This is a genomic window from Micromonospora sp. NPDC050495 (genome assembly GCF_040655175.1).
In the GTDB taxonomy this organism is placed as follows: Bacteria; Actinomycetota; Actinomycetes; order Mycobacteriales; family Micromonosporaceae; genus Micromonospora.
In genome coordinates, this window is the sequence record NZ_JBFAJK010000037.1 from 1 (window position 1) to 57,671 (window position 57,671).

39 protein-coding genes and 2 pseudogenes (1 of these 41 running past the window's edge) are annotated in these 57,671 nt (G+C 73.3%); 15 read left to right on the plus strand and 26 right to left on the minus strand.

Annotated features, from left to right (window positions below; translation table 11 throughout):
• The first annotated feature begins 212 nt into the window (after window positions 1-212).
• Entirely contained in the window at window positions 213-1,208 is a 996-nt protein-coding gene (locus AB0I11_RS26545; protein WP_357326075.1) for an esterase family protein, read from the plus strand.
• Between the two features lie 108 nt (window positions 1,209-1,316).
• Here the strand turns inward: AB0I11_RS26545 and AB0I11_RS26550 are convergent, their stop codons facing one another.
• The 6 genes from AB0I11_RS26550 to AB0I11_RS26575 form a co-directional block, all read right to left on the minus strand.
• Window positions 1,317-2,684: a permease prefix domain 1-containing protein gene (locus tag AB0I11_RS26550; RefSeq protein ID WP_357326078.1), complete on the minus strand. Its 1,368-nt coding sequence runs from the start codon at window positions 2,682-2,684 to the stop codon at window positions 1,317-1,319.
• Window positions 2,681-3,055, minus strand: coding sequence for a PadR family transcriptional regulator (locus AB0I11_RS26555; protein WP_357326205.1), 375 nt, complete (start codon window positions 3,053-3,055; stop codon window positions 2,681-2,683). Before AB0I11_RS26555 ends, AB0I11_RS26550 begins: the two co-directional genes overlap by 4 nt.
• Before the next feature lie 156 nt (window positions 3,056-3,211).
• Window positions 3,212-4,180, minus strand: a complete 969-nt coding sequence (locus tag AB0I11_RS26560; RefSeq protein WP_357326081.1) for a ketopantoate reductase family protein — start codon at window positions 4,178-4,180, stop codon at window positions 3,212-3,214.
• 150 nt (window positions 4,181-4,330) lie between these two features.
• Window positions 4,331-6,070, minus strand: a complete 1,740-nt coding sequence (locus tag AB0I11_RS26565; RefSeq protein WP_357326083.1) for a multicopper oxidase family protein — start codon at window positions 6,068-6,070, stop codon at window positions 4,331-4,333.
• The gene (locus AB0I11_RS26570) at window positions 6,067-6,519 is read right to left on the minus strand and encodes a DUF6220 domain-containing protein (RefSeq protein ID WP_357326086.1); all 453 of its coding nucleotides are present in this window, start codon (window positions 6,517-6,519) and stop codon (window positions 6,067-6,069) included. Before AB0I11_RS26570 ends, AB0I11_RS26565 begins: the two co-directional genes overlap by 4 nt.
• Before the next feature lie 9 nt (window positions 6,520-6,528).
• Window positions 6,529-7,518, minus strand: a complete 990-nt coding sequence (locus AB0I11_RS26575) for a carboxymuconolactone decarboxylase family protein (RefSeq protein ID WP_357326089.1) — start codon at window positions 7,516-7,518, stop codon at window positions 6,529-6,531.
• Between the two features lie 144 nt (window positions 7,519-7,662).
• Between AB0I11_RS26575 and AB0I11_RS26580 the strand changes: the two genes are divergently transcribed.
• The 3 genes from AB0I11_RS26580 to AB0I11_RS26590 are packed head-to-tail and all read left to right on the plus strand — an operon-like array spanning window position 7,663 to window position 10,402.
• A complete protein-coding gene (locus AB0I11_RS26580; RefSeq protein WP_357326092.1) occupies window positions 7,663-8,793 on the plus strand; it encodes a sensor histidine kinase in 1,131 nt (376 codons plus the stop codon).
• Window positions 8,790-9,488, plus strand: coding sequence for a response regulator transcription factor (locus AB0I11_RS26585; protein WP_357326095.1), 699 nt, complete (start codon window positions 8,790-8,792; stop codon window positions 9,486-9,488). The genes AB0I11_RS26580 and AB0I11_RS26585 overlap by 4 nt, the downstream gene beginning before the upstream one ends.
• A gap of 59 nt (window positions 9,489-9,547) precedes the next feature.
• On the plus strand, window positions 9,548-10,402 hold the full coding sequence (locus AB0I11_RS26590; RefSeq protein ID WP_357326098.1) for a DNA alkylation repair protein: 855 nt from the start codon (window positions 9,548-9,550) through the stop codon (window positions 10,400-10,402).
• 825 nt (window positions 10,403-11,227) lie between these two features.
• Here the strand turns inward: AB0I11_RS26590 and AB0I11_RS26595 are convergent.
• Window positions 11,228-11,860: pseudogene (locus tag AB0I11_RS26595) on the minus strand (tetratricopeptide repeat protein); the annotation flags it as partial.
• A 159-nt stretch (window positions 11,861-12,019) separates the two neighbouring features.
• On the opposite strand from AB0I11_RS26595, the gene AB0I11_RS26600 reads away from it, so the two are divergent.
• The 3 genes from AB0I11_RS26600 to AB0I11_RS26610 are packed head-to-tail and all read left to right on the plus strand — an operon-like array spanning window position 12,020 to window position 19,902.
• Window positions 12,020-12,343 (plus strand): CATRA system-associated protein, encoded by a 324-nt coding sequence (locus AB0I11_RS26600; protein ID WP_357326101.1) that lies wholly within the window; start codon window positions 12,020-12,022, stop codon window positions 12,341-12,343.
• A complete protein-coding gene (locus AB0I11_RS26605) occupies window positions 12,340-13,815 on the plus strand; it encodes a CATRA conflict system CASPASE/TPR repeat-associated protein (protein WP_357326104.1) in 1,476 nt (491 codons plus the stop codon). The genes AB0I11_RS26600 and AB0I11_RS26605 overlap by 4 nt, the downstream gene beginning before the upstream one ends.
• The gene (locus AB0I11_RS26610) at window positions 13,816-19,902 is read left to right on the plus strand and encodes a CHAT domain-containing protein (protein WP_357326107.1); all 6,087 of its coding nucleotides are present in this window, start codon (window positions 13,816-13,818) and stop codon (window positions 19,900-19,902) included.
• A gap of 109 nt (window positions 19,903-20,011) precedes the next feature.
• On the opposite strand, the gene AB0I11_RS26615 is transcribed toward AB0I11_RS26610, so the two are convergent.
• Complete coding sequence (locus tag AB0I11_RS26615; RefSeq protein WP_357326110.1) at window positions 20,012-21,304, minus strand: hypothetical protein; 1,293 nt, start codon at window positions 21,302-21,304, stop codon at window positions 20,012-20,014.
• Between the two features lie 111 nt (window positions 21,305-21,415).
• Here AB0I11_RS26615 and AB0I11_RS26620 point away from each other — a divergent pair, with 111 nt between their 5' ends.
• From AB0I11_RS26620 to AB0I11_RS26630, 3 genes are all read left to right on the plus strand, one after another.
• A complete protein-coding gene (locus AB0I11_RS26620; protein WP_357326113.1) occupies window positions 21,416-24,724 on the plus strand; it encodes a hypothetical protein in 3,309 nt (1,102 codons plus the stop codon).
• 97 nt (window positions 24,725-24,821) lie between these two features.
• Window positions 24,822-25,424 carry a sigma-70 family RNA polymerase sigma factor gene (locus tag AB0I11_RS26625; protein ID WP_357326115.1) on the plus strand — a complete coding sequence of 201 codons (603 nt, stop codon included), beginning with the start codon at window positions 24,822-24,824 and terminating at the stop codon, window positions 25,422-25,424.
• A 15-nt stretch (window positions 25,425-25,439) separates the two neighbouring features.
• Entirely contained in the window at window positions 25,440-25,994 is a 555-nt protein-coding gene (locus AB0I11_RS26630; protein ID WP_357326118.1) for a hypothetical protein, read from the plus strand.
• 97 nt (window positions 25,995-26,091) lie between these two features.
• Here the strand turns inward: AB0I11_RS26630 and abc-f are convergent, their stop codons facing one another.
• The gene (abc-f, locus tag AB0I11_RS26635) at window positions 26,092-27,729 is read right to left on the minus strand and encodes a ribosomal protection-like ABC-F family protein (protein WP_357326121.1); all 1,638 of its coding nucleotides are present in this window, start codon (window positions 27,727-27,729) and stop codon (window positions 26,092-26,094) included.
• Between the two features lie 328 nt (window positions 27,730-28,057).
• Here abc-f and AB0I11_RS26640 point away from each other — a divergent pair, with 328 nt between their 5' ends.
• Window positions 28,058-29,143, plus strand: coding sequence for a CapA family protein (locus tag AB0I11_RS26640; RefSeq protein ID WP_357326125.1), 1,086 nt, complete (start codon window positions 28,058-28,060; stop codon window positions 29,141-29,143).
• Window positions 29,144-29,153: 10 nt separating this feature from the next.
• Here the strand turns inward: AB0I11_RS26640 and AB0I11_RS26645 are convergent, their stop codons facing one another.
• Window positions 29,154-29,327, minus strand: a complete 174-nt coding sequence (locus AB0I11_RS26645; protein ID WP_357326128.1) for a hypothetical protein — start codon at window positions 29,325-29,327, stop codon at window positions 29,154-29,156.
• The gene (locus AB0I11_RS26650) at window positions 29,324-29,542 is read right to left on the minus strand and encodes a hypothetical protein (protein ID WP_357326131.1); all 219 of its coding nucleotides are present in this window, start codon (window positions 29,540-29,542) and stop codon (window positions 29,324-29,326) included. Before AB0I11_RS26650 ends, AB0I11_RS26645 begins: the two co-directional genes overlap by 4 nt.
• A gap of 378 nt (window positions 29,543-29,920) precedes the next feature.
• Here AB0I11_RS26650 and AB0I11_RS26655 point away from each other — a divergent pair.
• Window positions 29,921-31,341: pseudogene (locus AB0I11_RS26655) on the plus strand (helix-turn-helix domain-containing protein).
• A gap of 3 nt (window positions 31,342-31,344) precedes the next feature.
• Here the strand turns inward: AB0I11_RS26655 and AB0I11_RS26660 are convergent.
• On the minus strand, window positions 31,345-31,896 hold the full coding sequence (locus AB0I11_RS26660; RefSeq protein ID WP_357326134.1) for an NUDIX hydrolase: 552 nt from the start codon (window positions 31,894-31,896) through the stop codon (window positions 31,345-31,347).
• A gap of 206 nt (window positions 31,897-32,102) precedes the next feature.
• Between AB0I11_RS26660 and AB0I11_RS26665 the strand changes: the two genes are divergently transcribed.
• Window positions 32,103-32,474: a YciI family protein gene (locus tag AB0I11_RS26665; protein WP_357326137.1), complete on the plus strand. Its 372-nt coding sequence runs from the start codon at window positions 32,103-32,105 to the stop codon at window positions 32,472-32,474.
• 112 nt (window positions 32,475-32,586) lie between these two features.
• On the opposite strand, the gene AB0I11_RS26670 is transcribed toward AB0I11_RS26665, so the two are convergent.
• A complete protein-coding gene (locus AB0I11_RS26670) occupies window positions 32,587-33,312 on the minus strand; it encodes an alpha/beta hydrolase (RefSeq protein WP_357326140.1) in 726 nt (241 codons plus the stop codon).
• A 301-nt stretch (window positions 33,313-33,613) separates the two neighbouring features.
• On the opposite strand from AB0I11_RS26670, the gene coaD reads away from it, so the two are divergent.
• Window positions 33,614-34,039, plus strand: coding sequence for a pantetheine-phosphate adenylyltransferase (gene coaD / locus AB0I11_RS26675; RefSeq protein WP_357326143.1), 426 nt, complete (start codon window positions 33,614-33,616; stop codon window positions 34,037-34,039).
• Window positions 34,040-34,079: 40 nt separating this feature from the next.
• On the opposite strand, the gene AB0I11_RS26680 is transcribed toward coaD, so the two are convergent.
• The 4 genes from AB0I11_RS26680 to AB0I11_RS26695 all read right to left on the minus strand — a co-directional run bounded on the left by AB0I11_RS26680 (window position 34,080) and on the right by AB0I11_RS26695 (window position 37,435).
• Window positions 34,080-35,267: an MFS transporter gene (locus AB0I11_RS26680; RefSeq protein WP_357326146.1), complete on the minus strand. Its 1,188-nt coding sequence runs from the start codon at window positions 35,265-35,267 to the stop codon at window positions 34,080-34,082.
• A 77-nt stretch (window positions 35,268-35,344) separates the two neighbouring features.
• On the minus strand, window positions 35,345-35,827 hold the full coding sequence (locus tag AB0I11_RS26685; protein ID WP_357326149.1) for a hypothetical protein: 483 nt from the start codon (window positions 35,825-35,827) through the stop codon (window positions 35,345-35,347).
• A 97-nt stretch (window positions 35,828-35,924) separates the two neighbouring features.
• A complete protein-coding gene (locus AB0I11_RS26690) occupies window positions 35,925-36,392 on the minus strand; it encodes a hypothetical protein (RefSeq protein WP_357326152.1) in 468 nt (155 codons plus the stop codon).
• Window positions 36,393-36,529: 137 nt separating this feature from the next.
• Window positions 36,530-37,435, minus strand: coding sequence for a LysR family transcriptional regulator (locus tag AB0I11_RS26695; protein WP_357326155.1), 906 nt, complete (start codon window positions 37,433-37,435; stop codon window positions 36,530-36,532).
• 72 nt (window positions 37,436-37,507) lie between these two features.
• On the opposite strand from AB0I11_RS26695, the gene AB0I11_RS26700 reads away from it, so the two are divergent.
• Complete coding sequence (locus AB0I11_RS26700; RefSeq protein WP_357326158.1) at window positions 37,508-38,431, plus strand: EamA family transporter; 924 nt, start codon at window positions 37,508-37,510, stop codon at window positions 38,429-38,431.
• An 82-nt stretch (window positions 38,432-38,513) separates the two neighbouring features.
• Here the strand turns inward: AB0I11_RS26700 and AB0I11_RS26705 are convergent, their stop codons facing one another.
• From AB0I11_RS26705 to AB0I11_RS26745, 9 genes are all read right to left on the minus strand, one after another.
• Window positions 38,514-39,470, minus strand: a complete 957-nt coding sequence (locus AB0I11_RS26705) for a sulfotransferase (protein ID WP_357326161.1) — start codon at window positions 39,468-39,470, stop codon at window positions 38,514-38,516.
• Window positions 39,471-39,604: 134 nt separating this feature from the next.
• Window positions 39,605-42,967 carry a LamG domain-containing protein gene (locus AB0I11_RS26710; RefSeq protein WP_357326164.1) on the minus strand — a complete coding sequence of 1,121 codons (3,363 nt, stop codon included), beginning with the start codon at window positions 42,965-42,967 and terminating at the stop codon, window positions 39,605-39,607.
• Between the two features lie 257 nt (window positions 42,968-43,224).
• Window positions 43,225-43,641 (minus strand): hypothetical protein, encoded by a 417-nt coding sequence (locus AB0I11_RS26715; protein ID WP_357326167.1) that lies wholly within the window; start codon window positions 43,639-43,641, stop codon window positions 43,225-43,227.
• Window positions 43,638-50,120, minus strand: a complete 6,483-nt coding sequence (locus AB0I11_RS26720; protein WP_357326170.1) for an RHS repeat-associated core domain-containing protein — start codon at window positions 50,118-50,120, stop codon at window positions 43,638-43,640. Before AB0I11_RS26720 ends, AB0I11_RS26715 begins: the two co-directional genes overlap by 4 nt.
• Before the next feature lie 614 nt (window positions 50,121-50,734).
• Window positions 50,735-51,034, minus strand: coding sequence for a LysR family transcriptional regulator (locus AB0I11_RS26725; RefSeq protein WP_357326173.1), 300 nt, complete (start codon window positions 51,032-51,034; stop codon window positions 50,735-50,737).
• Between the two features lie 912 nt (window positions 51,035-51,946).
• Entirely contained in the window at window positions 51,947-52,915 is a 969-nt protein-coding gene (locus tag AB0I11_RS26730) for an aminoglycoside phosphotransferase family protein (protein WP_357326176.1), read from the minus strand.
• Complete coding sequence (locus AB0I11_RS26735; protein WP_357326181.1) at window positions 52,912-54,582, minus strand: ABC transporter ATP-binding protein; 1,671 nt, start codon at window positions 54,580-54,582, stop codon at window positions 52,912-52,914. Before AB0I11_RS26735 ends, AB0I11_RS26730 begins: the two co-directional genes overlap by 4 nt.
• On the minus strand, window positions 54,572-56,410 hold the full coding sequence (locus AB0I11_RS26740) for an ABC transporter ATP-binding protein (RefSeq protein WP_357326184.1): 1,839 nt from the start codon (window positions 56,408-56,410) through the stop codon (window positions 54,572-54,574). The genes AB0I11_RS26735 and AB0I11_RS26740 overlap by 11 nt, the downstream gene beginning before the upstream one ends.
• A protein-coding gene (locus tag AB0I11_RS26745; RefSeq protein WP_357326187.1) for a radical SAM protein crosses the window boundary here: on the minus strand, window positions 56,407-57,671 show its 3' portion. 13 nt of this gene lie beyond the right edge of the window; only the last 1,265 of its 1,278 coding nucleotides appear in the window; its start codon lies beyond the right edge, outside the window — the gene reads right to left on this strand; the stop codon is at window positions 56,407-56,409. The genes AB0I11_RS26740 and AB0I11_RS26745 overlap by 4 nt, the downstream gene beginning before the upstream one ends.

Here is a 57,671-nt window from a genome sequence, read left to right on the forward strand (position 1 = left end):
GTGTTCACCAAAGGCACCACCAACGACATCTACGTAGGCCTGTCCACCGGCACCACCTTCACCGCCGGCACCAAATGGCACGACTACTTCGGCCTACCCGGCGAAACCACCCTCTGACCCCTCAGCAGCGTCGCCCGGCCGCGACGACCGAGGCTCCCCTGACCCCCCGCGACGACGTCGCCCCAGGACAACCATCATCGCCAGGAGGAACCATGCACCAGGATCGGATCGCCCGCCGTCCGGTGAGCCGTCGCCGGCTCCTGACCGGCGCCGCGGGAGTCGCCGCGGCCGGGGCGTTCGCCGGCGCCCTCACCGCGCCGTCGGCGGCCAGCGCCGCCGGCGACGGGTACGGGCTGCGCATCGTGGACCGGAACGAGAACGGCGGACGCCTGCAGTACTACCGCTTCGCCACCGACGCGATCGCCTGGAACCCGGGGGTCAACGTCCTGCTGCCCGACGGCTACCACACCAGCGGCAGGCGCTATCCGGTGCTGTACCTGCTGCACGGCGGCAACGCGGACTTCCGCACGTTCCACCTCCAGGACGACATCATCAACCTCACCGCCGGTCGGGAGATCATCGTGGTGATGCCGGACGCCGCCACCGGCTGGTACTGCAACCCGGTTAGCAGCAACACCGGCCCCCGCAACTGGGAGACCTTCCACATCGCGCAGCTGCTGCCCTGGATCGACGCCAACTTCCGCACCTTCGCCGAGTACGACGGCCGGGCCGTGGCCGGCTTCTCGATGGGCGGCTTCGGCGCCCTCAAGTACGCGGCGAAGTACTACGGCCACTTCTGCTCGGTGAGCTCCCACTCGGGGCCGGCCAGCCTGCGCCGCGACTTCGGCCTCGTGGTGCACTGGGCCAACGTCAGCTCGGCCGCGATGGATCTCGGCGGCGGCACGGTCTACGGCGCGCCGCTGTGGGACGAGGCGCGGGTGAGCGCCGACAACCCGGTGCAGCGCATCGCCAGCTACCGCAACAAGCGGATCTTCCTGGCCGCCGGCACCTCCCCCGATCCGGTCAACTGGTTCGACACGGTCAACGAGACGCAGGTCCTGGCCGGCCAGCGTGAATTCCGCGCGGCGCTCGCCCAGGCCGGCCTCCCGCACGAGTGGCGGGAGGTTCCCGGCGGGCACTACTTCCGCCACGAACTGTTCATCCAGGACCTCGCCGGCATGCTCGGCCGGCTGCGCCGGGCGGGTTGACCGCTGCGGGCCGGCCCACTCCGCACGCGGGGAAACGGGCCGGCTCGCTCCACCCGCCACGAGACGGGCCGGCTCGCTCCGCACGGTGCGGAGCGGGCCGGCTTTCGGTCAGGCGAAGCCGAACACGAGCGGGAAGACGAGCACGACCGCCCAGACCCAGGCGGCGTAGACCACCACGTACCGGGTCTGCCAGCGGTCCAGCGCGGCGAAGGGTCGGCGGCCGCGCACGAAGCCGAGGAACAACCACGCCGACCAGGCCAGGTTGGCGAGCAGGACGAGGTTCTCGCCCAGGGCCGCCGCCTTGTTGGGGGTCACGCCCCACTCGGTGATCCGGCCGGCGATCGCCACCAGCACCAGGACGTCGATGATCAGGGCGCTGACCACGAGCGCGAGTTGCAGCCGGTCGAACAGGCCCGGCCGGGCGCCGGGCGCGCGGGCGGAGATGGCGTACAGCAGCAGGCCCAGCACGACGACGAGCAGCAGGTCGAAGAGGATCAGCACGTCGCGTTCGACGTCGATGCCGCTGGTGGTCCAGACGACCGCGACCAGGAAGGCCAGCAGGGCAGCCGTGAACAGCGGCGTGAAGACGCGGGTCAGCACCGGCGCCATGTTCTCGATGACGCTCTGCTTGGCCTCGACGAGCCACGCCGAGACGACGACCGCGGCCACCGCGCCGCAGGGCAGCAGCCACGACTGGATGAAACCCTCGGCGTCCAGGCCGATGGCCTGGAAGGTGCCGGCCGTGAAGGCGGTGAGCACGCCGCCGCCCAGCTCGAGGAGGGCGAAGTAGATCAGCCACTCCCCGGTGAACCGGATGAAGTCCATCCGCCGCCGGTCGGAGCGCCAGTCACCGCCGGCGTAGGCGACGCCGACCACCAGCCACAACGCCAGCGGGAGGTGGATCGCGGTGAGCACGACGCTCTGCGAGTCGTCGGCCAGCGGGTACGCGTTGGCGGCGAGCGCGCCGAGCGCGAAGAGCGCGGCCAGCACCGCGATGACCCGCGGCCGGATCCGGCGTTGCCAGGCGAAGTACCCGGCCAGCGCCGGCAGCGCGAAGAGGCTCGCGTTGCGCGCGTAGAAGCCGGCGTCGTCGGTCAGGTCGAGCCCGAACACGGCCGGCGCCTTGACGGCGAGCGCCGCGACGGCCGCGCAGAGCACCATGACGTACAGCTCGCGCCGGGACCGGGTGGCGGCCGGCGCGTCCGGCTCGCCGGGCAGCACGAGCTGCTTCCACAACCGTTCGGAGTGCTCGCGGGCGAATTCCCGCGACAGTTCGTCGAGGCTGCCCATCCGCTTGACCGCGATGAGGAACGCCTCGTCGTCGCGCAGGCCACCCTCGGTGAGCTCGCCGATCCGGCTGCGGAGGTGGTCCTCCAGCTCGTCGGCGTCGGTGTGGTGCAGTTCCCGGCGGCGGTGCACGTACGCCCGCCACTGCGCGATCTGGCCCTCCAGGTCGTACTCGCGGTCGACGGTCATCGCCCCGCCTCCCAGGCCGGCGCCGGGATCGGCCCGAGGGCCTGGGTCGTGCTCCAGATGCTGCGCAGGGCGTCGACGACGGTGTCCCATTGGCGGCGCTGCTCGGCGAGTTCGGCCCGGCCCTGCTCGGTGATCCGGTAGTACTTGCGGCGGCGCCCGCCGGGTGGTGCCTGCCACGCCGACTCGACGTGGCCGAGGCGTTCCAGCCGGTGCAGCAGCGGATAGAGCAGGCCGTCGGTCCACTCCAGCTGCCCGCCGGAGAGCTCGTTGACCTGCTTGAGGATCGCGTAGCCGTAGCTCTCGCCCTCGGCCAGGATGCCCAGCACGAGCGGCGTCGCCGAGGCGGCGACCAGGTCCTTGGTGATGTACATCCGCACCCCCCCAACCCTAGAGCTGCAATGCATAGTAGCTCTAGGTATTGCGGTCGCGCCACCACTGCCGCGGACCGGCCACGAGGCACCACGGGACGGATCTCCCCCGCCGCGGCGTCGAGCAGCCGGGCCGGAGGCGATCGAGGAGGTACCCGGTCACGCCGCGCCGGCGGGCTCCGATCGAGGCGTACCGGCCGGGCCGGCTCCGGCGGCGAGGCGCTGCTCGTGCACGCGCAGCGCCACCGTCGTGGCGTCCAGCAGCGGCGTGGGCACGCCGAGCGCGCGGGCCCGCGCCGTGAGGTCGCCGAAGATCTGCTCGGCCTCGGTCGGCTGCCCGGCGGCCAGGTCCCGGTAGAGCGAGGCGGTGTCGGCCGAGCCGGGCCGGGTCACGAAGGCCCGGACCTGCCCGAGGACCGGCTCCGGCACCGGATGGCCGGCCGCCGCCGCGACGGCCGCGGCCTCGGCCGCGATCCGCGGGCCGAGGTCGTCGCCGCCGGGCACCGCCACGGCGTCGCCCACCGTGCCGCGCACCAGGAGGTTGAGCGCGCCGAGAGTGCTGATGAAGACCCACTTGTGCCACATGGCCCGCAGGATGTCCGGCGCGACGGCGAGGTCGAAGCCCGCTCCGGAGAGCGCCTCGGCGACCCGTTCGACCCGCGCCGAAGCGCCGCCCCGCTGCTCGCCGATGACGATGTCGGCCAGGGCGCCCAGCCGGACGATGTCCCCCTCGACGTTGAGCGTGGTGAGGACCCGGACCACGCCGCCGAGCACGGCGTCCGCGCCGAACCGCGCGTTCAGCGCGGCCAGGTGGGCCATGCCGTTCAGGAACGGCACCACCGTGGTACCCGGGCCGACCGCGGCCGCGACGTCCTCGATCGCCGCCGGCAACGCGGTGGCCTTCACCGAGACGAGGACGACGTCGTAACGCCCGTCGACCGTCGCGGCGGTGACCAGCCGGGGCGTGAGCACGGTGTCGTCGCCCAGCCCGGTGATCCGCAGCCCGCGCTCGCGCAGCACCTCGGCCCGCCCGGGCCGGACCAGGAAGGTGACGTCCCGGCCGGCCTGCTGGAGCCGGGCACCGAAGTAGCCTCCGGTCGCGCCCGCACCGACGACAAGAATCCTCATGCGCCGCAACGTTACTAGCCGAGCCGGGGACCGGACGGCGACCGGCATCGTGGTGCCGGTCACCGCCGCGACCGGCCCGACGCCTCGCCAACCGGACCGGATCCGGACGCCCCGGCCGCGATCGCGGGCGTCCTCAGTCGGCGTCGGGGATCACTGGTACATCAGGTGCAGCACCATCCCGGCCTCGGCGTGCGCCAGGTTGTGGCAGTGGTTGGCCCACATGCCGGGGTTGTCGGCCCGGAACGCCACCCGCCAGACCTCGCCGGGGCGTACGTCGAAGGAGTCCAGCCACAGCGGGCTGCCCGTGGCCGGCCGGCCGTCGCGGGACAGCACCAGGACGTGATGCCCGTGCAGGTGCCACGGGTGCACCACCAGCGACCGGTTCACAATGGTGAACGTGACCACCTCGCCGAACCGGACGAGCTGCGGCGGGATGTCCGGGTCGGCCGCGCCGTTGACGGTGTGCGCGTAGCGCGGCAGCAGCCCGTGCAGGTCCAGACCACGGTCCAGGACGAGGGTGAACTCCCGGTCCACCCGCGACCACGGCACCGGGGCGGCGGCGCCGTAGCGGAGCGGATCGAGCACCGGCCACCCGCCGGTCGCCACCGAGGTCGGCCCGGTCGCGTAGACCACCCGGCCGTCGACCTGGAGCGCCACCGGCGTGCCGGGCGCGGTGAACACCAGGTCGTAGCGGCCCCCGGCCGGGATCAGCACCGCCGTCTCCACCAGCGGGGTCGGGCCCCGCAGGTCGGCTCCGTCGATCGCGGCGACCTGGAACGCGGTCCCGGCCAGGGCGTACCGGTGCGTCGTGCTGTCCGTGTTGATCAGCCGCAGCCGCACGGGCGTCCCCGCCGCGACCGGCTCCGTCCGCGCCTCGGGCAGCGGCCGGCCGGCGAGCGTGTGCACCGGCACCGTGACGTCGACGCCGACCGCCGGCGCCGGACGCACCACCAGGACGCCGTAGAGGCCCATCCGCACGCCCACGTCGGACACCGCGTGCGTGTGGTACCAGTACGTCCCGGCCTGGTCGGCGCGGAACCGGTAGACGAACTCCTGTCCCGGCAGCACGGCGGCCTGCGTCACGCCGGGCACCCCGTCCTGATCGTTCGGCACGTCGTACCCGTGCCAGTGCAGCGTGACGCCGCGCGCGATGTCCCGGTTGCGCAGCCGCACCTCCAGGACGTCGCCCACGGTGGCGCTCAGCTCCGGCCCGGGCACCTGGCCGTTGAACGCCCACGCCGCGACGTCCCGGCCAGCCGCGCGCACCGTCGCGGTCCCGGCCGTCAGGGTGACCCGCCTGGTCGGTTCGCCCACGGCCCGCCCATCCTGAGCGGCGAGCGCGTGGGGTACGGCCGGCGCGGCGGCCGGGGTGGCCACCAGCCCGGCCCCGGTCACCAGCGCGGCGACCGCCACCGCGACGGCGGTCCGGGACACCGTCGGTGACGGGCGCGCGTCCAGCAGCCGCCACGACACCGCGGTCGCCCCGACCACCGCGGCGACCGCGAGCAGCCCTGCGCCCGCCGACGCCGGGTAGCCGTGCAGGACCGTCACGAGCAGGGCGGCGCTCTCCGCGTACCCGGCGAACAGGAGCGGGACCGCGGCGGACCGGATGTCGCCGGGGGGCCGGACCAGCCGCGGCCCGGCGACCGCCACGGCCGCGAGCGACAGCGGACCGGCGACCAGCACCTTCTCCGCCGCGAACCACCAGCCCGCCCGGGCCAGCACGGTGACCGTGACCGCCCGGGCCAGCGTGCCGAGCAGCGCGCCGGCCGCCAGCCCGAGCGCGAGCCGGCGGCGTCGGGCGGCCGCCGCCGCGCCGCCGCCCAGCCAGCCGGCGGCCGCGAGGACCGCGATCAGCAGGTCGGCGGCGATGAGCGAGGCGACGCTCATGCCGGCTCCCCGGCCGGCACCGGCAATTCGGTGGCGTCGACCGGCGCGGGGCCGGCCAGCTCCCGCGCCGCCCGGAGCACGCGGACCACCACGTGCACCACGACGATGCCGTTGAGCGCGTGCAGCCCGGCGAAGGTCAGGCCGAACGGGGTGCTGGCGCCCCCCGCGTCGGTGAACGCGTTCGCCAGCGCGGCGATGAGCCCCTGCAGGAGCACCAGGCCCAGCGGCAGGACGGCCAGGCCGACCAGCCGGCCGGGCGCCTTCGCCAGCACCGCGAACAGGACGGTGAGCAGGGTGAGGGCGGGAATCACCGCCATCCCGGTGACGCTGTGCAGCGCGTACGCGCCGTCGCCCGCGGGCTTGGTGAACGCGCCCACGGCGGCGAAGACGAACTGCAGGACGAACACGACGAGCAGCACGCTGGTGACGATGACGAGAGCCTTGCGCATGACGACCTCCTAAAGATGGGCCGGAGACAGGGTCTGGGCGACGTGCTCGGTGGCCGTGATCGCCCCGAAGGCGACCAGCCGCACCAGGTCGGCGTCGTCCGGATGGGACAGTCGCCACAGGGCGACGTCGCCCACCGTGACGGCGCTGGGGGCGAACGCCGCCAGCAGCGCGATCCGGGTCCCGACGCGGTCCGCCCCGGGCACGTCCCGGACCAGGTCGACGGCCCAGTCCGTGGGCCGGTCCGGGTGCCGGCCGTCCTCCCAGCGCACCGTCGCGGTGACGGTGCGCCGGGCCACGTCGCCCAGCAGGTCACCGCCGCGCAGGGCGGCGTCGCGCACCGCCGCGTACGCGACGCCGACCGGGCTCTGCCCGGCCCAGGCCGGTGGCGGCGAGGGGTCGGCGCCGAGCAGCGGGAGGCTGCCGCCGGGCTCCTTCGGCTCGCGGGCCGCCCGGGCGTAGAGCCGGCCCCCGAAGGAACGCACCACCGGGGACCGTTGCAGTCCACCGGGGAGCAGATCCGGGTCGAGCAGCGCCGAGACGACCCGGTTGATGAAGTGGAAGGCGAGCACCGTGCCGGTGACCTCCGGGCCGTACGGGCTGGTCCACCCGGTGGCCCGGGGGGTGCGGCTGGCCTCGGCCCAGGCGACCAGCTCGGCGTGCTCCGGCTGGGGCGGGGTGCCGCCCCGGGCCATGACCTCGGCCAGCGCGTGCTCACCGAGGGCGTGCAGCAGCATCACGTGCGCGTCGACGCAGAACCGGCACCGGTTGGCCCGGGACACCGCCGAGGCGGTCAGCTCCCGGTCGACCCGCGGCGCGTCCCCGGCGAGCAGCGCCTCCCGCAGCAGCGACCAGGTCGCGGCCTGCACCTCGGGCACCGCCGAGAGCGCCTGGAAGGTGGGCACCGGCCCGAGGAACTCCTCGCGCAGCTGCCGGTAGACCGCCGCGGTGAGTCCACTCGCCGTCCTGGCCGGTGCGGGGGTGAAGAAGCGGTATGTCATGGGCTCGATGCTTGTCCCGGCGGGCCGGGAAAGCGTCGTGCCGCCGCAGGCACTTGCCCGGTTGCCGGTACCACGGTCGCGGTACGCCACAGCTACCGCAGGCGCGGGATGCCCGGACCGGGCCGCCCGTTCTACAGTCCGGTCATGCGCCGCGACCTGCCGTACGCCCTCACCGGACTCGCCCTCGGCGTCCTGCTGCTCGGCAACGCCGCGCTCAGCCCGGACGCCGCCACACCGGGGCCGGCCGACGTCGCCCTGGTCCTGCTCATGGTGGCGGGCCTGGCGGCGTGCCGCCGGTTCCCGGTGCTGGCGCTGGCCGTGGTGACCGCCACCATGCTGTTGGTCCACCTGCGGGTGCACGCCGGAGCGACCGCCGCGTTCCCGGTCCTCGGCGCGGTCTACCTCGCCGCCTGGCGGGGGCACCGGTGGGCCGCCGTGCTGGCCAGCGTCGGCTTCCTCGCCGGCTTCCTGGCCCGGGACGTGTCGGTCGCGCCGATCGGCCAGGCCGGCCAGCAGATGGCCGAGCGGACCGCGCTGCTGCTGGGCTGGTTCGTGGCCGCCAACGTCGCCGGCCTGGTCGCGGGGCAGCGCCGGGCGTACCTCGAGCAGGTCGAGCAGCGGGCGGTCGAGGCCGAACGCACCCGCGAGGAGATGGCGTTGCGCCGCGCCGGGGAGGAACGGCTGCGCATCGCGCGGGACCTGCACGACTCGCTGACCCACAGCATCTCGCTGATCAAGGTGCAGGCCGGGATCGCCGTGCACCTGGCCCGCAAGCACGGCGAGGAACCGTCGGCCGCGCTGCTGGCGATCCAGGAGGCCAGCGCCGCGGCGATGCGGGAGCTGCGGGCCACCCTGGACGTGCTGCGCTCCCCCGCCGACGCCGACGGGGTGGGGCTGGACCGGGTGGCGGAGCTCGCCGAGCGGACCCGGTCCGCCGGCGTACCGGTGCAGGTGACCGTGACCGGCCAACCCCGCGGCCTGCCCAGCGCGGTCGACCAGGCCGGTTACCGGGTCGTCCAGGAGGCGCTGACCAACGTCGCCCGGCACGCCGGCGGCGCCACCGCGCAGATCCACCTCGCGTACGCCCCGGCGCAGCTGACCGTGTCGGTCACCGACGACGGCCAGGCCTCGCCGGTCCGGCCGGTGACCCCCGGCGTGGGCCTGAACGGCATGCGGGAACGGGTCACCGGACTGGGCGGCACGCTGCACGCCGCCGCCCGCGACGACGGCGGCTTCGCGGTCCGGGCCACGTTCCCGCTGAACGGCCCGGCATGACCGACCGCGCGCCGGAGGCGCCCGCCGGGCGGCCGGTCCGGGTGCTGCTCGCCGACGACCAGGCGCTGATGCGGGCCGGCTTCCGGGCGCTGCTCGACGCCGAGGACGACCTGCTGGTGGTCGGCGAGGCCGCCGACGGCGCGTCGGCCGTCCAGCTGTCCCGGCGGCTCCGGCCGGACGTGGTGCTGATGGACGTGCAGATGCCGGGGCTCGACGGCATCGAGGCCACCCGGCGGATCGCCGCCGACCCCGACCTCGCCGCGGTCCGCGTGCTCATCCTCACCAACTACGGGCTCGACTCCTACGTGTTCGCCGCGCTGCGGGCGGGCGCCAGCGGCTTCCTGCTCAAGGACGCCGACCCCGCCGACCTGTTGCAGGCGGTGGCCGTGGTGGCGCGCGGCGACGCGCTGCTCGCCCCGGCGGTCACCCGCACCCTGATCAGCGAGTTCGTCACCGGCCCGCCGCCGGCCGACCCGGCGGCCGGGCGCGACGTGCTGACCGCCCGGGAACAGGAGGTCGTCGAGCTGGTCGCCCGGGGGCTGACCAACGACGACATCGCCGAGCGGATGGTGATCAGCCCGTTGACCGCCAAGACCCACGTGAACCGGGCCATGACGAAGCTGCACTGCCGCGACCGGGCCCAGCTGGTCGTCTGGGCGTACGAGTCGGGGCTGATCACGCCCCGCCGGCGGTGACGGCGGGCCGGGGCCCGGTTGGCGGCGGCGCACCGGCGGTCGCGGTAGGTTCCCCAGTCATGGCCACCACCGCCGACATCCGGCGCGACCTCGCCGGCCTCGCCGACCCGGGGCGGGCGGCGGCGACCAGCCGGTTCCTCCAGATGACCCCCGGCGGGTACGGCGAGGGCGACCGCGCCATCGGCGTCACCGTGCCGGACCAGCGCCGGGTGGCCGCCCGGTACTGGCGGGACCTCACCCTGGCCGACACGGCGGAACTGCTCGCCGGTGACGTGCACGAGGAGCGGCTGACCTCGCTCCTCATCCTGGTGCGCAAGTTCGCCAAGGGCGACGAGGCGGAACGGGGCCGGATCTTCCGCCTTGTGCTGGCCAACACCGGGCAGATCAACAACTGGGACCTGGTCGACTCGTCCGCCCCGTACCTCGTCGGCCCGTGGCTGCTCGACAAGGACCGCGACGTCCTGGACCGGCTGGCCGGATCGGACCGGGTGTGGGACCGGCGGATCGCCGTCATGGCGACGTTCGCCTTCATCCGGGCCGGCGACTTCGGGTGGACCTTCCGGCTCGCCGACCGGCTGCTGCGCGACCCGCACGACCTGGTGCACAAGGCGGTGGGCTGGATGCTGCGCGAGGTGGGCAACCGGGACCGGGCCGCGGCGGAGGAGTTCCTGGCCGGCCGCTACCGGGACATGCCGCGGGTGATGCTCCGGTACGCGATCGAGAAGTTCGAACCGGAACGACGCCGGGCGTACCTGTCCGGCACGGTCCGGTCAACCGCGCGGCGCGGGCTGCCGGCGCGCGTTGCGGGCGAGGCGGCCGAGGCCGCGGACGCCGGCGTACAGCAACCAGCTCAGCCAAGCCGCCAGGCCCAGGCCGGTGACGAGGAACGCCGGCACGGCCACGACGTCCGGTAGCGGGCCGGACGGCAGGACCGCGCTCAACGCGATGGCGGCCAGCTCCACCAGCGCGGCCAGGGTCAGCGGGACGAGCAGCAGCCCGAGCGCGGCGTTCTGCCGGCCGGGGCGCCGGATGAGCCGACGCCGCGACCAGGCCCCGAAGCCGAGGAACCCGGCCAGCGCCACCGCGCCGACGGCCGCCCGGGCCGGCCACGACGCCGGCGGATCGAGGCTCAGCACCAGCGGCAGCACCGTGAACACCGCCCCTGACCGGGCCAGCCGCATCGCCCATCGGCCCGCGTACGACGCCGCGCGCTGCTCGGCGAGCAGGTCGCTGGCCGGCGGTTGGGCGAACGCGGCGCCCGCCGTCGCGGCGGCCGGCGGGGAGCCGCCGGGGCCGGCAGCGGGATCGGGTGCGGGCGGCGGCGGGCCGGCGACCCGGCGGTCCACGATGAACGCCGCCGCCCCGCCGACCAGCAGCGCCAGGAGGTGCGCCGCCATCATGACCAGCATGACGGCCGACGGCGGCCGGTCCGGATCCTGACCCAGCGCGGCGCCGAACAGCCCGGCCGCGGTGAGCGCGCACAGCGCGAGCCCGAACAGCCGGGCGCGGGCCCGGACGTCCGTGCGGAGCAGGTGCCCGGCGTACACCCGCGCGCCCGGGGAGAGGGCCCGCCAGGTCCGGGCGGCCCACCCCGACCACAGCAGGGGCGGCAACGCGGCCAGCGCCCACACCCACGGCAGCATGGCGAACATGCCGATGAAGCCGCCGACCCAGACCGACATCAGCGCCCAACCACCGAGGCCGCCGATGACCAGCCGGTCCAGTTCGGCGCGGGCGGCCGGGTTGGTCGGCTCGGCGGCCAGCACCGCGCTGAGATGCCCGGCGGCGGACGCCAGCCGCCCCCGGGTCGCCGCGACCCGACCGAGCCCGGTGAGCGCCGCTGTGTGCGCCGGGTCGAGCGCCAGCGCCCGGCGGAACGACCGGTTGGCGGACCGGTGCCAGCCGATCGTCTGGAACATCAACCCCCGGATGTGGTGCGGGCCGGCCGAGTCCGGGGCCAGCGCCACCGCCTGCTTGATCAGCCGGAAGGCGTGGCGGGGCTGCCCGAGATTGAACGAGGCGAGCGCCAACGCCGCGTAGCCGCGCCAGTCGTCGGGGGCGAGGCGGACGGTCTCCGCCGCGCTGGCCCGGGCCGCCGTCGGGTCTTCCACCCCGAGCTGGGCGAACGCGAGCAGCAGGTGACCCTCGGGCTGTGCCGGCGCGACCGCCACGGCCCGCGCCGCCGCCTCCCGCATCGCGGCGAACTCGTCCTCCGCCTGGTACGCGCGGGCCAGCACGCACAGCGCCTCGACGTTGTCCGGATCGCCGGCCAGCACCGCCGTGATCTCCCGCCGGGCGGCCTCGATCCGGCCGACCTCCAGCAGGTTGCCGGCCCGGGCGACGCCGGCCTGCGCCCCCGCCTGACTCGTCATCGGCACACCCTAAGGCCGGCCGGTGCCACCGGTACGCCCGCCGGCCTCGCGCGGCCGACGGCCCGTCCCGAACGGTCACCGGGCGACCGTCCACCGCCGCGCACCACGAGCGTTCCTGGAGTAACGTCGCAGTCACTGGTTGGCCACTCGGAGGTCGGTTTGCCACTGTCCATCCGGCACGCTCAGCCCCTGCTCGCCTCCATCCGGTCCTGGCGCCTCACCCCGGCGGAGTGGTCCCAGGTCACGGCCGCCCTCGGGGCGCTCGACGAGGCGCTCGACCGCGACGACGACCGGGCCGCCGGTGCCGCGTTGGCCGGTCTCGCCCTGATCAGCGACCGCGCCCGGCCGAGCCGACCCCTCCAGTCCAGCCTGGGCCAGGCCGAGAGCGGTCCCGAGCCGCGCATCACCACCCTGGCCGGCCGCCTGGTGCACCGCCTCGTCGACCAGGCCGCCGCCCCGGCGGCGGAGCACGAGGGGCGATGACCATCGAGGTCCGGCGACCGGCGTTGCTCACGCATGCCTTTTGGGCGTTCGGCGCAGCCGGCGGGCTTTCCGAGGCGTGGGAAGCCATCAAGGCGTCGGGCATCGACGGCCGGATCGACGGGCTACCGGCCGAGTTGGCGGAGCCGCGCCGGGATGCCCGCCCCGACCGGTTGGTGATCCTCGGTGCGCTCAGCGCCGAGACCGGCGGAAGGGCGCTGCACCAGGCGCTGGCTTACCGGACCCGCGACCTCATCGCCCTGGCCGTGCTCCGCGCGCCGAACCGCGACGAGGTGGGCTGGCGCGACCTGCCGGAGACCGCACCGGCCGACGGTGACCAGCGAATCGGAGACGTGACGGTGTACCTCGGCCTGCTGCCCGGGTCGGCGCCGGCCGGCGCGGATGCCGCCGCGGCCCTGGCGCGTGCCCTGCGGCCGGCCCCTCCGCCGCCGGTGGATCTCGATTGGCAGCGCACCGCGTGCGGCTTCCGCGACGGCATCACGGTCTGGGAGCTGCCGGGCGGCCGCACCCGCCGACGGCTGCTCGTCCTGGCGCCCGAATCCCGGGAGGACGCTCTCGACCGGTGGTTGTGGAGCGCCGACGGTCCGGTGCTGCCCCCACTGACCAGGTATCTCGCGCACGCGGCGCGGATCCGGTATCAGCAGCTGGTGCTGCACCGCGACCTGCCGGACCTGGACCGGCTGCTCGACGACGTGGCCGCGTCGAGTGACGCGCTGGCGGCAGGTCTGCGCGACCGTCCGGACACCGATGCGAGCACCTCGGAGCTGCTCCGGCAGGCGGATCGCCTCACCGAGGTGCGCAACCGGCACGCCGGACTGATCGACACGCTGGCCCGTACCCGCACGATGTCCAGGACGGTCCGGGTTGCCGAGCGCAACCTCGCCGCGGCCCTCGAATCGCCCCGTTTCGCCGCGCCCGGCGGCCTGCTGGACACCGACCGTCAGGTCGCCGAGTCGGCAACCGAGCAACTGCACGCCGCGGAAACCTATCTGCAGGCCGAGCTGGACCGGGCGGGGCCACTGCTCGTGACCGCGCGAGCCAGCCTGGACGAACGCATCCGGGATCGCGTCGACGGGCGGATGCTGGTGCAGACCTCACTGATCGGCGCGCTCCTCGCCGTGCTGGCCGCCGTCCAGAGCCTCGACTACCGGGTCGCCGTCGCGCGCTCGCTGAACGCTCCGCTGATCACGCTGGTGGGCGCCCTGGTGCTCTGGCTGCCGTCGGCGGTCCTGCACTGGATTCCCGGCGCCCGGGTGCCGCGCGGCTGGCGTCACCTGGACCGGATCTTCCTGGTGTTGACCTGCTCGGCCGCCGGCTGGCTCGGCACGGCGGCCGTCGTGCGGTACGGCGGCGGCCATCCCGCGCCGCCGTGGGCCTCGCTGGCCGGGGCCGCCGGAACCGCCCTCGCGGGTCTCGGGATCGGCCACTGGTTGTGGCGCACTGGAAGGAGCTGAATGTCGGACGACCCGCTGTGGCGGTTCCTCGAAGCCGCCGACTGGCCCGCGGCGGTGCGTGGTGCCGAGCGGGAGCTGCGCGATCCAGAGTGGGTCGACCGGCTCGTCCAGGGTGCCGCCAACGCCGATCACACCGGCCAGGACGCGGTGGCGTTCGCGCTGCGCCGGCACGCCGCGGTGCTACGCGCGCTACAGGAGAGCGGCGCCGACGCGGCCCTGCGCGTCGCGGCCGAGCGCATCGACCCGAGTGAGCCCAAGGACCGGTCCGCCTACATCCAGGTATTGGCCGGCGTGTCCGCCACCGAGCCGGCCGAGCTCACCGCGCTGACCGAACGGCATCCGTGGCTGCTGTCGGATGCCACCGACCGGATCATCCGGGCGACGGTGGACCGGTTTGTCGAGGAGTCCGAATTGCTCTCCGCCCTCGACGGCGAGTTCCGGCGCCTCCTGCTGCGGGCCTTCCGCCGGGACGGGAGCGCCGCGACGCTGGCGGTCGTGACGCCGGCCGGCGACGCGACGCAGCGGTCCGAGCGGCTGCACGACGCCGTGCTGCGCGCCCGCCGCGCCGGTGACGAGGAGCAGACGTTGCTCCGCATGCTCGCCTGGTTCCTCGGCCCGCTGCGGGAAGCTCCGGCGGGCACCGTCCCGGTCGCAGTGCTCAACGACATCGGCGCCACCCTGATGCGGCGCCACCACCACACCGGCGAGCGGGCCGACCTGGCGTTCACGCTGCTCGCCTACCAGGCCGTCCACGACAGCCTGGGCCACGCACCGCAGCGCGCACTGGCCGCGTACGGGCTGACGAACCTGGCCGGCGCGATGGTGACCTGGGAGCGCGCGACCGGCGAGCTGACCTACCGGGACGAGGCGATCGCGCTGTACCGCCGGTACCTGGCGATCGCGGTGCCCGAGGATGCGCTGCGCCTGCCCAGCATGATCGCACTCGCCGGGCTGCTGGTGGCCGAGGGACGCCGGGAGGGCCGCGGGTTCGACCCGCTCGACGAGGCGGAGGCGCTGCTGGCCGAGGCCGTTCCGGCACTGGCCGGGGTGGACGAGCGCGAACGACTCATCGGCCTGGCCCACCTGGCCACGTCCGGCCTGGTCCGCTTCGAGCGGACCGGCGACCCGACACCGGCCCGGCGGGCCCTGGACACCGCTCTGCAGGCGATCCGGCAGGTGCCGCCCGACACGCCCCAGCGGGACGAGGTGGCCCAGGAGCTGAGCCAGCTGATCCTGCACACCCTGACGACCCGCCGTGATGACCGGCTCAGCGAGGCCGCGGCCGACCTCTCGGCGCTGGCCACCGACGGCGCCTCGGCCGCGGCCCCGGCCGAGGCGTTGCTGCACCGGATGCAGGCCCTGTTCAACCGGTACGAGTCGAGCGGTGCCAGCGCCGATCTGCACGGCGCCCTCGACGCCGCGACGCAGGCACTGGGCGGGTCCCGGCCGGGCAGCACCGAGGAGATCCGCGCCCGCACCGGCCTGGGCATGGCGCTGCGCCTCCGGTTCTCGGCGACCGGCGACATCACCGACCTGGACGAGGCGGTGACGAGCCTGCGGCAGGCCGTCGACCTCCAGGAACGGCTGGACGGGCCGCCGGCCGTCCCCGCGGCGTACCAGAATCTCAGCGGCGCACTGCTCGATCGGTACCAGCAGGGCCGGCAGGCCGCCGACCTGGACGACGCGATCACGGTGAGCACCAGGTTGGTCGAGGGCACCGCAGCGGCCGACCCGCTGCGGTTGAACCGGGTGAGCGGCCTCGCGGCCGCGTTGCGGCAGCGCTACCTGCACCGCGGCGACCGGGCCGAGCTGGACCGGGCCATCGCGCTGGTCAGCGAGCTACTCGGCGAGGCGCCGGCCGATCGGCCCAACCGGACGATCGCGATGTCCACGCTGGCGCTCTGCCTCCGCGACCGGTACCTCGCCGACGGGACCGCCGCGGACGTCACGGAGGCGGCGCGGCTGCTGCGCGCCGCGGTGGAGGCGACGCCCGCGACCGCCCCCAACCTGGAACCGTTGCTGAGCAACTACCTGCTGGTGCTCATCGCGGTCCAGGACCGGGAGCGCACCCGACGCGAGGAGCCCCTCGACGACCTGTACCGGTGGATGGCGCTCACCCACCGTGAGGTGACGCGGCGGATCCGCGAGACGGGCGAGGTGCCCTCGGCGCTGGCGTCCGTGACCGGCCCGCCCGAGCGGGCGGCGGTTCCGCCGGAGACCGAGGAGCCGGTTCCGCCACCTGTCGACCCCGACGGCACCGAGGACGACGCGACGCCACGGTCGTTGCTCGCCGATCCGGTCGAGGTCACCGTTCCGGAGTCCGTGGCCGCCTTCGCGCAGCGGGCGACGAACGCCGTCGACCGCTTCCTCGACGCCGGGGAGCAGGCGGACCTGGACGAGGCGGCGGACATGTGGCGCGCCACGGTCCGGCACCCGGCCTTCGCCGACCTGCCCCGGCCGGCGAAGCAGGTGATCGCGCTGCGCGCGGCGCAGGCCGCGTACCTGATGTCCGGGCACGACGAATCGATCACCGCGACGGACCGCCTGATCGGCGCGTACGAGCTGATGCTGTCCCTCGCCGAGGACGGCACGCGGCGGGCGGAGATCTCCTACGACCTCTGCCGGGCGTGGCTGCTGCGGTACGCCACGTCCGGCGACGAGACCGACCTCGATCGTGGGTACGACCTCGTGCGCGCGGCCGTCACGGTGCTGCCGTCCGGCAGCGAAACCTGGCGGCGCGGCGTGCGCTACCTGGCCGGCTGCCTGCAGCGGTATCCGCGGCGCGAGCCGTACCCGGTGGGCCGCCGCAGCCGTCTCGACCAGCTCGACGCGCTGGTCGGCGAGGTCGGCCCGGCCGGTGCCGGACCGAGCTGGGTGGCCATCCGCCTGCTGCTCCTGGACGCCTACCGCAGCGTGGGCGTCGACCCGGACCAGCGGGTCGACGCGCTGACCCGGTCGCTCCGCATCGCCACCGACGGGGCCGCCGCGTCCCGCGCGGCCGGCGACGGCCAGTCGGAGGTCTTCGAGCGGGTCGCCCACAGTGCCCGCGCCGCGCTCGACGCCGTCGCGGCCGACGCCGACGCCGAACCGGTCGAGGTCACCCTGGCGGAGCTCGTGGCGGGGACCGACGATCCCGACGAGGCGCGCCTGCGCCTGGACCGGATGCGGCTCCTCTACCAGCGCACCGACCCGGACGACTACTCCACCTGGCGGTACGTCGCCATGGGGTTCGCCGTGGTGCTGCACCGCGCCACCGCCGACCGCGCCGACCAGCAGGACGAGTTGCTCGAGGTCGCGGCCGCGCTGGAACGCAACGCCGCCGCCGCGGACGACCACGAGAGCCAGGGCATGGCCGTACGGCTGCAACGGGACGTCTACCGGGAGCGCAGCCACGGCATCCGGGCCGACAACCTCGACCGCGCCGTCGTCTGCGCGGAACGCGACCTGGCGCTGCGGGCCGAGGGCACAGCCGAATGGGCGGTGAGCCGCGCCGAGCTGGGCTACGCGTTGAGCCAGCGCGTCACGGGTGGGCGGCCGGCTCCCGGCGACCCGGCGCGGGCGGTGCGGGAGTGCCGCGCGGCGGTCGCCGCCCTGACCGCCGAGACCGACCCGGCGATCCGGGCCCGGGTCCACTACCTGCTCGGTGGCGTGCTCGCCGACAGCGACGACGGCAGTCTCGCGGCCAGCATCGAGGAGGCCATCGAGGCGTACGGGGTGGCCCTGCGCGACCAGCCCGACGGCGACGTCGACTGGGCCAACAGCCACCACCAGCTCGGCCTGATGTACACCAACCGGTTGCACGCCGGCCACCAGGAGAACCTGGCGGTCGCGCTCGAGCACTTCGACCAGGAGCTGACCGTCTTCACCCGGCAGCGGCACCCGGCCGACTGGGCGTACGCGATGGTCAGTCGCGGCAACGCGCTGAGCCAGGCACGCGGGGCGGACCCGCGGCGCACCGCCGCGCAGGCCGCCGAGTCGTTCGAGGCCGCCCTGACCGTCTTCACCCGGCAGGCGTTTCCCCAGCAGTGGGCCCGGATCCGGGCCAGCCAGGGCCTGCTGGCGTTGGACGCCGACCGGGTGGGCGACCGCGACGTCGACGCCCGGGCCGCGCTGGAGCATCTCGGCGCGGCACTGGAGGTCTACGACCGCGAGCGCGACCCGGTCGAGTGGGCCCGCATCCACGAGTTCCTGACGGTCGCCGAGCTGATCCTGGCCGGTGAGGGGCAGACGGCGCACGACCGGCGGGCCATCGAACACGCCGAGCTGGCGCTGTCGGTGTCCGGCCTGCCGGCGGTCACCCGCGCCCGGCGGCTGGCCAACCTCGGCGCCGCCCGGCTCGAACTGGCCGAAGCCGTGCCCGAGGAGCGCCCGGCCCACCTCGACGCGGCGGCGCGGGCCCTCGGCGAGGCACTGCAGATCTTCGAACAGCACGGCCTGCTCCCGGCGGCCCGCAACGTCGCCGCCGGGCTGGTCGAGACGTACTCGTGGATGGGCCGCCACGATCGCGCGGCCGAGGTGTACGAACGGGGCGTCGCCGCCGCCGAACGCCAGTACGCGGAGTCCCTGCTGCTCTCCTCCCGCGCCGCCGAACTGCGCGACGGCCGCCGCCTGGTGCAGGCCGGTGTGCGCGCGTTGGTCCACCTCGGCCGGACCGCGGAAGCCCTGGTGGTGCTGGAACGGGGCCGGGCGCGGTGGCTCGGCGAGAGCATGGACCGCGACCGCGCCGACCTGAGCCGGCTCGCCGACGACCACCCCGGGCTCGCGGACCAGTTCCGCCGGGCCGCCGCCCAGGTGACCGACGCCGAGGCCGCCGAACGCGACGGCACCGGTGACGCGCGGGGTGCCGCGCTGCGCGAGCAGGCCCGGCAGGCCCGGGCCGCGCTCGCCGAGCGGATCACCCGGATTCGCCGGCTGCCCGGCTACGAGCGCTTCCTCGACCTGCCCGACCTGGCTGACATCGCCCGTGCCGTCCGGCGCGGCTCGGCGATCGCGTACCTGCTGCCCGGTGAGCAGGAAGGCCTGGCGCTGATCGCGCACCGTGCCGCGGGGAGCGACCTGATGGTGTCGGCCCGGCTGTTACCCGCCCTGACCAACCGGAACGTGGACCGGCTCCTGCGCGACGACGGCTACCTCGCTGCCCAGTTCTCCGGCGGCGGCGCCGAGCTGCGCGGGTTGCTCGACCCGCTGCTGGACCGGCTGGGCATGATGCTCGCCGGTGCCGCCGACGCGCTGCGCGAGGTGGGTTGCGAGTCGGTGACGCTCGTGCCGTGCGGCCGGCTCGGCGTCCTGCCGGTGCACGCCGCCGGTTACCGCACGGCCGGCGGATCAGGCAGCCTGCTCGAGGAGTTCGCCGTGGCCTTCGCACCCTCCGCCTGGGTCGTCGCGCATCCGGCCGGGTCCGTCGACCAACCGATGCTGGCCGGGGTGGGCGACCCGACGGGCGACCTGCGCTTCGCCGGCACCGAACTCGCCGACATCGCCGACCTCTTCCCCGGCGGTGACCCGGGCCGGCTGCTGTACGGCCCGGCGGCGACCCGTGCGGCGGTGCTGGCCCGGATACCCGGCGCGACGCACCTGCACCTGAGCTGTCACGGGTACTACGACCCGGCGAAGCCGGACGAGTCGCACCTGCTGCTGGCCGGCGGCGACCGGCTGACGCTGGGTGAACTGCTCGCCGGGAACGTGCTGCGCGGGGTCCGGCTGGCCGTCGCCTCGGCCTGCCAGACCGCGGTCACCGACGTGGTGCGCCTGCCCGACGAGGCGATCGGCCTGCCGGCGGGCTTCCTGCGGGCAGGCGCGGCGGCGGTGGTCGGCACGCTGTGGCCGGTCGCCGATCTGCCGACGGCGCTGCTCATGCGCCGCTTCTACCAGTGTCACCTGGCCGGCGATCCGGACCTCGCGGACCCGGCCCCGATGGCACCGGCGCCGGCGTTGCGCGCGGCGCAACTGTGGCTGGCCGGGTTGACCGAGGCGGAACTGGCGGCGTACTTCACCGGGGCGAGCCAGCCGCGCGCCGATGACGAGAGCGCCCCGCGGCCGTTCGCGCACCCGTACTACTGGGCGCCCTTCGTGCTGGCCGGGCAGTAGCGCCTGCCGGGGCCGGCCGGGGAAGCGCCGACGCCGGCCGGGAAGCGCCGGACGGTGCCCCGACGCGGAGCGGGGCGGACCACGCTCGGTCCGCCCCGCCGCCTGAGGGTCACGCCGCCGCCGGCACCTCGACCGGCTCGTCCGCGCTCTCGGGCACCTCGCGCACCAGGACCCGGCTGCGGGCGTGGTCGACGCTGAGGACCGCCACGTCGATCTCCTCACCGACCTCGATGTGCCCGTCGTTCAGGTCCAGCCGGAGGTCTTCGGTCATGTCCCGGGCCAGCAGCATGGCCGGCCTGGTGCCGGCCGCGAGCCGGACCAGGATGTAGCCACCCCGACCGGCCACCTCCGGTACGGCCTTGACCACCCGTCCGACGCCGGTCCAGCCCGGCGACACCAGGATCGGCGTCGGCCCGGGCTGCGCCGAGCCGTCCAGCACCCGGTTGAGCCGCAGGGCGATCCGGCGCTGCTCCCCGTCCATCCGGGTGACGGTCACCTCCAGCTCGGTGCCCGGGGCCGGCGGGGTGCCCTGGAACTGCTCGATCGGGATCATGCCGTTGACGTCGAACTCGACCCGGGCGAAGACCCCCACGTTGGGCACCACGTTGTGCACCTTGGTGCGGAGCGTCGTGCCGACCGGGTAGCGGCTGACCAGGATCGGCCACGGGTTCGTCTCGCCACCGACCAGGGTGTAGCGCATCTCGCTGCGCATCGGGTCGACCACGAACGCGCCGTCGAGCCGGTCGCCGACCTTGAACCGGCTGCTCATGTTGGTGACCATCCGGGTGTAGTCGACGTCCGCGCCGCCCATGACGCCCCGCCGGCCGCGGTCGTCCTGGACGACGACGTACTCGCGGTCGACCGAGATGACGCGGGCCGGCACCGAGTTCCGGCCGCCGCCGGGCATCGGCATCGGCGCCATCTCCTCGGCCGGCTCCTGCGCGAGCGCCTGGAGCTGGAGCGTCAACTCCTTGCGCATGCGCATGATGTCCGCGTAGTTCGGGCTGTAGGTGATGTAGCGGTAGAGCCCGCGCACGTCGGTCGGGATGTCCTCCGGGCGCTGGGTCAGGATGACGATGCGCTTGCCCAGCAGCAGCGCCCAGCCGAACTCGAAGACGACGTTGGCCGACTGCCCGCTGAAGTCCACGACCACGAACTCCGCCCGCTGCAGGGTGCGCCAGACCGCGTCCAGCACGCCCTGCGGTCCGTAGATGCCGTCGACCCGCAGCGGGACCATCCCGCAGTCCTCCGCGACGGTCGGCACGCAGACGTCGGCGTAGAACGCGTCGAAGTCGAACGGCTCGACACCTGGGGAGATCGACTTCGTCCCGTACGGCATGGCGAAGAAGACGTGGCCGGGCTCCGGCCCCAGCGTCCGAAGTGGCTTGAAAACAGTGTTCACCGCACTTGCTCCTCACGTGATCGGCTCGGTGGCCGTGTTGCCGCCTGGCCGGGTTGCGATATGAAGGACGTCGAAGGGCGAGCCGGGGTTTGCGGCGGGTGAGGGAGGCTCATGGACACATGTCTCACCGTCTGCGACCACTGTGGTGCGCCGGAGCCCGAGGTGGTCCCGGTCCTCCGGGCGGCCGTCTCGTCCGCCGGCGCCGTCGACAGCTGGCTGCGCGCGAACCCCGGCGCGGTGCTCTCGACCTGCCGGTGGGTGTCGACCCACGACCGGGCGCTCGCCGACCGGCTCCACCTCCGGCCGGCCGTCCGTGCCGCCCTGTACGTGGCGATGACCGACGCCCTGACGGCCGGCGAGGAGTCGCTCGACGTCGTCGAGTTCGTCGCCCGCTGGGGCCGCCCGCCCCGCCTCCCGGACGGGTTCTCCCGGCACCTCGCGGCGGGCCTGGACACCAGCGATCCGCGGGTGCTGGATGAGGCCTACCGGGCGGTGGTCGCCCGCCTGCGACCGGTGTTCGGCGGCGAGGCGGGCGCCGGCCTGCACCGCATGGGCTGGCTGTACCTGCTGGGCGACGCCGCCCAGGCCGCCTTCCGGGCCCACGACGTGCCGGGCTCGGTGGCGCTCCTGGACGAGGCGTGGCAGCTCATCGACGAGCTGCCCCGCGGCAACGAGTTCTCGGTGAAGGCGGTCGGCTTCCTCGCGACCAACTACGCCAGCTCGGTCGGTCACCTGCCGCCGCGCCACGCGGAGTGGGATCTCCTCCTGGACACCGCGGCGGACCGCCTGGCGGTGGCCACCGCCTGGCTCAAGGGCCGCGCTCCGTCCATCTCCGTCGCCGCGCTGGCGTTGCGCATCGGGATCTCCCAGGCGCAACTGTGGTACGTGCGGACGGTCAACGGCCGGGTCGGGTGGATCACCGGGGAGGCGCGCCGGCTGGAGCTGCTCGATCAGGCGGAAGCGACCATGTGGGAGTACCTGCCGTCGAGCGCGCCGGCGTACTGGAGCCGGAACGTGGCCGACCTGCCGGATTCGCTCAAGGACACGGCCGTCCGGCTGCAGACGGAGAAGATCGGCGCCGCGGCCGTGGTGAGCCAGGACCGGTCACCGGACGCGGCGGAGGTGGCCCTGCGCCTCGGCACCCTGCCGCACCACCGCTTCGCGGCCCTCATCGGCATCGCGCGCGGCGAACGCAACCTCGCTCGGCGTGTGGCGCACCTGGAAGGGCTGCTCCGCGAGACCCGTGCCGGGCTCTACGACCGGGCGAGCGCCTGGCAGCGGGAGACGATGCGGTCCCGGCTCACGGCCGCGTGCTGGGACCTCGCCGCGAAGCTGGAGGTCGCCGGCAGGACGACGGCCGCCTGGTTCTGGCGACGCGAGGGCAAGGCCTGGTCGGACCGGTCGAGCGGGCGCGGCCGAGCCCGGCGGGTGAACCGGCGCCGGGGGTGGGCGGGGACCCGGGCGCCGCTCGCCGAGATCGACCGGATCGTCGAGGACGAGGGGGTCGGTGCGGAGGCGACCAACGGCGGGGTGACCAGTCCCGGGATCAGTCGCCTCGGCCACAACATCCTCACCGAGCAGGCCCCCGGGCTGGCCCTGACCGTCATGGCGATGGTTCGCAACGGCGCGGACGAGCCGGAGTTGCGGCAGGCCACCGTGCTTGTCGACGGCTGGCACCCGCCGCGGCGCCGCGCCCGACGTCGGCGCCTCGCCCCGGCGAGCTGCCGGACGGCCGCCGAGTTCCGGCGCACGCTGCTCGAGGCCGCCGAGGAGATCGCCGCCGGCTACGCCGGCTATCTGCGGCCTGAACTGCTGAACCTGCTGGCCAGGCAGGAGGCGCTGGCCCCGGGCGAACGGCTCGAGGTGGCCCAGGAGGCGCTGGCCGCGTCGCTCGAGGCGGCGCAGTGGGGCGAAGCGGCCGCCGCCCTCCGGGTCATCCTCGCGATCGCCGTCGAGGCCGGCGACAGCGGCGCGACCAGGTACGCCGTGCACGCCCTGTGCGGGATCGTCCAGCACGCGGTGACCCAGTCGCGGGGCACCGCGGACCTCATCGACCTGGCCCGCCAGATGACGTCGATCTCCACCCGGTTGGCCACCTTCCTCGCCTCCGTCGGCCACGCCGAGCTGGCGTTCCACGCGGCGCACGCCGGGCTCGGCGCGATCAACCGGATCTGTGCCGAGAACGCGGAGCTCATCGAGGAGTTCGAACTCGCGGAGCAGTTCCACCGGCGGGTCACGGGCGCAGCCGACGAGCTGTTCGCCGCGATGCACCGACGGCTGAACTCGACCGCGCCGCAGCCGATCAAGACCGAACCGGACGCGTACCAGCCGGCGGCCCTGCTCCGCTGCATGCCCGGGCCGGCCGCCTACGTGCAGCTCCTCGGTGAGCGCCACGGCGGCTTCTGGGCGGTGGGCTGCGTCGTCGACGGCGACACGCGCCGGTGGTGGACGGTCCGCCTCGACGTCACCGTCGAGTCGCTCGGTGCCCTGCGCGAGGCCGTCTGGCAGTCGCTCCGGCCGAAACGCGGCGGCCCGCCCCGCCGCACCGCCGCCCTCAAGCGCCTGCACGCCGAGATCGTCGGCCCCTTCGAGCGCGAGCTGGGCGACGCCCGGGACGTCGTGGTCGTGCCGCACCAGGCGTTCGCCGGCCTGCCGCTGCACGCGGCGCGTGGCGGCGACGGCTTCCTGATCGAGCGCCGCCGGGTGACGTACCTCGGCGGTCTGACCGACCCGGTCCGGCCGGCGACGGCGTCCGGCTCCGCTCTGGTCGGTGGGTGGGATCCCGCCATCGGCGCGCCGGAGGAGGCCCGCGAGCTGGAAGCGGAGCTGACCGCGCTGGGCTTCCGGGTGGTCCGGCCGAAGAACGCCACGCTCGGCCGCCGGCACTACCTCGATCCGGAGGCGCAGTGGGACGTCGTCCACGTCGCCGCGCACGGCGACTACCACCCGTGGCCCCGCTCGATGGCGTCCGAGCTGCGGCTGTCCCGTACCGTCGGGCTGACGGCCGGCGACTGGCTCCGGCAGGGCTGCCGGGCCTCGTTCGTCTTCGTCAACGCCTGCAACGTCGGGCGCAACGTGCCGCACGCCGGTGACGTGAACGGCTTCCCGCTGGCCCTGCGCATCCGGGGCAATGTGGCCGAGGTGTCCGCGCTGTGCCCGGTGGACAGCGTCACCGCCGGTCCGTTCGCGCGGTCGTTCTACCGGCACTGGACGGGCCAGGACAGCCTCGGCGCGTACCACGCGACCTGTCTCGACGCCATCGCGCGCGCGGAGCCGCCCTCGGTGTGGGCGCCGTACGTCCACACCGGAGTGCCGGTGACGCTCGCGCCGCGGCTCCCCGCCCGGCCGCGCGTGGCGGCCGGGGCCGCGGCGGGCAGCCGCCGGCGACGGGCCCACGGCCGGCACCGGCGGTCGCGCTGAAAAAAGTTGGCCGCCGGGGAAAACCCTGCCGCACCGGATCGCGTCCTGTCAGGGGAGCGCGGTCTTGCCCACATCGATTCCGGCTAGGAGCACCGTCATGGAACTTCCCACGGTTGGTTCACGGGGTGAGGATTCAGCCGGCCAGGCGGATCTGACCGAGGCGTTCCACCGTCAGGTCGGCGTCGACCTCGACACGGCCGTGGAGGTCATCTACCGGCGGGCGCTTCGGCTGGCGGAGGGCAAACCGCAACTCGCCCAGGACCTCACCCAGGACGTCCTGGCCAAGATCGTGCACGACCTGCGGGTGGGAAAGCTCGCGCCGGTCGTCGAACCGCGCCCCTGGCTACGGACGCTGGTCACGAACCAGTACATCCAGCAGTACCGGGCCGAGAAGCGGATCAAGCGCGGTGGTGACCGGTGGACCGCATCGCTCGACCGCCAACGGGAGCAGGGGCTCGATCCCCCGTCACCGATGCCGGGTCCGGAGGAGATCGCCGCCGACCGGGACCTGCGAGCGCGCCTGTGGACCGCCGTCGACGGCCTGCAACAGACCGAGCGGGACGTCGTCAACCTCACCCTCGACGGGCACACCCACCGGGAGATCGCCGAGATCCTGGGCATCCCGGAGAACACCTCGAAGACGCGCCTGCGCGCCGCCGTTCGACACCTGCGGGACGTGTTGCGTCCCGCCGCAGACTGAAGGAAGGATCTCGCCATGCGAGAGTCAACCGATCGCGACGATCGTGAGCACGACCTGGGCGGCGTCGTGTCTCTGCTGGAGATCCTCGCCGACCTCGACAGCGTGTCGGAGGAGTCGGCCCCGCTGCCGGAGGGCGGCCTGGCCGAGGCGCGGGCCACGGCCGCGCGGCTGTTCCGGGGCGACGGCGGGCCAGCGCCGGTCTCGATGATGTTCACCGAGATCGAGACGTGGCTGTCCGAGTCCGCGCTCGAGGCGGCCACGGTCCGCGGCGCGGTCACCGCGCCCACCCTGGACCGGCACGAGCCCGGCCTGGTCGCCTACGGCTACCAGCCCGACATCGAGATCGACGCGGACATCGACCCGGAGGCCGCGACGGCCGTCGTCACCGTGGTCGTGGAGCCGATCGACGACCGGGCCCGGCCGCTCGTGCTGTCGGTACGCACCGCGGCCGGGGTGACCCGTACGGCACCCGTGAACGACTACGGCATGGTGGTGATCGACAACCTGCCGATCACCGAGCACAGCCCCAACGACCTGCGTTTCGAATGGTCCGCGGGACAGGCCGGATAACGGCCGCGGCGCCCCGGCCGGACGGGGCGCCGCGGCCGGGTCACCCGCGGCTCACCCCGGCTGGTCGGGGTCCGGGGCCCGGCGGGGAGGCCGGTGCTCAGGCACCATCGGGCGCCGGGATCTCCCGCAGGTGGCCGCCGTCGAGGCGCAGCCACCGCCGCACACCGATCTCGGTAAGGAACCGCTCGTCGTGGCTGACCACCACGAACGCGCCCCGGTACGCGGTGAGGGCGCTGGCCAGTTGGCCCACGCTGACCAGGTCGAGGTTGTTGGTGGGCTCGTCGAGCAGCAGCAGGTGCGGCGCCGGCTGGGCGTAGAGGACGCAGGCGAGGGTGGCGCGCAGCCGTTCGCCGCCGGAGAGCACCCCGGCCGGAAGCTGGGCCCGGGCGCCGCGGAACAGGAACCGGGCGAGCAGGTTCATCCGTTCGGCCTGCGGCCGGTCGGGGGCGTACGCGGCGAAGTTGTCCGCGACGCTCCGGTCGAGGTCCAGCACGTCCAGGCGTTGCGACAGGTAGGCGACCCGGCCGTCGGCGCGGTGCACCTGCCCGGTGTCCGGTTCGAGTTCGCCCTGCAACAGGCGCAGCAGCGTGGACTTGCCGGCGCCGTTGGGGCCGGTCAGCGCGATCCGCTCGGGTCCCCGGATGCTCAGGTCGACGCCGTCGCCGGCGAAGACCGCCCGGTCGCCGTGCCGCACCCGCAGGTGCTCGGCGGCGACCACGGTGCGGCCGGCGGGCACCGCGGTGTCCGGCAGGTCCAGGGTCAGGGTCTGGTCGTCGCGGAGCGTACGGCTGGCCTCGTCGAGCCGGCTCTGGGCCTCGCTGACCCGGTTGGCATGTGCCTGCTGCGCCCGGCCGGCCGACTCCTGGGCGCTGCGCTTGAGCCCACCGGCGACGATGCGGGCCAGGCCGGCGTTGCCGAGGTTGCGGGCGGCGTTGCCGGCGCGGCGCTCGGCCCGCTCCCGGGCCTGCTGCATCTCCCGCTTCTCCCGCTTCACCTCCTGCTCGGCGCTGCGCACGCCGCGCTCCGCCGCCTCGCGGGCCACCCGCGCCGCCTCCTCGTAGGCGGTGAAGTTCCCGCCGAACAGGCGCAGCTCACCGCGGGAGAGTTCGGCGATGCGGTCCATCCGGTCCAGCAGGACCCGGTCGTGGCTGACCACCAGCAGGCATCCCGACCAGTTCTCCAGCACCTCGTACAGCCGGTGCCGCGCGTCGAGGTCGAGGTTGTTGGTCGGCTCGTCGAGCAGCAGCACGTCCGGGCGCCGGAGCAGTTGCGCCGCCAGGCCGAGGGAGACCACCTGCCCACCGCTGAGCGTGTGCAGGCGCCGCTCCAACGCCACGTCACCGAGGCCGAGCCGGTCAAGCTCGGCGCGGCTGCGTTCCTCCACGTCCCAGTCGTCCCCGACGGCGGTGAAGTGTTCCTCCGCCGCGTCGCCCGCCTCGATGGCGCGCAGCGCCGCGAGGGCGGCATCGATCCCGAGCACCTCCGCGACGGTCAGCTCACCGGCGAGGGGCAGGTTCTGCGGCAGGTAGCCGAGGACGCCCTCGACGGTCACGCCGCCCCCGGTGGGGGCGAGTTCGCCCGCGATCAGCCGGAGCAGGGTCGTCTTGCCCGCGCCGTTGGGCGCGACGAGGCCGGTGCGGCCGGGCGGCACCGTGAAGGACAGCTCCTGGAAGACCGGCGTGTCGTCCGGCCAGGAAAAGGACAGGTTCGTACAGACGATGCAGACATCAGACATCGGGAGACACCCTCGACAGGAGAACCGGGGTACGCGGAAGACGCCCCGGTGAGGCAGACAGGTCCAGAACCGGACGGGCCGCCGTCGGCGCAGGCCGGCGTGCGGCCGGGGCGGCTCACCCCGAGATGTCGTCGTCCCCCGTCACCATGATCCGCTCCCTCGTCAGGCTCAGCGCGATCTCCGGTACCAGCCTAACAACTTCCCGGCGGCGGCGGCCCGCACGACTGACGGTCGCCGCCCGGCCGGCTGTTTCCGCTGGCGACGGCGGCTCGACGGCGGGGTGGCCGCGGGGTCGTGCGGCGGTGCCGGGAGCGCGTACCCTCGCCGCGTGATCGGCACGAGGGTGCGCAAGGCGCTGGCGGCGCTGACGGCGGTGGTGGCCGGCGTCGGGCTGACCGGGTGCGGCACCGATGCGGCCGGCCCGGGGCCGGTCTGGCACGGGGGAACGCCGGCGCCCGCCGGCGCCGCGACGGCGACGCCGGGCGCGGCGGCCGAGGTACGGCTGACCTTCGCGGGCGACGTCCACTTCACCGGCCGCACCCGGCGCCTGCTCGACGATCCGCAGACGGCGTTCGGGTCGATCGCCTCGGCGCTGCGGGACGCCGACCTCACGCTGGTCAACCTGGAGACGGCGGTGACCGACCGGGGTACCCCCGAACCGAAGACGTACCACTTCCGGGCGCCGAAGACCGCCTTCGCGGCGCTGCGCGCGGCCGGGGTCGACGCGGTGTCGATCGCCAACAACCACATCCTCGACTACGGCCGGCAGGGACTCTCGGACACCCTGGACGCCGCCGCGGAAGCCGACTACCCGGTGTTCGGCGCGGGCCGCGACGCCGACGCGGCGTACGCGCCCTGGCTGACCACCGTGCGCGGGCTGCGGATCGCGGTGCTCGGCATGTCGCAGGTGCACGACCTGGCCGGGTCGTGGCGGGCGACGGACACCCGGTCGGGGGTGGCCATGGCGTTCGATCCGGCCCGGGCCACCGCCGCGGTGCGCGCGGCCCGGAAGCAGGCCGACCTGGTCATCGTCTTCATGCACTGGGGCATCGAGGGCAACTCGTGCCCGAGCGCGGAGATGAAGACGTTCGCCGGGACACTGTCCGGCTCCGGCGCCGACATCGTGGTCGGCACGCACGCGCACACGCTGCTCGCCGACGGCTGGCTGGGCCCCACCTACGTGCACTACGGGCTGGGCAACTTCCTCTGGTACGGCACCTCGCACAGCACCGACTCCGGCGTGTTGAACCTGGTGGTCCGCGGCCGGACCGTCGTGGACAGCCAGTTCGTCCCGGCCACGGTCTCCGGCAGTGGCCAGCCGGTGCCGGCCACCGGGGCCGGCCGGCAGCGCATCCTCGACAAGCTCGCCACCGCACAGCGCTGCACCGGCCTGGCGGCGCGGCGCGACGGCTGAGGCGCGCCCGTCAGACGAGCCGCCGGATGCGGACCTTGGGGCACTCGTTGCGCAGGTGGCCCTGCTTGTGCTGGCGGACCTGCTCGTCCCAGACCTCCTGGTCGTAGTCCGGGTCGGGAGGGATCCACCGGTGGGAGCCATCGCTGTAGTGGAACTTCTCGTCGCCGGACCGCAGCATGCTCATCGCAGCCAGCCGAGGAAGCGTCGATGCAGCGCCCCCGCCGGTAGCCAGGTCAGGTCTTCGGCGGCGCGTACCAGCTGGGCGCTCAGGTAGAGCGCCAGGGACAGCGGAGCGCCGTCGAACTCCGCGCGCAGCTCGCGCCGCCGGGTGCGGCAGGGCCACGGCGCGCCGCAGCCGCCGCAGCTCCAGATCGGCAGCACCGGGTCGTGCGTGCTCACCCGCGCTCCCCGAACAGCGCCGCCGGCCGCGACCGCGCCTGCCGGCCGGTCGCCCGTGCCACCCGCCCGCAGGGGTACGGCGTCAGCCGCGCAAGGGCCGTCGCCGCTGTGCCCAGGTATTCGGGGTAGGAGACCCGACCCGTGGCGGGCGGCGTCGGCTTCATCCGGTCGACCCGTTCAGCTCGCTCCGACCCCCGCCGAGAGCTTCGAACTCCGCAGTTGACTGCCATGCCAGCACCGTGCCGCTGAACCCGCTTCGGCGGCCATGTCGGCACGTCATGTCACGGTGACATGGCCCTCCTCGACCCGTTCCTGATCACGTCCTAGGCTTCCGACAGACACCTTCCGTAGTCATGCGGCGACGCTGGGGAGCTGGACGTGCTAGTTGACCCGCTTCGAATTCCTGCCGATGCCTGGTCCGACCGCGTCGTCTGCGAGGCGCTGCGCAGCCGGGACATCGGGACGTTGTTCCGCAGGATCGGCCGGCTGACCGGCGCAAGCCAGACCCGGATCGGCGCTGCCGTCGGCCTGGAGCAGGGCTACGTCAGTCGCGTCGTGGCCGGCCGGAAGATCAGCTCGATCGAGGTTCTGGAGCGGGTGGCGACCGGGCTCGGCATGCCCGACGAGTCCCGAACGGCGCTGGGCCTCGCTCCCCTGCGAGGGCCATGTCAGCACGACATGGCCGGTGCCGCGGAGCAGCGGCAGGGTGACACGGCGGCCGGCCGATGCTGGCGCGACGACCTGCGCGCCGCCGTACGGCTCTGGGAAGGCGACGTGAACCGCAGAGACCTGATCCGCCAGACGGCATTCGCCTCGGCGAATTACACCCTTCCGGCGCTGCGCTGGTTCACCGCGCCCTCCGGGCCGCCGCTGAACGCCTCCGGCCCGCGCACCGTCGGTCAGCCCGACATCGCGACCGTCCGGGAGATGTCCAAGACCTTCCGCCAACTCGACAACCAGTACGGCGGGGGGCATGCCCGTGATGCGGTGGCACGCTATCTCCACGAGGAGGTCACCCCACTGTTGACCGACGGCCGGTATGACACGGCGACGGGCCGCAGCCTGCTCAGCGCAACCGCCGAGCTGACCCAGCTCGCCGGATGGCAGGCGTACGACGTTGCGCAGCACGGCGTCGCTCAGCGTTACCTGGCCTGGCCCTGGACCTCGCCCGCGCCGCTGACGATGCCGGTCTGGGCGCGGAGATCCTGGCCGCGATGAGCCACCAGGCCACCTACCTCGGTCAAGCCGCGACCGGAATCGACCTCGCCCGGGCTGCCGGGCAGACCGCCAGACGCGCCGGGCTGGCCGTCCTGCTTGCCGAAGCGCACGTGATGGAAGCCCATGCGCACGCGACAGCCCGGGACGAGAAGGCCTGTGCCGCCGCCCTGCACCAGGCCGAACAGACCCTCGACAAGGCTGATCGCAGCGGCAACCCGCAATGGCTTGGCTACTTCGACGAGGCTTACCTGTCCGCGAAGTTCGCGCACTGCTTCCTGACCCTCGGGAGGGCGTTGCCCGCTGAACGCTTCGCCAGCCGGTCACTCAAGATGGACGAACGTTACGTCCGCGGGAAGGCGTTCAACCTGGCGCTGCTCGCTTCCGTGCAGGTCAGGCGAGGAGAGCCGGAACGCGCCTGCGTCATCGGCACGGAAGCACTGACGCTCACCGCGCACCTTCGCTCGGCGCGAGCCGTCCGCTACGTACGCGACCTGCAGTTCCAGCTCGCGCCACACCGAACCCGGGCCGCCGTACGACAGTTCAGCACGCGAGTGAACGCCGTCCTGGGCAGCCGCCGGTGACCGCTACAACTCGCCGCGTGCTTCCCGGGCCACCAACTCCAGCACCGCCATCACGGTGCCCGCGCCGACGATCTGACCGCCGCTCACCAGCGCACGCGCCTCGCCGAGCGGGATCCAGGCAACCTGCTCCGCCTCGTTGATGTCTGTGGGCGGCCCGATGTGCTCCGCGCTCCGGGAGAGGAACAGCAGGTTTTCCGCGTCGGCCGTGCCGACCCACGGCTGGAATGTCAACAACGGTTCGAGGTCGCCCGGGCGCCAGCCGGTCTCCTCTTCGACCTCCCTGGCCGCGCACGCAACCGGTTCTTCCTGGTCGTCGACGTAGCCACCGGGTAGCTCCCAGACCCAGCGGTCGATCACGAAGCGGTGTCGTCGCATCAGCAGCAAGCGCCGCTGGTCGTCGAGCACGGCGACCATGGCCGAACGGGGGGCGCGAATCACGTACTGCTCGAACCGGACTCCGTCGGGCAGCTCCACCGAGGCGATGCTCAACCTGGCCCGCCGCGTGTCGTCCACCACCCGCTCGCGGTGGATCGTCCACCGGGTCAACTCCGCCATCGGGCCAGTATCGAGGTCGCCCGGTTGCCGCACCAACCTCCCAGGAGCGTGCGGGGGTACGCGGCCAGTGCGACACGGCGTCCGGCGGCCGGGCGGCAGAGGTCCCGGGAAAAGTTCTTCTGGCATAGCGTCGGATCCGAGGCGACTGGTTCGTAGCACGGGTGAGCGACGGCCGGAGCAGGCCGCCGGGACAAGGGAGTCATGGCATGACGCGGTACTTGATCTCGTTCAATGACGGCGCGATGGACCACATCCCCGCCGAGGAGATGCCCGACGTGGGCAAGGCCTCGCACGCGGTGGTCCAGGAGGCCGTGAACGCCGGCGTGTGGGTGTTCGGCGGCGGGCTGGAGCGGCAGCAGGCGAGCGTCGTGGCCACGGACGGCACGGTCACCGACGGCCCCTACCCGGAGACCAAGGAGGTCGTCGGCGGGTTCGTGGTCGTCGACGTGCCCACCCGCGAGGAGGCGCTGGCCTGGGCGGCCAAGATCGCCGCTGGTTGCCGCTGCGCGCAGGAGGTCCGCGAGCTGATGGACGACCCCGAGACGGACGCGATGCTGCGCGAGGCCGCCGGGCGGTGACCCGCCCGGCCGCCGCCGCCAGGCGCGGAGCCGCACCCCGACCGCGGTACGCCGATGATCGGCGCCGCCACGGTCGGGGTGGCCCGCTCCTACCCTGTGCTGCCGCCCGGCCTCACCTGAGGTGCCGGGCGAAGAACCGGTTCCCGGCGTCCCCCTCGAACTCGGGGACGCCGGTGTGCCCGCCCATGTTGGCGTGCAGCGTCTTCTCCCTGGAGCCGAAGGCGTCGAACAGGTCCAGCGCCAGCTGTCGGTCGTTTCCCTCGTCGTCCCACTGCAACAGCACCTGCAACGGGATGGTGACCTGCCGGGCCTCCTCGAACATGGCGCGGGGCACATAGCTCCCGGCGAACAGCAGGGCGGCCGCGATGCGCGGCTCGACCACCGCGAGCCGCACCCCGATGGCGATGACACCGCCCGCGTACCCGATCGGGCCGCGGATCTCGGGCAGTGCGAGGAGGGCGTCCAGGGCGGTCCGCCATTCCGGGACCGCCTGGTCGACCAGCGGGAGGACGAGCCGGTTGACGATCTCGTCGTCGACCGGCTGGCCGGCGGCCAGCGCCCGGTGCAGGTCGGCGCGGGCCTCCTCGGCGGCGGCGGAGCGGGGCCGGTCGCCGCTTCCGGGGAGTTCGATGGTGGCCGCGGCGAAGCCCGCCGCCACGCCGTGCCGGGCCCGGGCCACCAGCCGGGGGTACATCCGGCGCAGTCCCCCGGGGTGGCCGAGCAGGATCAGCGGTGCCGGTGCGGGTCCGGGCGTCCACAGGATGCCGGGGATCTCGCCGAGCGTGAATTCGCGTTCGAGTACGCCGTCGTCGAGGCGCTGTTCAGCGGTGAAGTGCATGCTCGTACCTTTCGGGAGGGCTCGTGAACGGCGCTCCCGGACGACCTATCGCCCGACCGTGACCCCCGAGGGGAGCACCCACGTCGAAATGTTCACGGGTACCACCTCCTCGGTCTCTCGCACGGCCTGCGCGGACGTTAGCAGCGGCCCCGGTGCTCCGCCAACCGGGTTTCCGGGGCCCGGCCCGGCCGGACCGGCGGCGACGGAGACCTGACGGTACGGCTGGCATGATGGCGGTCATGTGGTTGGAGACGCGGTGACCGCTACGTCAGCTTCCGCGGTGGTGCCCGGTTCCGGTTCGTTGGCTGTCTACCCCGGCACGTTCGATCCGTTCACCCCCGGGCACCGGGACCTGGTGGCCCGCGCCCGGGTGATGTTCGACCGGGTCGTCGTGCTGCTGGCGGTGAACGCCGACAAGCGACCGACCACCGAGGCCACGGCCCGGGCCGCCCGGGTACGCGCCGAACTGCCGGCAGCCTGGGGCAATGTCGAGGTCGACACCTGGGCCGGCCTGACCGCCGCCTACTGCGTGCGACGGGGTGCCACGGTCATCGTCCGCGGCTTGCGCAGCGCGGCGGACCTTCGGCAGGAGCATCAGCTCGCGGGGATGAACGCGCACCTCGGGGTCCAGACCGTCTGGCTGCCGGCCCGTCCGCAGTTGGCCGCCACGTCGTCCACGGTCGCCCGCGCGTACCGCTCGGCGCAGGTGGGCGCCGTCCGTCCCTGAAGCGGGGTCGCTCGACCGCCGCCCTGCCCGCGAGCCTGGGTCAGGACGTCCGCACCATCGTTGCGGCGCTCTTGCGCGGCACCCTGGGCCCGCGGAGGACGATGGCCGCGGCGGCGAGGCAGACCCCGGCCGCCGCGACGAGCGGCGTCCGGCTGCCGAGGTGGACCGCCCCGGCGCCGAGCGGGATGGCGAGCGCGATAGGCCCGAACATCGCCGTGTTGGCCGTCCCGGAGACCCGCCCGAGCAGCTCCGTCGGGGTGTGCGTCTGCATCGCGGTGACCGCTGCGACCAGGGTCCAGGGCAGGCCGACGCCCGCTACCACCGAGGCGACGAGGACGGCCGGCCACCACGGCAGGCACCGACCGAGGCAGCCGACGGCGAACAGGACCGTGCCGGCCATGCCGATCGCGGCCGCGCCCCATCGGGTGACGAGTCGGCCGACCACCAGCCCGCCGGCGATGGAACCGGCGCCCTGCCCGCTGACCAGCACCCCGAGGAACGTTGCCGGCAGGTTCAGCTCGGACGTGACCATCGCGTAGAAGCCCGCGGTCGTGAAGCCGGACATCGCGATCGAGACGGCGGCGAGGATGACCGGGACCCGAATCGCCGGCTGCCCGAACAGGACGGCGAGCCCGGCGCGCAGGCCGCGCTGCCGCCGCGTCGGCGGTTCCGGCGGGATGCGGGTCAGCCGCAGCGCCGCGTACAGGACGGCGACCAGCACCGGCATGACCGCGCTGAGCACCGCTACCGCGTGCCCGCCCTGCCAGGCGTAGAGGCCCGCGCCGGCCAACGGAGCCACCAGCTTCATGCCCTCCTGGGCGCTGGACCGCCAGCCGTTGACCGCGCCGAGTTCCGCGGGGGAGAACGCGGACGGCAGCAGCGCGGTCTCGCCCGCGTCGATCAACACGTAGCTGACGCCGTACGCGAACGAGACCGTGAAGATCAACCAAGCCTGACCGGGTCCCCGGACCGCGAGCAGGGACAGCAGGACGGCGGCCAGCGCGAGGTTCACGGCGATGATCAGCGGTCGCCTCGGCGCCCGGTCGAGCACGCCGCCCAGCCACGGCCCGGCGAGGACCGGGGCGTACACGCAGAGCTGCGCGAGCGCGGCGAGGCTGCTGGAGTCGGTGAGGTCGAGAATCCAGATTCCGGATGCCAGCGACATGGCGCTGCTGCCGAGGCCGGACAGCAGCGAGATCGCCACGAACAGGCCGGCGTTGCGGCGCATGCGCCCTCCACGATTGAGCCGATACGACTCACATCCTGGATTCTTGAGCCCGCGGGGAGCAAGGCCGGTGCCGGGCGTCAATCTTGTGTTGACATCACGGTTTCCATCGTCCTGACCGCCGCCCGCACCGGCGCGGGCAACTGGGCATCCCCGGCGCCGGCCAGGTCGTCGACGAGATGCCGCGCCAGGGCATACAGCGAGCCCGGCGCGGCATCGCGGGCGTGTTCTGCCGTCCTGCGCACCAGCGCCGCTCGTGGAAACCGGGTGTCCCACGCCCGGTCCGCGTCGATCCATCGCTGCAGATCGGATACGGCTGCCCGCAGCGCCGCGATGCGCGAGGAGTAGCGGAAATCGAGCTCTTGTCGCCGGGACCGCTGGGCGGCGGCCAGCCGTTGGCGGCGTTGCTCAGCGGCCTGCCGGCTGCCCAGGCCCAGCACGGCGGCTATCTCCGCCCAGGTGGCGCCGGCATACCGCGCGCGGTCGATGAGCTCCAGTTCCTGCTCGTCAAGGCGGATGCGGGCGTCGCCGAGCTCGGCCAGCCGAACCAACTCCGAGGTCATCTGTCAACGCTACGTTGACAGACTGGCGAATCGCTACGGGGATGCGGTCGACGCCCGGCCCGGCGAGACGAGGCGCGGACCCGGGGCGGCCCGGCGGTCAGATGTGCGCGACGACCTGCCGGAGTGGGTGGCCGAGGATGGCCTCGACCGCGCGGATCTCGTCGGGGGTGAACGCGAACTCCGGGCGGGCCGGGTTGGCGACGGCGATCTCGAAGCGGGCAAAGCCGCTGGGCCAGTCGAAGGTCAGGGTGTCCAGCGCGACGGCCGTCTCGCAGCACGGAACCGTCACGAGCACGCTGTCGAACTCGCCCCCGGTCTCCTCGAGAAGGTCCTGGTACCAGTCCAGCGCGATGTCCCGGTCGCAGCGCGGGCAGGTGATCTGCTGGACGTTCTCCCCCGCGTCCACCGCGGTGATCCGGTCATGGAACCCCACCGTGACGGACTGCTGGACGCCGTCCGGGTCCGGGAACACCCGCCGGACGTACGCCGCCGCCTCGGCCGCCGCCGCGCTCGCCGGCTGCCAGGTGACGTCGGTCGGGATCAGCGAGGTGTAGAAGTCGCTCATGGGCGTGATTCTCGGCCACGGCCGACACGACCACGCACCCCCCCGTACGCATCGACGCCACCGACCGGTCCGCGGCCCCCGCTCGACGGCGGCTCGAACCTCGTCGGCCTCGACGGACACAGTGGTCGCCGGCGGGCTCAGGTCCGGACGTCGGCGGGAGCGCTCAGTTCGGCCAGCAGGGCGTCCACCGCGGGCCGTTGCGGCCGGCCGCCGAGGGCGCGGGTGACCGCGAAGATGCGTCGCTCGGTGACCGGCTCGACCAGCGGCTCCACGTGCACCCCGGGCGGCACGTGACGCAGCGCCAGCGCCGGCACCAGCGCGGCGCCCAGCCCGGCCGCGACCAGGTCCAGGGTGAGCGCGAAGTCGACGGAACGGTGCCGGATGTCCGGCTCGAAGCCGGCGAGCCGGCAGGCGTGCAGAGTGGACCGCAGGCAGGGCGTCTGCTCGGCGCTGGCGATCCAGGGCACGTCACGCAGCTCGCTCAGCCGGCCGGTGCGCCGGCAGCAGCCGACCGGGGTGATCAGGTGCATCGGGTCAGCGGTGATCGGGTGCCGGTCCAGGTCGTCGACCAGCGGCGCGGGCACGTGGTCGTACTCCTGGAGCACCACCACGTCGAGGGTGCCGGAGCGCAGGTCGAGGCGGCTCTGCTGGTCTTCGGCCTCGATCACCCGCACGTCCAGCTCCGGGTGCTTCGCCCGCGCGCGGGCGGCGGCGGGGGCCACCAGTGCCCCGGCCGCGGACGCGAACGCGCCGATCCGCACCGTGCCGCTGACCCCATGGCGGATGGCCGCGAGCCCGGCCACCGCCTGCTCCACCGCGCCCAGCACGGTCCTCGCGTGGCTGGCCAGCACCTCGCCGGCCGGGGTGAGCACGATGCCCCGCCCGGCCCGCTCGACCAGCTCGTGCCCGGCCTCCCGGGACAGCTGGACGAGTTGCTGGGAGACCGCCGACGGGGTCACGTGCAGCGCCGCGGCGGCGGCGGTGACGCTGCCGCGCAGGGCGACCTCGTGCAGCACCCGCAGCCGGCGAACGTCAAGATCCATGTAGCCATGCTACATCGGCAATGAAGAACATTGAACTGGTCCTTAAGCGTACGGTCCGGCACCGTAACCGGTATGAAGGCATCACACCGGCTGCTCGCCGTGCTCGTCGCCGCCATCTGGGGCGTCAACTTCGTCGTCATCGAGGTGGGGCTGCGCGACCTGCCGCCGCTCGTGCTGACCGCGCTGCGCTTCGTCGCGGCGGCGGTGCCGCTGGTCTTCCTGGTGCCGCGCCCCAGCGCCCGGCTGCGCTACGTGCTCGGCTACGGGCTGGTGCTCGGCGTCCTGAAGTTCGGCGCGCTGTTCACCGCGCTCGCCGCCGGCATGTCGGCCGGCCTCGCCTCGCTGGTGCTGCAGGCGCAGGCGCTGATGTCGGTGCTGCTGGCGGCGGCGGTGCTGGGCGAGCGGCCGGCGCGGGCGCAGGTGGTCGGCGTACTGGTCGGATCGGTCGGGATCGGCGTGCTGGCGGTGGACAGCGGCGGCCACGCCACGGTGATCGGGTTCGCGCTGACCCTCTTCGCGGCGGCCAGCTGGGCCGTGGCCAACCTGGTCATGCGCGCCAGCGGCGAGACCCGGCCGCTCTCCCTGCTGGTCTGGTCCAGCCTGGTACCGCCGCTGCCGCTGCTCGGCCTGGCCGGCGTGGTCGACGGCCCGCAGTCGGTGCTGGCGGCGATCACCGGCCTGTCCTGGCGGGCGCTGCTCGCCGTGGCCTACGTCGCGTACGTGTCGACCCTCGTCGGGTTCGGGATCTGGAACCGGCTGATCGCCCGGTACTCGGTCGCCCGGGTGGCACCGTTCAGCCTGCTGGTGCCGGTCTTCGGGATCAGTGCGGCGTGGCTGCTGCTCGACGAGCGAGTCGGCGCCACGGAGCTGGCCGCGGCCGCCATCGTCCTCGCCGGGCTGACGCTGGTGGTCCGGCGGTCCACCGTGGACCGTGACACCGCCACGGCGACGAGCGAGAGCCGCGGACCCGGGTACGCCGCGGCCCCCACTGCCTGACCCGGGCGCGGTCGAGCGACCGGCGCGGCGGTTGCCGATCCCTCGATGGGCACGGCGTGGTCGGGGTGGAGAGCGCGAGCCGTCACTCGTACCCCATGGCCGGGATGATCTCGCCGAGCGCCGCCTGGACGGACCTGCGGGTGTCGTCGTCGAACTGGTTGTCGCGGTTGCTCAGCCTCTGCGCCTGGAACGTGCCGACGGTGGCGAAGTCCTCGACGCCGAGCCGTGCGAACAGGGCCCGGCGCTGCGCGGGCCAGTCGGCGGCCAGGTCTTCCGCCCTCACCTCGACGTACCGCCGGCCGGTCAGGTCGACCGTGCCCTGCCAGGTGAGCCACCGGTGGTAGATCGGGATGAGGTAGGCGAGCGCACCGTCGACGGTGGGCGGCGCCCAGGGCTGCGCCAGGTGGGAGGCGAGCACCGCGACCGGGTGACGCGTGATGTGCACGATGGTCGCCTCCGGGACCAGCTCCCAGAGGAACTCCATGCACAGCAGGTTGAACGGGGTCTTCTCGCACCAGGTCGACTTGCCCGCGTCGGCCGCCGCGCCGCCGAACAGGGTCTCGACCAGGCCCCGCAGGACGGCGAGCAGGTCGCCCCGGTCGCTGAAGTACCTGGGCACCACCCGCCGGCGGCTCGGCGGCGCGAACGGACCGGCCGGCCGGTCGGCGTTCCCGAAGCCCTCCGCGGGCGCGGGCTCGTCGAAGGTGTACGCGATCAACCGGGGCCAGAGCTGCTGCACCGCGTCCCGGTAGCGCCGCTCGCCGACCAGCTCGGGGACGGTCTTGCCGCGATCGTCGCGCCGACCGGGCACCCGTACGGTGAGGAAGTCGCTGAGCCGGTGCAGGGCGTCCTCACCGACGGTGGGGTCGTACCGATGCGTGAGCGCGTCGGCCAGATCCCGCAGGCCACCCGGGTCGACGAGGAACCTGGTCTCCATGGGGATCCGGTGGATCAGCGGATGCTCGCCGATGATGTCGGCGATCCGTGACGTCCCGGACCGACCCGTACCCGCGACGAAGACCGGTGAGGGGGATGGCATGGCGAGCAGTCAAACGTTCGATCCGGCGCTGAGGCAAGCCAGTTTTCCCGCCACCCGGCCCGCCACCCGGCCCGTCGCCCCGCCCGGGTGGCCAGCACCACCCGGGCGGGACGGAAGGTCCGCGACGAACCCGGTCAGTCGGCGGCCAGGAATTCGATCTCGGACTGCTCCGGGGCCCGCTGCCAGGCCCAGACCTCGTCGATGTCACCCACGAACGGCGCGGCGGTGAGCGCCCGGCCGATGGTGAACGTGCCGGTGGCGTCCCAGGTGCTGGTGTAGGGCAACGTCACCACCTCGGCCCGGGCCGGATCGATGAAGCCGTCGGCGTCCTTGTAGTGCACGTAGAGCGTCATCGTGCCGGCCAGGCCGTCGTAGACCCCGGCCAGGTGCGCCCACTCGCCGACGGTGACCGGGGCGGCGGCGCAGGCCTTGGTGGCGGCCGAACCGGCCGTGTCGCTGAGGAAGATGCTGAAGCAGTACCTCTTGACGGTGCCGGCCTGGTAGCCGAGTTCGAACATGCTCCGGTTGGCGCCGTGCTGGGCCACGGCCGTGCGGTGGGTGCTGACGTCGGTCACCCGCACCCAGGCCGCGACGGCGAAGCTGCGGCGCAGGGACGTCTCCGAGTTGACGCCGGTGGCCAGCACCGGGCCCACCGTGCTGATCCCGTTGCCGCCGGCGAACCGGGCCTCGGCGTAGCCCTCGGGATATCCGGGCGGCAGGTATCCGGTCGGCGTGAAGGACACCCCGTTGCCGGAGGAGAGCACCTGCTGCGCGTAGGAGTGCTGGACTCCGCGCAGGCCGGCACGGTTCTGGATCCCGACCGTGGCGCTGCCACCGGTCTCCACCGCGTCGCCGGCCGCGATGTCCGCGTAGGCGAAGACGATGGTGCCGTTCTCCCCGACTTGTGCCTCGAAGGTGACCCGCTTGGTGCTGTCGCTGTAGAGCCGCGCGTTGCGCCACTCCAGCACGAAGCTGCGGTTGGGCGCCGCGCCGGTCACCGCCGTACGGACGCTGGACTGGCTGTCCAGCAGGAGGTTGTCCCAGAACGGGTAGAGCGTCGGGCCGCCGGCCGCGATGTTCGGCACCGCCGTGTTGGCGCCGGAGGACGCGAGCTCGGCGAACGAGGCCCGCCCGTTCGTGTCCACCCAGAGCTGCTGGTACGAGTCGCCGTAGTACGGCACCGGGAACGGCAGATCCACCTGTTGCACCGCGTCGTCACCGGTCAGGGCGAGGACGGTCGTGTCGGCCGGGACGAAGGTGCGGGCGCCGGTGCTCCTGGTGTACTCGGACTGGGTCGGTTCGGGCGCGTACCGGGTCTGGACCCAGCTGGCGGCGCTCGCGTCCAGGTGGTGCGGCTGGGTGATCAGGTCGCTGTCGTCGGCACCACTGCCGTCCAGTTTCCAGTGCCCGGCCTCCGGCTCGGGCGGCGCGACCCGGAACTGCCAGGTCGAGGTGCTGGACATCCCGTTGGGCTTGACCGACTTGACGGTCAAGGTACGGAGCAGGTCCTTCTTCGGCACGAAGGTGAAGGTGAGGCCGCCGGTGTAGACCTCCTCCGGGACGCACGGGAGCCGGCAGGTCGGCGGGTCCGTGCTGACGATGTTCACCGTCGTGTAGGGGCCACCGTCCAGGGACCACATGAAGTACGACGTCTCGGAGGAGACCCGGACCTGCGCCCGGCCCGGAATACCGATCCCCCCGTACGAGACCCCCGAGCCGTCGTCCTCCTGGTACACGCCGTTGGTGGTGGACTCGATCACCGGCGCGAGTGGCGCCGTCGTGTCGGTGAGGAAGTTCCGCCACCCCGTCCACAGCGAGTACGCGCCCTGCTCGTCCTTCGACCGGGCCCGCCACTTGTAGTAGCCGTTGCCCAACAGCGGCGTGACCCGCCACTTCGCTGGTTGGGACGGCTTGCTCGGCCCGGACGCGTAACCGGTCTTGACGCCGGAGGCGACCAGCCCGCCGGTGGAGGTCTGCACCTCGAAGTAGACCGTCAGGACCGTCCCCGAATCCGGGTCGGTGGCGAAGACGGACAACTCCGGGTCCTTGCGACCGACCACCGGGGTGGTGGTGCACCGGCTGGCGCAGTCGCTGATGGCCATGTCGGTGGGTGTGTTCGGGGTCCGGTTGTAGGTGGCCTGGAAGCTCACCGAGGAGGCGTGGAACCGGGTCCACTCGTAGTGGTTCGACTCGCTGGTGGCGCGCAGGCCGAAGGTCATGGTCGCCGCCTTCGCGGTGGCCTGGGTCTGCAACTTGGTCTTCAGCGAGCCGGTGAACTCCCCCGGGTCGTCGGCCTTCGGGCAACTGTCCTCGTTGGCGGAGAAGGTCTCGGTGTCGACCCGCGACATCCAGTCACCGTCGGAGTCGTCGTACCAGGTGTACTTCGACGGCCAGTCCATCCGGGCGGTCTGCCACAGCTCGATGCTGGTGCCGGCGCAGTCCGCCGTGTGGTCCGCGGTGATGTGCATCGACGCCGAGAGGATCTGCGACGAGGCCATCTCCGAGATGGTGAACTGCATGTGCGAACGCCACACGTCCGAGGTCTGCCACTGCCGCCCGACCCGCATGTCGGAGTACTCGCCGTAGTAGGCGTGGTTCGGGTTGCTCTTCATGACGTTCGTCCAGTGCGTCGGGGACGGCTTGCTGAACGGCGGGTCGATGAAGACCGGATACACGGTGTCTGCCGCGATCAACATCGCCCGGTCCGGCGTGACGGTCAGACTGCCCGCCGCCACCGTCACGGGCATCTCCACCAGCCGGTGCGGCGTCGCCTCACCACCGTCGGAGGCGGCCCGCGCCTCGGCCCGGCGGGCGGCGTCGGCACCCGCCGGCCCCGCGACCGGCGCCGGGGAGTCCCACATGCTCGCCCCCGACGAGGCGAAGACCAGCCGCCCCTTGTCGTCGACCGCCTCGAGCCCGGCCCTGGTCCCCTGGCGCAGCCGCACATCGCCGGAGACCCCGAACCGGACCGCCCGCAGCGCCGGGTTCTGCGCCGCCGCCCGCGACTTCACCACCAGCACCTGCCGGTAGCCGGTGGCCCCGGCCACCACCTGAAGGTCCACGCCGGGCAGGACCTCGGCGTACGTGGCCGTGTCCCCGGCCAGGCTCGGCGCGGGCAGCCGCCCCGGCCACGACAAGGACATCCGGGCGCCCGCCCGGCCGAAGGTCAGCAGCGGGCCGTCACCGCCGCCGGACAACCGCAACGGCTCCACCACCACCGCCGGTGCCACCGCGCCGTCCGCGGTCCGCCGCAGGGTGGTGTCCACCGGCTTCCAGCCGGAACCCGTACGGGCCCGCACCGGAGCCGGCGAGGCGACCGTCGTGAACGAGCCGTCCGCGTTCGCGAACGTCTGGTTCGTCTCCGACCGCTCCGCGGCCACCTCCACCCGGCCGCCGCACGAGCGCGCCAGGCTCGCCGCCGCGACCGCTCCGGACGCCTCCGGGGCGCAGTCGACACGGGCCGGCGCGGCGGCCGCCGGCTGGCCCGACGCCAGCACCGAACCGAGTACGGAAAACGCGGTCGCCAGCGCGACCCGGCGTCTCGTCCGTCCTGTCCCGCTACCGGGAGAGGGCAGTTTGAACCAACCGCCTGTCATCACAACCCCTGTCATCAAGGTGAACGAATCGGTGAAGCGAAAAATCGATCAACAGCTGGACAGGGCCGGCACACCGGGGCGCGCGGCTGCGCGCCCTCGACCTGCGGCCCGGCGCCGGTGGCCGGGCGGGAGGACCTCCCCCACCCGGCCACCGGCGGTTACGCCGAGGGCCGCGGACCCGGCCGCAGCGCGTCCGCGTACCGGACCGCGACCACAGCGACCAGGAGCTGCCCGAGGAACTCGATCGCCAGATAGCCGATCCAGCCCACGAACAGGTACGGCAGCACCGCGACCGCGGTGATCAGCAGCAGGGTCAGCACCGTGAACGCGAGCCCGGTTCCGGCGGCCCGGCCCACCCCTGCCAGCAAGGCCAGCAGCAGCGCGGTGGGCACGAGCACGAGGAAGACCTCCATGCCGAGAGCGACGAACGTCCCTCCCGGTTGGGTGGAGCTGAGGTACGCCTGCGGCCCCGCGATGATCAGCAGCAGCACGAACTTGACCGGCACGACCAGGGCCGCCATCAGGCAGGTGCGACCCCACCACCAGCCGGCGCCACGGTGCTGACCGTCGGTCACTTCAGCACTCCGGCTCCGGGCAGGCTCGTGTTCCAGGTCATGTGCCGATCCGTGCCAATAGGGTGCGCCCGATAGCCCCACGCGCCGCCCGTCGGCGTCCAGTCATGCGCGAGGTACCGCTGGTTGCCGTTGTTCTCGTACTGCACCACCTGGAAGGACGGGTAGTTGTCGCCGTGCAGGCCAACCTCGACCCCGCGGTACTGTCTTGCGGCCACCGACCCGGAATCCTTGATCCCGAAACTCGAGGCTTTCGGCGCCAGCCAAGGATTGGACTGCAACACGGGCCTCGGGAAGCTGTCCCGGTAGAAGTTGATGGACAGCTTTCCGTTGATCGAGCAGCATCTGATCTTGCTGTTCAGTCCCGAGTACTCGACCTCGAGGCGGCCGTCCGTGGCGCCGTCCTTCTGGCCGATGATGGTCAGGTCGTTCGCTCCGCCGCCCACGATCTCCTTCTGCGGGCTGCACTCCCCCGACTTGGCCTCGCAACTGGCCGACACGGTGTAGCTGATCTCGCCCGTGTCGGTGTCCCAGGCCACCGCGACCCGGTAGGGCGCGTTGACGTCGGTGCTGAAGCCGCGGTCGTCGCCGGTCAGGTAGCCTCCTGCGGCGGTCTTGTCCTGGATGAAGAAGGTCGCGACGATCAGGCCGTTCCCCGGTGCCTTCGGGCCCGCGAAGATGCGCCGCACGTCGCCGGCCGCCGCCGGACCGAAGTACGCGGCCCGGGCCGGGTTGCGCCCACCACCACCACCGCCACCGCCACCGCGGCTGCCACCGCCACCACCACCACCGATCTTGCCCTGCTTGGCGAGGTGCTTGATGATCCGGGTGTTGTACTCCCCCCAGCTCTCCTCCTCGAACTTCAGGCCGGTCGGGTCGCTGTAGGTGCCCGGGTTGTTGTTGCTGTAGCCGTACGCGTTCCACTGCTGCGGGTCGCTGGCGTCCATCACGGGGTCGACGGAGATGAACCGGCCGGTGGTCGGCTCGTACTCCCGCGCCCCCAGGTGGGTGAGGCCGGTGGCGTCCCGGGTGCCGCCGAGGAACCCCTTGTCCCCCGCCCAGGTCGCCGCCGCGGTGCGCTCGGCGCCGAACGGCAGCGTGCGGCGGCGCTGCACGGCCAGGGTGACGCTGTCGATGTTCAGCTCGCCGGTGTTGTGGTGATCCGGGATGACCCAGGTCATCTTCGCCTTGGTTCGCACGCCGATCGACTGGCCGACGTGGCTGTAGTAGCGGGTACAGGTCGCCGTGCTGGCTCCCGGAGCGACCGTCACCTCCATCCCGGCGGGCAGGTAGAGGGTGCTGCCGCTGCCCTGCGGGTCGCGCCGGATCAGCCGGTTGCCGTCGGCGTCGTAGAGGTAGCTGACCGTCCGGCCGCTCTCCACCACGGAGGTCAACCGACCCTCGTTGTTCCAGGTGAGGGTCTGCGACCGCCCGTCCACGGTGCGGCTGGTGGTGTTGCCGGCCTCGTCGTAGCCGTAGCTGTCGGTGGTGTCCGTGCCGGTCGGCCGGTCGGTGAGCACGCTGGCCAGGCCGTGCGGCTTCGAGCCGACCCCGCCGCCCTGGGCCGGGTAACGGTAGGTGCGGCTGGTCTCCCCCGCCGCGGTGTGGGCGACCTCGCCCGTCCGGTTGCCGCTCAGCCCCTCGCTGCCCGCGTACTGGTAGCTGTGCCAGTAGGCCGCCGGCCCGCCGAGCCCGGACACCGTCGGGTTCGGACCGCAGTCGCCGTTGCCCGGCGTCCACGCCTCGGTGAGCCGCCGCAGGTGGTCGTAGCGGTAGCACTGCGTGTCCGCCGGCTGCCCGTACGGGGTGTCGTTGATCCGCAGCAGATTGCCGGCCTTGTCGTAGTCGTAGGTGAAGTCCGCCGGGACCGGTCCGGTCTCCGGCGAGACCTTCGTGCGCATCAGCCGACCGGAGGCGTCATCGATCGTGTAGTTGGTCTGCACCCGCTTGCCGAACGCGCCCAGGGTGCGCTCGACCAGCTTGCCGGTCTTGTCGTAGACCACCGAGTAGACGTAGATGCCCAGGCCGGAGGTGATCGTGGTCGGGGCGCCGACGTCGTTGTAGCCGAAGAGCAACTGCTCGGCGGCGAGGTCGCCGGAGACGGCGGGCAGGGTGCTGGTGGCGGGCTGGCCGTCGGCCTTGTACTTGGTGCCGAACGTGTAGGAACACCGGTCCTCCGCCGTCGAGGCACAGAGCGCCCCCTCCGACGAGGGCAGGGTGATCGTCGTACCGGTGCTCCGGCCCGCGGCGTCGTAGCCGGTGACCGCGTTGACGTACGCGCCACCCTGGTCGTAGCGGGTCGAACTGCTCACCCGTCCGATGCCGTTGGCCAGCGTGTCGTAGGTCCACGCGGCGAGGATCGGACCGGTGTCGGAGCCGTCCCGCACGGTGGTCTTCCGACCGAGTTCGTCGTACGTGGCAGCGATGGTCCGGCCCCGGGCGTCCTTCACCGTCCGGACCTGCCCAGCCAGGTCGTAGGTGGTGGTCGTGGCGCCCTTGTCGGGGTCCTCATCGCGGACCTTGCGGCCGCGCTGGTCGTAGAAGGACCTCCAGACGTTGCCGGCCGGGTCGGACGCGGTGGCGAGCAGCCCGCTGTCGTAGTAGGTGTAGCGGCTGACGTCGTAGTTCGTGGCGTCCTTGTACTGGCGACGCTCGACCAGCCGGCCCAGGCCGTCGGTCAGGTTCGCGATCCGGGTGCCGCCCTGCGGCGGGGTGACGGTGGTCAGGTCCCCGTTGTAGGTCGTCGTGGTCCGCCACTTCTCCTGGCCGCCGATCCCCTGCGTGCGCAGGATCTCCGCGGTCACCCGGCCGACGCCGTCGTAGGCGTACTCCAGGACCGACGGTGCCGCCGCCTGGCCGGCCGGCCCGACCAGTTCGGTGCTCACCGCCGCGCCGGTGATGTCCTCGAACGGGTTGGTCTTGTACCAGGTCAGACCACGGGAGTCGTAGAAGGTGTCGGAGAGGACGCGGCCCCCACCGGGCGCCTGCGACTGCACCTGCCGTTCCCGCAGCCAGCCGTCGTACAACCTCACGATGGTCTTGTAGCTGGTCCCGTCGGGGAGCAGGCTACGGGTGGTCACCGCGCTCGGCTTCGTGTTGCGGACGCGGTAGTCGAACTCCATGTTGGCGGTGTCCGTGCCCTTCGTCCGCCCGGGCAGCCAGACCTGCCGGAGCCGGCCGAGCCCGTCGTAGGTCATGTCGGTCCGCGCCTGGTTGGCGTCGACGGTGGCCACCGGCAGGCCCCACGCCGGCGCGAGCGTCGTGGTGGTGGCGTGCCCCTTGGGGTTGACCTCCCGGGTGCTGGTGACCGGACCGGCCGACGCCGGGGTGTACGCGGTCGTGCTCGTGTGGCCGAGCGCGTTGGTGGTCGAGGTGGTCCGGCCGTTGGCGTCGTACCCGGCCGTCGAGGTGGTCTCCCAGACCGGCGTGCTGCCGATCCACCGGTCGACCTCCTCGGTCTTGACCGGCAGCCCGCGGGTGGGCAGGTCGGTGTTCCAGTCGTTGTCGAGGCGGTCGTAGGTGATCCGGGACTCGGAGATCAGGTCGCCCGGGAAGGTGGCGGTGCCGGTGCAGGCGACCCCCACGGTCTGGGTGCGCTTGACCTTGCCGAGCATCCAGTTGCCGTCGTTGCGGGCGTACCAGGTGCGCTCGCAGGTGTCGTCCGCGGCCGTCGTGACGTCGCCGAGGTCGTTCACCTCGTACGGCAGGTTGTCCGCGTTGTACTTGGTCTGGGCCTCGGTCCAGCGCACGCCGTCGGCCTCCACCGTGGTCCGGCTGTACGACCGCTCCTTGGCGGTGTTGGTCATCCACGCCTTGAGCGAGTTCGCGGCGGCCGTCTGCACGGGGGTGGTCGGCGTGTTGATCGTGCCGCTCACCCAGTTGCCGTTCGCGCCGTCGAGCGTGGTCTGCTCCAGCACCAGGCCGGCGTAGGCGTCATGGTCGGTGACGGTGCCCTGGAAGGAGTCCGACACCGAGACGTTCCGGGTGCCGGAGGGCAACTTGTCGCCGTCCATGCCGCGCAGGTACCGGTAGTCGGTGGTCATCTGCACGCCGGTGTCGAAGCCGGCGCGGACCTTCACCCGGCCGTAGCCGCGGAATTGGCTCCAGGTGCGCTTCTTCTCCTTGATCAGCTCGCTGTCGTCGTAGTGCCAGGCGGGCTTGTCCAGGTAGTCGTAGTAGATCTTCTGCTGGGTGGACGCTCCCGTGTTGTCGTTGGTGTCGACGTAGTCGACGACGTACTTGTGGAACCAGTCCAACGTCGGGATGGCCCCCTCCGGGGCGTAGTACTGCGGGAAGCAGCGCTGGGTGTTGGTGTGCGGCGTCGGCAGCGCCGAGCGGCGGCACTCGATCGGCTTGAAGGTCACCACGATCTGTTGACCCGTCTCCGTCGTGATGGTGCGCACCCGCCACCGCTTGAGCGCGGTCCGGTCGTCGTCCGGGCCGTCCACCCGGTTGGCGAACGGGTCGGCGCCGGGGTCGAAGACCACCTCGGGGTCGGCGACCGCCGCGCCGCCGGCGCTGGTCACGTGGCCGGTACGGGTGATGCCCCGCAGGTAGAGCGGGATGCCCTCGCCGATGGTCGAGCCGGCGTTGAGGAACTCCTGCCGCAGGGCCCACGATTCCACGTCGCTGTAGGAGCCGCCGCCGGCGTGCACCTGCATGCGGATCTTCGCCAGCCGCTTCTGGGTCCAGAAGGTGGGCGTGTACTTGTCGGTGCACGGGGTGGCGTGGCAGTACTGGTCCCACGGGGTGTCCGGCCAGGACGCCTGCACCGCCTTGCCGCCGCTGTCGAAACAGGTGGCGCCGGTGGTGCAGCGGTCGGCCACGTCGAAGAGCACCCGGGCCGCCGCGTACGTGGTGGCCGGGGCGTCGTTGCGGTTGCCGTACTCGATCTTCTCGAGCCAGCCGCCCCGGTCGTAGGTGGTGCGCTTGGCCGAGTCGTTCTCCCGGCCGTACGCCCCCGACTCCTTGCGGTAGAAGAAGGTCATCGTGTTGCCGTGCGGGTCCACCACGTAGTCGAGGTTCCACCGCCACGCCTGGGTGCGGCGCGAGGCGGCGAAGTCGCCCTCCGTGTAGCCGGGCTCGTTGAGGTGGTTGCCGTAGACCTGGGTGGTCCAGGTGGAGTTGGTCACGGTGCTGCCGGAGGCGCCGCCCGGGCCGCTGTTGCGTCCGAAGTAGTACTGCGTCCCGTCGGTGCTGGTCACCCGCCAGTACTCGCCGTCGTTGTCGCCGTTGCCGAAGCTGGTGTTCTTCAGCAGCTCGATCTTGGAGCCGTCGTCCTTGACCCCCTTCCACCGGCCGCCGCCCGCGTCGACCAGCTCGCCGGAGGTGACGTTCGACGAGATGGTGGCGTTGTCGCGCCACCAGCACTGGTCCCCGGTCTTCTTCGACTTGTTGTTGGGGTCCTTGCCGCCGACCGCGTCGGTGTCCTCACCGCACTGCCGGTAGCTGCGCTCGATGTAGCCGGGCCACAGGTCCCAGCCGTCGCCGATCCAGGAGCCCTGGGTGTTGGTGCCACCGGTGCGGCCGTCGATCGCCTGCGACGAGTAGGACAGGGCCAGCGACGGCGTGGGGCCGCCGGTTCCGGGCACCGTCCGCAGCGGATAGGACCAGCTAAACCCACCGGTCTGCGGGGAAACCTCCCAGGTGGACGCCGGTGACAGGCTGGTGGCGCCGTAGTCGCCGTTGTCGCCGGACTCGGCGGCGGTGAGCGCCAGGACCGTGGCGCCGGTGGCCGCCAGCGGGGCCACCGCGGTGACGCTGCGCGCCTGCGGGTCGTTGCGGGACGCCAACGGCGTCGAGGTGGTACAGCCCGGCGCCGTCGGCGTGGTCAGCGCGCAGGCCGGCAGGGTCACCAGGCGCAGCCGGGTCGCCCAGTCACCGCCGTACGCCGCCGCGAACTGCTCGTAGTCCACCGTGACGGCGGCCTTCGCCCCCGCCCTGACCCCGTCGGCCCGCCCGACCTGCACCATGAGGCCGGCCACGCCCGCGCGGCGGGTGGTGGCCTGGTCGTGGAGCCGGACGTCGACGGCGCCCACGGCGCCGGAGGCACCCAGCCGGCGGGCGTCGGTGTCGTCGGCTACCACGGCGGCGACCGAGACCGGCAGGCCGGTGGCCCGGGCGCGGGCCGGCGCGACGCTCGGCGAGGTCGCCGCCCGTGCGGTGACCGCATGGGCACCGCCGGTCAGGTCCACCCGGGCCGAACCCGCCGCCGGCCAGGTCACGGAGAGCGGCCCGCGAACCTCCCGTCCGCCGGCCGTCCAGGTCGGCTTGGGCTTGGACTTCACCGGCTGGACCCGGATGCCGGCCGCCTTGTCCGGCGCGGGCGGATCCCAGCGCGGCGCGGCGGCCGCCGGATCACCGATCATCAGCGGTACGGACAGCACCGCCGCCACGGCTCCGGCGATCCAGCGGCGGGTTGGTCCGGCTGTTCGGGTGGGCGAGCCGCTGTCCCTCGCCATCCGGAATCGGGCAGGTTGCATGAGCCACTCACCTTCACGGGGTCACGCACGGCCGGCGGGACGTGCGTATGGAGGACCGGCGTGACGTGCTCGCCAGCCGGGTGATCCGCACGAGGTCGCCGCGGCACCAGGCTGCTGGTGGCCGCGGCGGCGTCCTCGGCGCATTGGGGCGTCCACGGCGGGACGGCTCGCCGACGTCCGGGCGAGCCGGTTGACGGCGACGAGGCTCCGCCGTGGTGGGAACGTGGTGCCGACGGTCAGCTCAGCCGGTCACCGCGGGCGTGCCCCCGCGGCGGGACCGTCGGTTGGCTGCCAACCAGGTCGGGACAGGCGTGTTCGGTCTTCACGGTTCGCGACGGCTCGTCGAGCCCATCACGAACAATCCGCACCCGCGCCGCGGGATCGGTCCCGGAATTCTATTTCGAACTTCTTTATCACCGACATGCCAGCCCCCGTTCTCATGTGCACGGAGGCTATCGAACATCATGAAGATGGTAAAGGCCGGAAGCCCGCCGGCCGGACACCCGGACCATCGAATTTTTCTAATTGACCCGTAGCGGACACTCCCCTTGCCGGCCGGTCGACCGGACGAGCGGAGCGCGGGACTCCGGCCCGGCTCGACAGCACCAGCTCGATCAATGCGATACGGGCGACCCACAGGCGGCGTCGACGTCCTCGGAATGCTCTCGTACCGTCTGCCGCATGTTGTCCATGAGACCCAGAACCGCTCGCACGGACGGCAGGATCATTTCCCCCTGGCGGGTCAGCCGACTTCCGGTGGAGTCGCGGATGAACAGTTTGGCGCCGATGCTCTGTTCCAGCCGCTGAATCTGATAGCTGAGCGCCGGCTGCGAGTAGTTGAGCACCTTCGCGGCCTGATCCATGCGACGGGTGTCGGCGATCGCGACGAAAGCCCGCAGTTCCTTTTCCTTCACGGTCAAATCCTCCGAGAAAATCGTTTCGGATGTCGATTCCTCGCGATACCGGATCGCCCACGCGCAGGCGCAGCCCAGCCGGGCAGCGGGTGCGGAGGGCGCCACCGGGAACCAGCACGCGGACCGCGGCTGGCGTACGTCCCGGTCGCCGGCATGCGGGCACTCCGGGGCGCCGACCAGGGCGAACTCGGCCGCCGGGTCGGCGCCACCGGGTCAGTCGGCGGCCAGCGGCGCTATTCCGGGGAACTCCCCGGCCCGCCGCCCGGCCCGGACCTGATCGTGAAGGGCCTCGGCTGCCCGTCAGCGGCATCCGCGGCTGAAAAGGGCAGTCTCCATCGGCTGACAGTCACTGATACCCCCGTTGATCAGACTGACTGAACAAGTTGTCGAACTGTAGGACCAGCGGGGCTCGGCGTAAAGGCCGATCACAATTTGCCACCATAAATCGGATGGAGCCCCCCGAACGGGACCGGCCAGATGACCGTCCGTAATCACGGCGAGGACCGGCCCGGGCCGGCGCGACGCATGCCGATTGCCGGGCGAACGGCCCGACAAGGATTTGCCCGGTCGCCGAACTCGGCATGTTGACCAACTCCCGCGCCCCTCTCGACCAGGTCCACCACTCCGCCCGGTCCGGCCACCGGGCCGGCCCCGACCCGAACGCCGGCGACGACCCGACGAGAATCGGATAGCGGCATGCGGCCGATCGAATCGACCCCGGCCGGCACCCGACGAAATGCCGCCAGGGCGCGACCATTCGACGGCATCCGCGACCGCGCCGCGGCCCACACGTGGCGCGCGGTAACCCCGAGCGACCGGAAAAGGCACCAAATTCGACCTCGGTGAATAGCTTCAGCAGCGCACGAGACCCGGCCGGGCCGGTGAGCCGGACCATCGGATCGGGCGGCCCGGCTACGCCAGCAGTTCTCGGCTTCGCGCCGTCAATTCTTCGATACGTCCCCGGACCCACTCCTGCCGCGTCGGGTCGGGCGCGTAGGAGAAGAAGATGACCCCGAGCATGAGTACGGTGTCCAGCCGGACCAGGGCGTCCAGCGCCGGTTCCAGCACGGGCAGCGGAGCCTGGTCCTGGTAGCCCGCGAGGACGTCGCGCTCCCGCAGGCCGTTCTCCGGAAGCTGGGCGTACTCCGACAGCCGGGCCAACTCCATCCCAGGGTGGCCCACCATGGCGCAGGTCCAGTCCACCCATCCGGTGATCCGCGCGTGCTCCGTCAGCAGGTTGCACGCCCGCATGTCCAGATGCAGCAGGACCGCCGCCCGTCCGACGGGGGCCAGCGCGGCGGTGGCCCGCTCGACCGAGGGCGCCTCCGGCAGGTCGGGCAGGTACTCCCGCAGTTGTCCCCAGCGGCGGCTCAACCGTCGCCCGGTCGCCTCGGCCACGGGGTAGCCGTCGTGGTCGAGTGGCGCCAACCCCGGCGGCACCGGCGTGCCGTGCAGGCGCGCGAGCAGCTCACCGACCTGGCCGCTGTCCACCCCCTCCGGCTCACCGGGCAGGAAGCGGGACACCAGGACCGGACCCGCCGCGGTCTCCACCATCTCCAGCGGCTCCGCCACCGGAAAGCGGCGCGGGTGCAGGTACGCGCAGATGCGCCACTCCTGCCGCAGCGAGCGGGTCGCGCTGAAGGGCTTGCGGCCGGGAAACCGGTACATGTGGTAGCGCGGCACCCGGACCGCCACCGGTCCGTAGGTCGGGCTGTGGGCCCGATGGACGACGAACTCCAGACCGAGACCGGCGGGTGCCGGGTCCACCAGCCCGAGACGCTCCGCGGTCTCCGCGACGGCGTCCTCGACCGCGACGACATCCGTGCTGTCGTAGCTTCGGTTCGCGTTCGTCCCGGGTGTCGGGCTGTCGAGGTCGGTCATACCTTCTCCTGCGCGGTCGAACGGCTCCGGACGGCCACCGGGCCGTCCGACAGGTGAATCATCAGCCGTGCCTGGTCGGCCAGGTCAGGGCGGTCGGTGACCACCACGACGGTCCGCTCCCGGGCCACGGCCAGCAACTCCGCGGTCAACTGTCGAGCCGTCACCGGATCGAGAGCGCTGAACGGGTCGTCGAGCACCAGCACCGGGGCGGGCGACAACAGCGCCCTGGCCAGCGCGACGCGGTCGCGCTGGCCGCCGGAGAGCCGCCCGCCACCCTCGCCGAGGGGGGTGTCGTACCGCAGGGGCAGCCGGTCGATGACGTCGTCCACGCGGGCCCGCCGGGCCGCGGCCACCATCTCGTCCCGCGAGGCGTCGGGACGGACCAGGCGCAGGTTCTCGGCCACGCTCAGGGAGAACAGGAACTCGTCCTCGCCGACCAGCGCCACCACCCGGGCCAGGGCGACCGCGTCCCAGTCCCCGGTGGCGGTGCCGTCCACCAGGACCCGGCCGGCGCGCGGGGGGCGCAGACCGGCGATGGTGCGCGCCAGGACGGTCTTGCCGACGCCGGAGGCCCCGGACACCACGACCAGCGAGCGGGGTTCCAGGACCAGGTCGATCGCCCCGTCCGGCGCGCCGCCGGGGACGTCGAGCACGACCCGCTCGAGGGCGATCGTGGGCACCCCGGCGGCCGGCTGGCGGCGTCCGGCGGGCGCCGGCGGCTCGTCGGGGAACGCGGCCGCGAGGCGGCCCGTCGCGGCCACCGCACCGGCCACCATGGTGAAGGCGAAGCCCGCACTGAACGCCGGCGCCCCCAACAGCATCAGCGCGCCCGTGTAGCCGACCAGATCCCCGGGACTGAGCGTGCCGAGGTGGGCCAGCACCAGCGCGTGTCCGAAGCCGACGCCCTGCACCACCCCGAGCAGCAGGAACATCGGGTTGCGCCGCTCGGCTCGGCCCTGCCGCACGGACGCGTCGTGCTGCGCCTGCGCGGCAGCTCGCAACCGGCGCCAGAGCTGCTCCGGCAGGGCCGCGTCCCGCACCGCCTCGATGTTGTCCAGCGCCTCGCCGAGCAGCTGACCGAGGGAGTCGCCACCCTCGCGCATGGCCGACGCCGTCCGGGTCAGCGACCGCAGGTGCGCCGCGCCCACCCAGAGATAGCCGGCGGCGAACACCGCGGGGGCGACCACCAGCGCGGGGTGGTAGAAGGGCGCCACCGCGATCGCCAGCGCCACGAACGCCAGCGACGACACCGCGGTGTCCAAGCCCGGGAAGATCCCGGCCCGGAGCGCGCGCAGGTCGCCGACCATCCCCGCCGCCAACGAGCCGGACCGGGCCGGGTCCCCGTGCCGCAGCGTGTCGGACAGCAGGGCGGAGCGCAGCTCCCGCTCGACCCGGGCGGCGAAGGCGATCGCGGCGCGCTGCCGCAGATACATCACCCCGGCCCGGAGCAGCTGGCTGACGAGCAGCACGGCCGCGCCGACCGCCAGCACCGGACCCTGCCGGGCGTCGTCCAGCACCGCGTCGAAGGCGAAACCGCTGACCACCGGCGCCAGCACGGCGAAACCGGCCGTGGCGAGGCTGCCCAGCACCGACCCGGCCAGCGCCGACCAGCGGCCACGAACCCGGCGGACCAGCCACCGCCACGCCCGGGGGCCGTCAGGAGACATGTGCGGGTCCCTCCACGTGGTCGGCGTGCATCGCGGCGTACCAGCCCTGCCGGTCCAGCAGCTCACCAGGCGTCCCGGTCTCCACGATGCGTCCCTGGTCGAGGACGACCAGCTGATCGAGGTCGCGGACCGTGTCGAGGCGGTGGGCGATCATGACAACGGTCGCGCCGCGCAGCAGGGACCACATCGCGGTCCGCAGGTGCGCGTCGGCGACGGCGTCCAGATGCGCGGTCGGCTCGTCGAGCAGCACCAGCCCAGGTTGCTTGACCAGTGCCCGCAGGATCGTGACGACCTGCCGCTGGCCCGCGGACAGGCCGCTCCCGCCGTGGCCCAGCACGGTTTCCAGGCCCTGCGGCAGGCCGGCCAGCCAGCCGTCGAGCTGGCAGCGCACGATCAGCTGCGTCAGGTCCCGGTCGGTGACGTCCGGGCGGCTCAGGCGCAGGTTGTCGGCCACGGTGCCGGCGAACAGCTGGGGCCGTTGCGGCACGTAGCCCACGGTGCGCCGCAGGCTCGGCTCCGGCCAGCGGTCGAGCGGGAGTCCGCCCACCGACACCTCGCCGCCGTCGAGCCGGTGCAGGCCGGCGATGGCCTTGAGCAGGCTGGACTTGCCGGCCCCGGAGCGGCCCACGAGCCCGACCCGGGCCCCGGCCGGCAGCTGCAACGAGACGTTCCGCAGCGCCTCGGTCCCGTTGTGGTAGCGCAGGCTCACCGCGCGCAGGCACAGCTCGACCGGCCGCCCACCGCCCGCGGGCTGTGCCACCGGCGGGTGCGCGGGCCGCTCGGCCCACCGCGGGACCGGCACCGGCGCGGACGCCGGCGCGTCGAGCGGGTCGGGGTCCGGTGGCGGGACGGCGTCGAGGATCGCGAAGATCCGCGTCGCGGCGGCGGCGGCCTGCCGGAGCTGCGTCTCGACCGCACCGGCCGAGGCGAGAGTCCAGGAGATCCGGTCCGCCGCCAGCACGAAGAGATACCAGGCGGAGACGCCGAGCAGGCCGGCGCCGATGAGCAGTCCGCCGCCCCACACCGCCCCGGCGAGCGCCAGCCCGACCAGCGCCGACACCGCCGGCATCAGCAGGGCGGCCCGGCCGGCCGAGGCCATCCAGGAGCGTGCTGCGGCCCGGCTGGTCCGGTCCGCCCAGCCGGAGAGCAGATCCTGACCGCCGTACGCGCGGACCACCCGCAGGCCGGCGGTCACCTCGTGCACGACCGAGGCGAGCGTCCCCGCGTCGGCGGCCGCGCGACCCGCCGCCGGGGAGGTGATCCGCCGGAACGCTCGGGTCAGCACCATGATGAGCCCGCCGCAGACCGCGGTGAGCAGCGTCAGCCGCCAGTCCAGAACCAGCATCAGCGGCAGCAGCAGCGCGATGACGAGGAGCTGCTGCGCCAGCTCGAGGAGGCCGAACACCGCCTCGCCGAACTCGTCCAGGTCGTCCGTCGCGCGGGACAGCACGGTCGAGCGCGGATAGCGGTCGTAGAAGTCGAGGCGGCCACGCAGCGCCGCCCGGATCAGCTCCAGCCGCAGGTCGAGCACGGTTCGGGCGACCAGCCGGCGGGCCAGGTAGGCGCGTACCCGGTTGATCACCCAGACGACGATGCCGATGGCCAGCACCGACGCCGCGAGGAGATACACGGTCCGGCGGTCCGCGCGGGCGTCCGCCGCGAGGGCGCGGGAGACGGCCACCGGAAAGGCGGCGGAGATGACCGCCATGCCGAGCGAGGCGAGCACGACGCCGGCGACGAGCGGCCGGTGCCGGCAGATCCGGGCCGCCGCCCGGAGTCCGCCGCGCCGCTCCCGGGGACGGCGGCGGGCACCGCTGGGCGAGGTCAATCGGACACCTCGACGGTCAGGCGGTTCTCGACGTAGTTGGGCAGCAGAAGGATCTCCTGGTGCACGGCGCCGACCTCCGCCCGGCCGGTGATCTCCCGTTGCAGCTGCGCGGCGACCCGCTCGTACTCCGCCCAGCTGGTCGGCCGGTCCATGCCCTGGGTGTGCCGGTTCCACAGCGTGGTGAACGGCCGGGGCAGCAGGACGCTGGGGTGGAAGGTGGCGGGCAGGTCGCGGAGGAAGTCGTGCAGCTCGCGGGCCTTCCCGGGGTCACCGTTCTCGGTGCCGAACAGGATGAAGATGAGCGGCTCGATGCCCGCCTCGTTGGTCTGCCGCACCGCGGTCTCGATCGCCTCCCGGGACGTCGGCTTGTCCATGTCCAGCTCGCTGATCCAGGGGGACTCGACCCCGTAGAAGATGCCCCGGCACCCCGCCGACCGCATGTTGCGCAGGAGCGGCTCGTTGACCCGCTCGACCCGGGTCTGGCAGATCCAGGAGGCCTCCCACGGCTCCGCCCGCAGCAGCGAACACAGCTCCTCGACCCAGGTCGGCACGATCGTGAAGGTGTAGTCGAGGAAGAAGAAGTTCCGGACCCCCCGCTCGTACTGCGCGCGCATCTCGGCCACCACCTGCTGCGGGTCGCGCCTGCGGATCTTCGCGCCGAACCAGACCATGCAGTAGCTGCAGGTGTACGGGCAGCCCCGGTTGGCGAAGATCAGGCCGGTCGTGCCGTTACGCAGCGACCCGTCCTCGCCGACGGTCTCGCCCCAGTAGCGGGTCACGTCCACCAGGTCGTAGTCGGGCACCGGCAGGGTGCTCGGGTCCACCTGTTGGGGCGCGCCGGCGAGCGAACCGTCGAGCACGGTGTGATCCTCGGCCATCCGGTCGACCAGCCAGGGCACCGCCGACTCCAGCTCACCGGGCAGGGCGGCGTCCACCGCGAGATCCCGGCGGGTCATCTCCGGCTCCACGCTGGCGTGGAAGCCGGCGGCCACCACCGGCACTCCGGGATGGTGCCGGCGCACGGACGCCACGAGCTCGCGCGGCCGCTCCAGCGAGATCGAATTGCACTGCGTCAGGTCGTAGGTCTGGGTGATGAGAACGACCAGATCCGGCCGCTCCGCCAGGCTCCGGTCCACGTCGCCCAGCCGGGCGTCCACGATCCACGCGTCGTGGCCCCGTTGCCGTAGCAGCGTCGCGGTGTAAAGGGCCTCCACCGGCTGCTGCACGAACAGCAGCGGTCGGTCCGGCACCGCAACCAGCA

Excerpts from the sequence above, each read along its gene's own strand:
- AB0I11_RS26560 (WP_357326081.1), bottom strand. The coding sequence starts at position 4,180 with ATGAGGATTCTTGTCGTCGGTGCGGGCGCGACCGGAGGCTACTTCGGT.
- AB0I11_RS26735 (WP_357326181.1), bottom strand. The coding sequence starts at position 54,582 with ATGTCTCCTGACGGCCCCCGGGCGTGGCGGTGGCTGGTCCGCCGGGTT.
- AB0I11_RS26680 (WP_357326146.1), bottom strand. The coding sequence starts at position 35,267 with ATGCGCCGCAACGCCGGCCTGTTCGTGGCGATCTCGCTGCTGTCCGGC.
- AB0I11_RS26670 (WP_357326140.1), bottom strand. The coding sequence starts at position 33,312 with ATGCACTTCACCGCTGAACAGCGCCTCGACGACGGCGTACTCGAACGC.
- AB0I11_RS26690 (WP_357326152.1), bottom strand. The coding sequence starts at position 36,392 with ATGAGCGACTTCTACACCTCGCTGATCCCGACCGACGTCACCTGGCAG.
- AB0I11_RS26575 (WP_357326089.1), bottom strand. The coding sequence starts at position 7,518 with ATGACATACCGCTTCTTCACCCCCGCACCGGCCAGGACGGCGAGTGGA.
- AB0I11_RS26630 (WP_357326118.1), top strand. The coding sequence starts at position 25,440 with ATGCGAGAGTCAACCGATCGCGACGATCGTGAGCACGACCTGGGCGGC.
- AB0I11_RS26665 (WP_357326137.1), top strand. The coding sequence starts at position 32,103 with ATGACGCGGTACTTGATCTCGTTCAATGACGGCGCGATGGACCACATC.
- AB0I11_RS26565 (WP_357326083.1), bottom strand. The coding sequence starts at position 6,070 with ATGAGCGTCGCCTCGCTCATCGCCGCCGACCTGCTGATCGCGGTCCTC.
- AB0I11_RS26645 (WP_357326128.1), bottom strand. The coding sequence starts at position 29,327 with ATGAGCATGCTGCGGTCCGGCGACGAGAAGTTCCACTACAGCGATGGC.
- AB0I11_RS26695 (WP_357326155.1), bottom strand. The coding sequence starts at position 37,435 with ATGGATCTTGACGTTCGCCGGCTGCGGGTGCTGCACGAGGTCGCCCTG.
- AB0I11_RS26720 (WP_357326170.1), bottom strand. The coding sequence starts at position 50,120 with ATGCAACCTGCCCGATTCCGGATGGCGAGGGACAGCGGCTCGCCCACC.
- AB0I11_RS26585 (WP_357326095.1), top strand. The coding sequence starts at position 8,790 with ATGACCGACCGCGCGCCGGAGGCGCCCGCCGGGCGGCCGGTCCGGGTG.
- AB0I11_RS26550 (WP_357326078.1), bottom strand. The coding sequence starts at position 2,684 with ATGACCGTCGACCGCGAGTACGACCTGGAGGGCCAGATCGCGCAGTGG.
- AB0I11_RS26555 (WP_357326205.1), bottom strand. The coding sequence starts at position 3,055 with ATGTACATCACCAAGGACCTGGTCGCCGCCTCGGCGACGCCGCTCGTG.
- AB0I11_RS26705 (WP_357326161.1), bottom strand. The coding sequence starts at position 39,470 with ATGCCATCCCCCTCACCGGTCTTCGTCGCGGGTACGGGTCGGTCCGGG.
- AB0I11_RS26605 (WP_357326104.1), top strand. The coding sequence starts at position 12,340 with ATGACCATCGAGGTCCGGCGACCGGCGTTGCTCACGCATGCCTTTTGG.
- AB0I11_RS26730 (WP_357326176.1), bottom strand. The coding sequence starts at position 52,915 with ATGACCGACCTCGACAGCCCGACACCCGGGACGAACGCGAACCGAAGC.
- AB0I11_RS26620 (WP_357326113.1), top strand. The coding sequence starts at position 21,416 with ATGGACACATGTCTCACCGTCTGCGACCACTGTGGTGCGCCGGAGCCC.
- abc-f (WP_357326121.1), bottom strand. The coding sequence starts at position 27,729 with ATGTCTGATGTCTGCATCGTCTGTACGAACCTGTCCTTTTCCTGGCCG.
- AB0I11_RS26700 (WP_357326158.1), top strand. The coding sequence starts at position 37,508 with ATGAAGGCATCACACCGGCTGCTCGCCGTGCTCGTCGCCGCCATCTGG.
- AB0I11_RS26660 (WP_357326134.1), bottom strand. The coding sequence starts at position 31,896 with ATGGCGGAGTTGACCCGGTGGACGATCCACCGCGAGCGGGTGGTGGAC.
- AB0I11_RS26590 (WP_357326098.1), top strand. The coding sequence starts at position 9,548 with ATGGCCACCACCGCCGACATCCGGCGCGACCTCGCCGGCCTCGCCGAC.
- AB0I11_RS26580 (WP_357326092.1), top strand. The coding sequence starts at position 7,663 with ATGCGCCGCGACCTGCCGTACGCCCTCACCGGACTCGCCCTCGGCGTC.
- AB0I11_RS26625 (WP_357326115.1), top strand. The coding sequence starts at position 24,822 with ATGGAACTTCCCACGGTTGGTTCACGGGGTGAGGATTCAGCCGGCCAG.
- AB0I11_RS26610 (WP_357326107.1), top strand. The coding sequence starts at position 13,816 with ATGTCGGACGACCCGCTGTGGCGGTTCCTCGAAGCCGCCGACTGGCCC.
- AB0I11_RS26570 (WP_357326086.1), bottom strand. The coding sequence starts at position 6,519 with ATGCGCAAGGCTCTCGTCATCGTCACCAGCGTGCTGCTCGTCGTGTTC.
- AB0I11_RS26545 (WP_357326075.1), top strand. The coding sequence starts at position 213 with ATGCACCAGGATCGGATCGCCCGCCGTCCGGTGAGCCGTCGCCGGCTC.
- AB0I11_RS26685 (WP_357326149.1), bottom strand. The coding sequence starts at position 35,827 with ATGACCTCGGAGTTGGTTCGGCTGGCCGAGCTCGGCGACGCCCGCATC.